Source organism: Nonomuraea glycinis, assembly GCF_014646515.1.
GTDB lineage: Bacteria > Actinomycetota > Actinomycetes > Streptosporangiales > Streptosporangiaceae > Nonomuraea > Nonomuraea glycinis.
This window is the reverse complement of sequence record NZ_BMNK01000025.1, coordinates 1-54,885: the sequence shown is the minus strand read 5'-3', so window position 1 is coordinate 54,885 and position 54,885 is coordinate 1. Positions and strand designations below refer to the sequence as shown.

Here is a 54,885-nt window from a genome sequence, read left to right as displayed (position 1 = left end):
CAAGGCCGTGTGGTTTCCGACATTCTCGGCCGGCCGGCACATCGACTGCCATCCGGAGGGCGTCGGCTTCCCCACGGCGAGCGTCGAGGTGCCGTCGTCCCGGGTCGACGTCCACCAGGAGAACGGTGAGCTCATCCCCGAGGTCTACGAGGTGCTCGACCTGGTGAAGGAGACCGGCGCGATGGTGACCGGCGGTCACATGGAGACCGAGTCGATCACCCAGCTGTTCGCCGCGGCCAAGGACAAGGGTGTCACCCGGATGCTGCTCAACCATCCGGACTACGTCATCGGCGCGGACGAGGCGAAGTGCCGTGAGCTCATCGGCTACGGAGCGTTCATCGAGCACGAGACCGGCTTCTACGACCCCGAGGGGACCAAGAAGTGGGACCCGAAGATCCTCCTGGACTGGATCGAGAAGATCGGCCCCGAGCACACCGTGATCGCCTCCGACCTCGGTCAGAAGGATCGGCCGCTGCCGGTGGACTCCTACATCCGCGTCGCGACCGCGCTGCTGGACCTCGGCCTGGACGAGAGGTCGCTGCGGCAGGTCTTCTGCGACAACCCGGCCTTCCTGCTCGGCCTGGACGACTGAACCGGCATCTTGCCGCTGACCAGAAAGGACAGACGATGACCACCCTGGCCACCCCGCCCGACGTGGAGTTCTCCGACCTCGGTACGGGCGATCCCGACGAGACGACCCCTGGCGGATCGTCGACGTGGTACTTCCGCGGACACAACTTCGTGCTCGCCCACACGACGCTGGTCGCCGGCGACGTGCTGGAGCGGAGTGATCAGCCGGACGAGTACGTCCTGATCCTCCCCTACGAGGAGTGCAGCGTCGAGGTCCGTGCGCCGGGGGAGGTCGAGCCGGTCTCGGGCAAGGCCGTGGTGATGGTCCCGCCGGGCGCCAGCACGATCTCCGGCGTCGCCGACTGCACCGTCGTACGGCTGTTCAGCTCCCGCTCCACCGACCTGCTGGACAAGGCGCGCAACCGGGATGCGTACGCGGACCCGCACCCGAACACCAAGCCGTTCGAGCCGTGGCCGGACCCGCCGGAGGGTTATCGCATCCGGCCCTACCGGCTGGCCGACCTGCAGGTTACGCAGGACGCCATCCGCCCGGGCCAGATCGTGCGGTGCAGCACCTTCATGATCAACTTCCTTGCGCCCAGGATCGGCCCGCGTGATCCGAACACCCTCTCGCCGCACGACCACGACGACTTCGAGCAGTGCTCGCTCGCCGTGGAGGGGGAGTACGTCCACCACCTGCGGACCCCGTGGTCCAAGCGTCGCACCGAGTGGCGCGAGGACCGGCACCTGCGGTGCGGCAGTCCTTCGGTGGCCGTGATCCCTCCGCCCATGCTGCACACCAGCGAGGCCGTGGGCTCGGGGACCAACCAGCTGATCGACATCTTCTGCCCGCCGCGTCTGGACTTCTCCCTGCAGCCGGGCCGCGTGCTCAACGAAGACACCTACCCACTCCCCAACCAGTAAGAGGCAGGTTCCATCGTGAAGACCGGACGAGCAGTGAAAGTCGTTAGTGGTGCGGTCGCCCTCCTGTGCGCGACCGTAACGCTGAGTGCGTGCGGTTCCGACAGCGGATCCGGCGACTCGGCCCAGGTCGGCGGCAAGCTGACGCCGGTGACGTTCGCGATGGCGTCCCCTAGCTGGAACGCCGGCTACGCGGTCATGGCCGTCGTGGAGGCCGAGGGCTTCTACGAGCAGGAGGGTCTGAAGGTCACGACCAACCTGTTCCCGTCGGCCACCCAGGCGGCGCAGCAGGTCGCCGGCGGCGGGGCCGACCTCGGCCTCATGACGGTCGAGCCCGTGGCCATCGGGCACGACAAGGACCTGAACCTGGCCTACTTCAGCTCCTACTGGGCGAAGTGGATCTACAGCCTGCAGGTGCCGGACGGTTCGGCCGTGAAGAGCATCGCCGACCTGAAGGGCAAGAAGATCGGCGTCTCCGCGGTCGCGAGCTCCGGCGCGACGTTCGCCCGGACCGCGATGAAGCTCAACGGGATGAGCGAGAACGCCGCCAGCCTGGTGCCGATCGGTGCCGGCGCCCAGCAGATCAACGCCATCAAGAGCGGCCAGGTCGACGTGCTGGCGCTCTGGGACATCCAGTACCAGAGCGTCAAGAACGCCGGCGTCACCCTGACGCCGCTTCCGGTCAAGGAGACGGCGGACGCGTGGGGCGGCGGCTTCGCGACGACCCGGAAGAACCTCGAGGCCAAGAAGGACGTCCTCGAACGGTTCGGTCGTGCGGTGGCGAAGGCGTTCGTCTTCTCCAAGGCCAACCCCGAGGCCGCGGTCCGCGACCTGTGGAAGCTCCACCCGGAGACCCGCGGGTCAGACCCGGAGGAGAAGGCGCTGGCCGACGGGGTCAAGGTCCTCCAGGTCCGCCTGGACGGACAGGGCTTCGACGACAAGACCCTGGGCCGGATCGACGACGCCGCGTTCACCCGTTCGCTCGACTTCATGGCCACGGCCGGACTGATCAAGAAGTTCCCCGCGAAGGACATCTACACCGACGCGATGTTCAAGGCGTTCAACAACTTCAATCACGAGGACGTCGTCAAGCAAGCAGAGAGCGCCAGCTGAATGCGGCTGGGAATCGCGCTCGACCTGAGCTCCCAGGAGCCGGTCCGCCCGCAGGTGGATCGCACGGTCACGATGCTCGCCCGCGCGGAGCAGCAAGGTTTCGACTCCGCGTGGGTGGGTGAGAGCTACCACGCGGCCTCTCAGCCGTTCCACCTCCCGTCCGTCCTGATGGTCCTGGGACATCTGGCCGGACGGACGTCCCTGGCGCTGGGATCAGCGGTGCTGCTCCTGCGCGCGTACAGTCCGGAGAAACTGGCCTACGAGGCCGCGCTGCTCGACCAGCTGTGCGGTGGGAAGCTCACCCTCGGCCTCGGGCTCGGCAGCCCGGAGATCGCCCGACGGGCCGGGCTGCCCGCGTCAGGTCCGGCCGGCGCGGCCTTCGACGCCACGCTGAAGCTGCTGCGCGACGCCTGGTCCGCCGACGCGGGCACCGACTCGCCGGTGGCGATCCCGCCCCCGGTGCGGCGCGGCGGGCCGCGGATCCTGGTGGGCGGCAAGGTGGCCGCCTCGGCCGGTCGTGCCGCGACGCTCGCCGACGGATTCTACGGCGCGACGAACTACTGCGACGACCTGTTGATCAAGCAGTCGGCCGCCTACTGGTCGTATCGCGGCGGCCGGCCGGGCGGGACGGGGGGAGTGGTCGCCACCACCAGGTTCTGCGTCGTCCACGAGGATGCCGCCACCGCCCGCGAGCTCGCCGCGCGCCACCTGAAGGCCGCGACCGACTACTACACCGAGCGGGGCTCATGGATGGGTGCGAACGGCCCCGCTGAGCTCGAGCTCCCCATGGTGGGCACGCCCGACGAGATCGACGCGACGATCGCCCGGTACGTCCGGGCGGGGGTAACGTCCGTCCAGTTGCGGGTCGCCCCGTTCGGCACGCCGCCGGAGGTCGCCCGCCACACGCTCGACCTCGTCGGGCGGCACGTCCTCCCGCACTGGCACAACACGACGACTACAGACGCGATCACGAGCTTCGATGGGGAATGACCGAGGATGACGAGACGACTCAAGAGCTTGACCGGCCTGTTGGCAGGCATCCTCGTGGTGGCCACGCTGGGCGCATGCGGTTCGGAGGGGGGCGACTCGGCGGGCGGCGACGGCCTCGACACCGTCACGTTCGCCCTGAGCGCGCCCAGCTGGAACTCCGGCTACACCACCTTGGCGGTCCCCGAGGCCGAGGGCTACTTCAAGGACGAGGGGCTCGACGTCAAGGTCCAGTTGTTCCCCTCCGGCACGCAGTCGGCGCAGCAGCTGGCCGCCGGCGGCGCCGACATCGGACTGATGACCGGTGAGCCGGTCGCGATCGGTCACGCCAAGAACCTGGGCCTGGTCTACTTCGCGTCGTACTACCCGCACTGGATCTACAGCCTGCAGCTGCCCCAGGGCTCGAATGTGCGCAGCATCGCGGACCTGAAGGGCAAGAAGATCGGGGTGACCGCGGTGGCCAGCTCGGGCGGGACGTTCGCCCGGACCGCGTTGGAGCTCAACGGGCTGAGCGACAACGCCGCCGGCCTGGTGCCGATCGGCGCCGGCGCCCAGCAGATCAACGCCATCAAGAGCGGCCAGGTCGACGCGCTGGCCCTCTGGGACACCCAGTACGCGATCGTCGAGGACGCGGGAATCCAGCTCACCCCGTTGCCGGTGCCCCAGACCGCCAGCATCTGGGGCGGCGGGTTCGCCGCGACGCGGAAGACGATCGACGAGAGGAAGGACGTCCTGGAGCGGTTCGGCCGCGCTATCGCGAAGGGCTTCGCCTTCGCCCAGGCCAACCCCGAGGCTGCGATCCGCGACCTGTGGAAGCTCCACCCGGAGGCCCGGGGCACCGGACCTGAGAAGGACGCGATGGCGTCCCAGGTCAAGATCCTCAAGGTGCGGCTGGCCGACCAGGGGGTCGAGGACGGCGACTGGGGCCGGATCGATCCGAAGGCGGCAACCGGGATGGTCGAGTTCATGGCCTCCGCCGGGCTCGTGGGCAAGTCGTTCCCGGCGACGGAGATCTATACGACCGACCTGCTCAAGGCCATCAACGACTTCTCCTACGACGACATCCGCAAGCAAGCGAAGAACGCCTCCTAAAGATGGGGCAGGAAGTGGAGACGACCCGAATGGGCAGCTCATTCGTGTACGCGTCGGCCCGGACCCCGTTCGGCCGGTTCAACGGAGCCTTGGCCGACACGAGGACCGACGATCTGGCCGCGACCGCGCTGAAGGGACTTCTGGACCGCTCGCCGGGCCTGGATCCCGGCCTGGTCGGCGACGTGTTCTGGGGCAACGCCAACGGCGCCGGCGAGGACAATCGCAACGTCGGCCGGATGGCCGTGCTGCTGGCGGGCATGCCCGTCTCGGTGCCCGCCACCACGGTGAACCGGCTCTGCGGCTCGTCGCTGGACGCCGCCATGATGGCCGCACGCATGATCGAGGTCGGCGACGCGGAGATCGCGATCGCCGGAGGCGTCGAGTCGATGACGCGGGCGCCGTGGGTCCTGCCGAAGCCGTCGCGCCGGTTCCCGGCAGGCGACGTCACCGCCGTCTCCACGACGCTGGGCTGGCGTCTGGTGAACGAGCGGATGCCCGCCGAGTGGACGGTCTCGCTGGGCGAGTGCAACGAGCAGCTGCAGGAGAAGTTCTCGATCTCGCGCGAGCGGCAGGACGAGTTCGGCGCTCGCTCGCACCGCCTCGCGGCGGAGGCGTGGAAGAAGGGCTTCTACGACGACCTCGTGGTGCCCGTCCCCGGCACCGACCTGGGCCAGGACGAGAGCATCCGTGCCGGCACCTCGCTCGAGGCGCTGGCAAAGCTGAAGCCGGCGTTCCGGCCCGACGGGACGATCACCGCCGGCAACTGCTCACCGTTGAACGACGGCGCCAGCGCGGTCCTGCTGGGCTCGGCGAGCGCGGCCGCGACCATCGGTCGTGACCCGGTCGCGCGGATCGCCGGTCGCGGCTGGGCGGCGCTGGAGCCGCAGCAGTTCGGCTACGCCCCGGTCGAGGCCGCCAACGGCGCGCTCGAGCGGGCGGGCATCACCTGGGACGACATCGGCGCCGTCGAGCTGAACGAGGCGTTCGCCGTCCAGTCGATCGCCTGTGTCGACGCCTGGCTCAAGCTCGGGCTGCGGGACGCCGAGGTCGTCAACGCCAAGGGCGGGGCGATCGCCATCGGGCACCCACTGGGTGCCTCGGGCGGACGCATTCTCGGGACCCTCGCGGCGCGGCTCGTGGAGTCCGGTGAACGATGGGGCGTGGCAGCCATCTGCATCGGTGTGGGTCAAGGCTTGGCGGTCGTGCTGGAGAACGTCGCATGACGTTGCTCTGCACCTCTGTCGACGAGGCGGTCAGCGGCATCGCCGACGGCTCGACGGTGCTGGTCGGCGGCTTCGGCACGACCGGCATGCCGTTCGACCTGATCTACGCGTTGATCCGGCAGGGAGCGCGAGACCTCACCGTCGTGTCGAACAACGCGGGCAACGGGGACACCGGGCTCGCGGCGCTGCTCGCGGCCGGGCGGGTGAGCAAGGTCGTGTGCTCGTTCCCCCGGCAGACGGACTCCTGGGTCTTCGACGAGCTGTACCGCAGCGGGAAGATCGAGCTCGAGGTCGTGCCGCAGGGGAACCTGGCCGAGCGCATGCGCGCCGCCGGAGCCGGGATCGGCGGGTTCTACACCCGCACCGGAGCCGGGACCCTCCTCGCGGAGGGAAAGGAGACCCGCGAGATCGACGGCCGGACGTACGTCCTCGAGCGGCCCATCGCCGCCGACGTCGCGCTCATCAGCGCCCACACCGCGGACACCCTCGGGAACCTCGTCTACCGCAAGACGGCACGCAACTTCAATCCCGTCATGGCGACGGCCGCGACGACCACCATTGTGCAGGTGCAGCACCTCGTCGAGCCGGGAGCGCTGGATCCTGAGGCCGTGGTCACCCCAGGCATCTACGTCGACCGGATCGTGCAGGTGTCGTCATGAGCATGGTGTCTCCGAGCATCGTCGAGCACACCGACCGTGGCCCGCTCGGACGGGACGAGATGGCCCGGGTGCTCGCGCGCGACATTCCCCGCGGGGCGTACGTCAACCTCGGCATAGGTCAGCCCACGACCGTCGGCGACCACCTTCCCCCGGAGTCGGGGGTCATCTTCCACACCGAGAACGGCATGCTCGGCATGGGGCCGGCGGCGACGGGCGACGCGATCGATCCCGACCTGATCAATGCCGGCAAGTTCCCGGTGACCGAGCTGCCCGGCGCCTCGTACTTCCACCACGCCGACTCGTTCGCCATGATGCGAGGCGGCCACCTCGACCTGTGCGTCCTCGGCGCCTACCAGGTCTCGGCATCGGGGGATCTCGCCAACTGGCACACCGGCGAGCCCGGCGCGATCCCGGCGGTCGGCGGGGCGATGGACCTCGCCGTGGGCGCCAAGCAGGTCTTCGTGCTGATGTCGCTGTTCACCAGGACCGGCGAGCCGAAGCTCGTCAAGGAATGCACGTATCCGCTCACCGCGCTGCGGTGCGTGGACCGGGTCTATACCGACTTCGCCACGTTCGAGATCACCGGGGGGGACCAGATCCTCGTCCGGGAGACGTGGGGGATCTCGTTCCACGAGCTCCGCTCGCGCGTCGACGTCCCGCTCACCGTGGCGACACCGTGACCACGCTTGTCAGGAGGTTGGAGAGCGACATGTCCACTAGGCGCCAGTTCTACATCGGGGGTGCGTGGGTCGATCCGGCCGCGCCGCGGACCTTGGGCGTCCTCGACCCCGCGACCGAGGAGACGTTCGCGACGATCAGCCTCGGGACGGCCGAGGACGTCGACCGCGCGGTGGCGGCGGCGCGCGCGGCCTTCGCCACGTACTCGCAGGTCAGCGTGGAGCAACGGCTGGAGTACCTCGAGCGGATCATCGCCGGCTTCCGGGCTCGGCTGCCCGAGATCGCCCGGACGATGACGCGTGAGATGGGGGCGCCGATCACGTTCTCGACGGAACGCCAGGCCACGGTGGCGCTGTTCCACTTCGAGGAGGCGGCCCGCGTGCTCGCGGACTACTCCTTCGAGGAGGAGATGGGAGCCGGGATCGTGCGGCGCGAGCCGATCGGCGTCTGCGGTCTCATCACGCCGTGGAACTGGCCGCTGAACCAGGTCGCGTCGAAGGTGGCCCCGGCCCTCGCCACGGGATGCACCGTGGTGCTCAAGCCCAGCGAGATCGCGCCGCTCAGCGCCATGGTGCTCGCCGAGGTCATCCACGACGCCGGGCTGCCGCCCGGCGTGTTCAACCTCGTCAACGGTGACGGTCCCACGGTCGGTGAGGCCATCGCGGCGCACCCCGACATCGACCTGGTCTCGCTCACCGGCTCGACCGGTGCCGGCATCAGGGTCTCCAAGCTCGCGGCCGACACGGTGAAGCGCGTCGCGCTCGAGCTCGGTGGCAAGTCGGCCAACATCATCCTGCCCGACGCGGACCTGGAGTCCGCGGTCGTCGCCGGGGTGCACTCGTGCTACACCAACGGCGGCCAGAACTGTCAGTCGCCCACGCGGATGCTCGTGCACCGCTCTCAGCGCGACGAGGCGTACGCCGCGGCGCGACGGGCGGTCGAGGAGGTCCGTCTCGGGGACCCGTTCGATCCGTCGACCACGATGGGGCCCGTGGTGAGCCAGGCTCAGCTGGAGAAGATCACCGCGCTCGTGCAGTCGGGGATCGACGAGGGCGCGACGCTCGTGGTCGGCGGCCCGGGGCGCCCCGACGGGCTCGACAAGGGGTTCTACGTCCGCCCGACCGTGTTCGGCGACGTCACGCCACAGATGCGGATCGCGCGCGAGGAGATCTTCGGCCCCGTGCTCTCGATCCTGCTCTACGAGACCGAGGACGAGGCCGTCGAGATCGCGAACGACACGCCGTTCGGGCTGGCGGGCTTCGTGCAGTCGAAGGACCCCGACCGCGCCCGCAGGGTCGCCAACCGCATCCGTGCGGGCCGCGTCTACCTCAACGGCGCTCCGTTCGACCGCAGCCTGCCGTTCGGCGGCTACAAGCAGTCCGGGAACGGACGAGAGTTCGGGCGGTTCGGCTTCGAGGAGTACCTCGAGGTGAAGGCCGTGCTCGGCTATCCGCAGTGAACGAGAGGACGACATGGTGAACCCTGACCACAGCGAACGGCTGGCAGTCCTCCTGGACCGCGAGGAGCTCTTCGACCTGGTGAGGCGGGAACGCTTCGCCCGCGACCAGCGACTCTTCGACGTGATGCGTGACTGCTTCCACGACGACGCCTACGTCCGGACCACGTGGTACGACGGACGCGGCGGCGAGGCCTACGTCGAGGCGACGAAGACGTGGATGGAGCGGACCGGGAACAGCAAGCACTGGGTCTTCCCCGCCTACGCGCGGGTCGAAGGCGACCGGGCGACCGTCGAGAGCCCGGCGAAGATCTTCAACCGGACCACGGTGGAGGGAGTGGAGGTCGACTTCCACGCCTACTGCCGGTTCTTCTCACGTGCCGTTCGGGACGAAGGACGGTGGAAGCTGATGAGCTTCGAGGTCCTGCTGGAGCGCGACGAGCTGCGCCCCGTCCACGCGGGTGCGGCGCTCCCGGTGGACGTGGCCCAGCTCGCTGGGCTTCGGCCGTCCTACCGGTTCCTCACCTGGATCCAGTCGACCCGCGGCGTGACGGTGAGTCAGGACCTGCTCGGCGACGACCGGCGGGCCGAGCTCGACGCGTTCCACCAGGGCGAGACCGCCTGGCTCGCCGGCACGGGATAGCGGTCAGCGCCGCAGGCCCTGACTTCCGAAGTGATCGCTGCGGAACGTGCTACGGTGGATTTCCGCATCGATCGATGCGGAAGTCGGGGTAGAGAGCGGTCGCACCCAACGGTCCGCTCGGCCACACTGCGGGAGGGAACCCATGACCGTCACACTGATCACCGGGGCCAACAAGGGCATCGGTTTCGAGACAGCCAAACAACTTCTGGAGCTGGGGCACACCGTCTACATCGGTGCGCGCGACATCGAGCGAGGCGAGAAGGCCGCAGCCGCCCTGGGCGCACGGTTCGTGCAGCTCGACGTGACCGACGACGCCTCGGTGAGCAACGCGCTGGCGACGATCGGTGCGGCCGAGGGACAGCTCGACGTCCTGGTTCACAACGCGGGCATCCTCGGGAACGAACTCCTCGACGGTCCCACGGCCCTGCGGGCGTTCGACACCAACGCGGTGGGAATCGTACGCGTCACAGAAGCGGCACTCCCCTTGCTGCGCAAGTCCTCGAACCCCACCGTGGTCACCGTATCGAGCAGCGCCGGATCGTTCTGGGCGGTGAACAACCCTGACCGGCCCGAGTTCCACCTGCCGCTGGCGCTCTACTCCGCGTCCAAGGCGGCGGCGACCATGCTGACGGTCCAGTACGCCAAGTCCCAGCCCGGCATCAAGTTCAACGCGCTGGAGCCCGGCACCACAGCCACCGACATGACCGCGGCCTTCGGGATCGGAAGATCGCCGGAGGAGAGCGCCAGAGCTGTCGTGCGCCTGGCCACCCTCGACGTGGACGGCCCGACAGGAACCTTCCAAGACGAGACCGGAGAACTGCCCTGGTAGTCGCCACGCGGGCGTAGTAACGCGCGGCTCAACGCGCTCGTATTCTGACCGGTGCCTGATGTCGTACAGCCGTAGCGGCATCCACCTCAGCGACATGGTCGCGACGATCAACGAAGAGGACCTGAGCTCGCCTGATCACAGAGCGACACCCGATGACCCCCGGCCGAGCTCCTGCCGGGCGCGCCGCAGGAAGGCTCGCTCGGCCTCGTTCGCGGTGCCGGCGATGGCCGCGTCGTAGGCGGCCGCCGCCTCCTCGGCGCGATCCAGCCGGCGCAGCAGGTCGGCGCGGATGGCGTGGAACAGGTGGTAACCGCCGAGATCCAGGTCGTCGACGAGAGTGAGCGCGGCCTGCGGGCCGTCGACCTCGGCCACCGCCACGGCCCGGTTGAGTGCCACGATCGGGCTCGGGGCGATCGCCATGAGCTGGTCGTACAGCAGGACGATCTGCCTCCAGTCCGTGGGCGGCTCGCTGTGCACGGCGTTGACGGCCGCCTGGATCTGGTAGCGCCCGGGCCGGCCGCGGCGCAGGCAGCGCCGTACCAACTGCCGGCCCTCCGCGATCAGCTCCCGGTCCCAGAGGCCGGGGTCCTGGTCGGCGAGCAGGACGAGGTCGCCGTCCGGCGAGACGCGGGCGGGGCGGCGCGACTCCAGGAGGAGCATGAGCGCGAGCAGCCCGGTGACCTCGGGCTCGTCCGGCATGAGCTCGGCCAGGAGCCGTCCGAGTCGGACGGCCTCGGCGCACAGCTCCTCGCGGACCGGCCGGTCCCCGGAGCCGGCCAGGTAACCCTCGTTGAAGATCAGGTAGATGACGGCCAGCACGGCCTGGAGGCGGTCGGGCAGGTCGGCCTCGTACGGGATCCGGTACGGGATGCGGGCGTCGCGGATCTTGCCCTTGGCGCGCACCAGGCGCTGGGCCATGGTCGGCTCCGGCACCAGGAAGGCGCGGGCGATCTCGGCGGTGGTGAGCCCGCCCAGCAGCCGCAGCGTCAGGGCGACCTGGGCGGCCCGGGCGAGCGCCGGATGACAGCAGGTGAAGATCAGGCGTAGCCGGTCGTCGCGCACGGGCCCCTCCTCCACGGGTTCGTCGCGGGCGTACACCAGGGCGGCCTGGGCGTGGCGGTCCTCGCGGGAGGACTCACGCCGCAGGCGGTCGACGGCCCGGTTGCGGGCGGTGGTGATGATCCAGCCCGCCGGGCTCGGCGGCAGCCCCTCGGCGGGCCAGCGGCGCACGGCGACGGTGAAGGCGTCCTGGACCGCCTCTTCGGCGATGTCGATGTCGCCGAAGACGCGGACCAGGACAGCGACCGCGCGCCCGTACTCCTCGGTGAAGACGCTCTCGATCGCCGAGAGAGGCGTCACTGGAACGGCCGCACCTCGATCGGCAGCGTCGTGACGCGGGCGAGCTTGCGGCCCCACACGAGAGCGGCGTCGAGATCGGGCGCCTGGATGATGGTGAAACCGCCCAGGTGCTCCTTACCCTCGGTGAACGGCCCGTCGGTCATGAGCACCTCGCCCGCCTGCGGGCGCAGCACGGTGGCGGTGCCCGGCGGGTGCAGCCCGGCGGCGAAGACCCAGGCGCCCGCGGCCCGGAGCTCGTCGTTGAGCGCTGCGAGATCGCGCATCACCGGCTCCAGGACCTCGGGCGGCGGCGGGTCGCCGTCGGGCTGATAGATGCTGAGCAGATACTGCTTCATCGCGGATGTCCTCCTTGCTCTCACCTTCTATACGAACGACCGCCCCGCGAATCGACAGCCGTCCTGGCTCAGGTGTAGTAGCCGTCGACCGCGGCGCGGGCCTCCTCGTAGAGCGCCGGGCCCTCGTGGGGGACCTGCGGGAAGCCGCCGCCCGGCTTGAGACCGTTGAGCTGCTCGCCGGAGAGCGCGAACACGACGCGACCGAGGCCGGAGCGCTCGATGGCGCCCGTGCACATGCCGCACGGCTGGCAGCTGGTGTACATGGTGGTGCCGGCCGCGGCGTCGGCGTCGAGCTCGCGTGCCGCCCATCGGGCGAGCTTCAGCTCGGGGTGCGCGGTGATGTCGGAGTCGGCGAGGCTGGTGTTGCGCTCCTCGGCGATCACCTTGCCGTCCTTGCTCACCAGCAGCGACCCGAAGGGCGGGTTGCCGGCCTGCCTGGCGGAGGTGGCCAGCTCGATGGCCCTGCGGAGGAAGTGCTCGTCGTCCTGGTTCATGAGGTCTCCATTCGGGGTCGGTGGGCGGCGACCGCCGCGAGAGCTTCCCAGGCCACCTCGGGGTGGCCGGTCTCGTGCGGGTCGCCGTTGAAGGGATCGAGGACCACGGTGCCGGCGCCGAGCCCGTGCAGCTGTTCGAGGTCGTCGAGGATCTGCTCGATGGTGCCCTCACCGGCCGACCGGTCGGGCCCGGTGACCGGCGTGGTGGTGAGCCGCAGGATGATGCGCGGGACCACCGGCGGCACCGGGCGCTCCAGCTCGTCGGCGATGACCTTGAGCCGATCCAGCGCGCCACGCAGCCAGGGCAACGTGAAGCGCAGCGGATGCCACGCGTCGCCCAGGCGTACCGCCCGGCGCAGCCCGGCGTCGCTGTTGCCGCCAACCCAGATCGGGATGCGACCGGGGCCGTAGTCGCCTTCGTCGGCCCAGGCGGCGCGCATGGCCCCGATGTGGTCGTCGGTCAGCTTGCCACGCTGCTTGAACGGGACGTCGAGCGCCTCGAACTCCTGCCGCGCCCAGCCGACCCCCACACCCAGCACCAGCCGCCTGCCGCTGAGCTGGTGCAGGTTGGCGGCCATCCGGGCGACGAGCAGCGGATGCCGGTACGGGACGATGAGCACAGTGGTGCCGAGCTTGACCCGCTGGGTGATCCCGGCGAGCCAGGCCAGCGTGGTGAAAGGCTCATAGAACGGCGCGGGATACTGCTCGGCCACATCTGGCGTCACCACCACGTGATCGGACAACATGAGCAGGTCGTAGCCGAGCCCTTCGACCGTCTGCGCCCAGCGCCGCAGCGTGTCAGGATCGGCGCCTGGCCCGAAATTCGGAACGTTCACCCCAATGTGCATCAGCAAAGGCTACGGGGTCGCGGCCTCCCCTGCGTGGACGGCCGCTCTGAGCTTCTCCTCGCCGGTGAGGGTGGTGTCATTTCTCGTACGTGAAGCCGCCGGGACGCTCGCCGGGGCGGGAGGGTAGACAGGGCGGGAAACGAGCGTGACAGCAGGGGCCCCGGGTATGACAACCCGGAAGAAAATGACCACGGCAGGGAGGCGTGCCGCATGCTGAGCGACGGCGAACGCATGCTCGGCGGTCTCCTGCGGGCCAGTCACACCGCGACCCTGGAGGACGTCGTCCCCCTGGTCGCCCAGCACGCCGGCTACGCCGGTTTCACCAATACCCAGATTTACGTGGCGGATCTGCAGTCGGAGTTTCTCGTACCCCTGCCCGGGCAGACCGATGCGGCGGGTGAGCCGCTCTCGCGGCTGCGCGTCGACGGCACCGTCGCCGGTCGGGCCTTCCGCGACATCACGCTCGTCAGAGCCCCGCTGAACAAGGCCGACGATCCGGACGCGGTGCGGCTGTGGACGCCGCTGCTCGACGGCACCGAACGGGTCGGGGTGGTCGGCGCGATCACCCACCGCTCGGACGAGACCACCGAGTGGCGGATGAAACGCCTCGGCACGCTCCTCTCCCTGATGGTCGTCAGCAAGCGCCACTCCAGCGACACCTACGCCCAGCTGGTCCGCACCGAGCCGATGACCCTGTCGGCCGAGGTGCTGTGGAACCTCCTGCCGAACGGCAGCTTCGCCAACGACAAGGTGGTGCTCGGCGGCGCGCTCGAACCCGCCTACCAGGTGGGCGGCGACGCCTTCGACTACGGCATCACCGGGGACCTCCTGCACCTGACGATCCTGGACGCGATGGGCCACGACCTGACGTCCGGGCTGACCGCGACCATCGCCATGGGGGCCTGCCGCAACAGCCGGCTCCAGGGGGTGGACCTGCTCACCACCAGCGAGGCGATCGACGAGGCGATCGCCGAGCAGTTCGGCCAGACCCGCTTCGCCACCGGCATCCTGGCCGATCTGGACATGACCACCGGTGAGCTCACCTGGGTCAACCGCGGGCATCACCCGCCGCTGGTCATCCGCGACGGCCGCCTGGCCGCCACGCTGGAGAGCAAGGTTCCCGCGCCCCCGATGGGGTTCAGGATAGGAACGCCGTCCGGGATCGAGCGCTATCAGCTCCATCGCGGCGACCGGCTGCTCTTCTACACCGACGGCATCATCGAGGCCCAGAGCCCGGAGGGGGAGATGTTCGGGCTGGACCGGTTCATCGAGTTCATCGTGCGGCACGAGGCGGACGGGATGTCCGCGCCGGAGACCCTGCGGCGGCTGATCCAGTCGATCCTGCGGCACCAGCACGGGCGGCTCCAGGACGACGCCACCGTGCTGACCGTGGAGTGGCAGGCCGGCCGGCACGTCGCCCTCATGATGTGACAGGCGCCCGGCCGCCCGCGGCCCAAGCGGTTCCCTGGGCGCGTCTCGACCACCGCCATCAGGCGGTCGAGACGCCTTGGGCACACCGGCTCTCCGCACCGCGATCAGGCCGGTGCCGCCGCGGGGGCTAGACGGTGACGGGAAGTGACGCCAGGCGCCAGGTGCCGGGATCGGGCAGGCGCGCCGAGGGAGAGGCGAGGCTGAGGCCGGGGAAGCGGCGCAGCAGCGCGCCGAGCGCGACCTCCGTCTCCAGCCTGGCCAGCGGGGCGCCGAGGCAGAAGTGCGGGCCGTGAGCGTACGCGAGATGTCCTGACGATTCGGGGTCGCGGCGGAGATCGAGCCGGTCGGGGTCGGGATAGACGCGCGGGTCGCGGTTGGCGCACCCGATGGCGGCCGTGACGGGCACGCCCTTGGGGATCGGCACGCCGCCGACCTCGACGTCCTCGCTCGGGAAGCGCGGGATGGCGAGCAGTTGGGGCCCGCACCAGCGGGTCAGCTCCTCCACCGCGCGGGGCAGGAGAGCGGGGTCGGCGCGCAGCGCGCCGAGCTGGTCCGGATGGGTGAGCAGGGTCGCGACGGCGTTGACGATGAGGTTGATCGGCGTCTGCCCGGCCAGCACGAGCTGCCACACCAAGGTGACGAGCTCGGCGTCCCCCAGCCGGTCGCCGTCGTCCTCCTGGACCCGGATCAGGTCGGAGATCAGGTCGGGGCCGGGCTCCTGCCGCCGCCGGGCGATGGCCTGCTTCGCGCCCTCCATGATGCCGGGGATGGCCTTGGCCAGCTTCTCGCCTGAGCCCGAGGCGACGGCCGCGCCGTACTCCCGCCACTGGGCGCGGTCGGCCTCGGGGATGCCGACCAGCTCGCAGATCACGTCGATGGGCAGCGGCCGTGCGAAGTCGGCCAGCAGATCCACCGGGCTTCCGTCCGCGGTCAGGTCGTCCATCAGGCCGTCGACGATCCGCTCGATCCGCGACCGGAACCAGGCGATGCGGCGCGGGGTGAACGCGGGCGCCACCAGCCTGCGCAGGCGCAGGTGCTCGGCGCCGTCCATCTCCTGCATGGTCCGCATGTAGACGAGGTACTCCTCGGGCACCTCCGGGCGCATGAAGCTGGCCGAGCTCAGCCGGAAGCGGGGGTCGGCCAGCATCGCCTTGGCGTCGGCATGGCGGGTCACGGCCCACATCGTGCCGAAACCGGGGGCGATGAGCCGGGCCACCGGCGACTGCTCCCGCGCGCGCCCGTAGGCGGCGAGCGGATCCTCCAGCACGCCGAGATCACTCAGGTCGATCTCCGGTACGCCGTCCATGGCATTCCTCCTCATTCCGATGTTCCCATCATTCAAATGATGACGGTATCTCGTCTGAAGGGGTGCGGCAAACGGGCAAGTTAAAGATTATTGACATCAGGTTCGGTGGGCTTTACATTTCGAGGGTGTCAACGATTCTTTACACGGGGGACGGCATGTCGTACGAGGAGAAGCGGGCGTGGGTCTACGCCGTGATCGCGGCCGTCGTGCCCGCGGTCTACGCCGTGATCGTGTTCGGGCAGCCGGCCGGCGCCTCGGCCGCGGAGGGCGCCTATGTACGGCCGCTGCTCATCGCCGTCGGTGCCGGAATCCTGGCGAACATCGTCGCCGGCACCCTGCTGCCCAGGGGCGCCGACCGCCGCGACGAGCGCGACGTCGGCATCTTCCGGTACGGCACCCAAGCCGGCTACTTCGTGCTCGCGGCGGGCGCCGCCGGCGCACTCCTGCTGACCCTGGCGGGATTCGCGCACTTCTGGATCGCCAACGCCCTCTACCTGGCGTTCGTCCTCGACGCGCTCGTCTCCTCGATCGTGAAGATCGTCGCCTATCGCCGGGGCTTCTAGGCATGGCCAAGCCCACCAAGATCACCAACACGATCCGCTACCTGCGCTTCACCCGGGAGGAGATGACGCAGGCCGAACTGGCGGCCCGCGTCGGGGTGACCCGGCAGACCATCATCGCCATCGAGCAGGGGCGTTACTCACCCTCGCTGGAAGTGGCGTTCCAGATCGCCAGAGTGTTCAACGTGCCGCTCGACGAGGTCTTCCAGTACCCCGGCGACGAGGCCGGCCCCTAACGAAAGGATGCTTCTCATGAGAGCCGCCATCTACGACACCTACGGCTTACCCGAGGTTCTCCGGGTGGAAGACGTCGAAACCCCGCAGCCCGGAGACAAGGACGTGCTGGTGAAGGTGGGCGCGGCACCGGTGTCGGCGGCGGACGCCACCTTCCGGGCGGGCACGCCGAGATACTCCCGGCTGTTCACCGGCCTCACGAAGCCGAAGGCGAAGACGCTGGGCGCCGACTTCGCCGGGGAGGTCGTGGCGGTCGGCAAGGACGTGAGCCGGTTCGCCGTAGGAGACCGGGTCCTGGGCGCCACCGGTGCCACGTTCGGCGCGCACGCCGAATATGTCCGCGTGCCCGCGGACGGGCCCCTGGTCATGGCGCCAGCCAACCTGTCCTACGACGAGGCCGCCTCCCTCAGCGGGGGAGTGCTGACCGCGCTGCCCTTCCTCAGGGACCACGCGCACCTCCGGCAGGGGCAGGAGATCCTCATCAACGGAGCGTCCGGGCAGGTGGGGCTGGCGGCGGTGCAACTGGCCAAGCACTTCGGAGCGCGGGTCGTCGGGGTGTGCAGCACCGCCAAACTGGATCTGGTGGCCTCCTACGGCGCCGACGAGGTCGTCGACTACGTCACGGAGGACTTCACCCGCGCGAGCCGGAGCTACGACGTCGTCTTCGACGCGGCCGGCAAGAGCTCGTTCGCGCGGTGCGAACGCGTCCTGAAGAGCGGCGGGGTCTATCTGACCACCGTGCCCTCACCGGCGATCTTCCGCCAATCGCTGTGGACGCGGTGGTTCGGCGACAAGCGGGCCGGCGTCGCGTTCACCGGCCTGCGGAAGGACGGCGACAAAACCGCGGACCTGCGCTTCCTCGTGGAGATCGCGGAGGCGGGACACATCAGGCCGGCCATCGACGAGCGCTACCCCCTGGCCCGGGCCGCCGAGGCGCATCGGCGGATCGAGTCCGGCCTCAGCCGGGGGACCGTCCTCATCACGATGGAGCGGCACGACAGCTGACCTCCGAACGATCGACGCGCTCGGGAACGCTCGGCGTCTGGGTATCACTTCAGGACGGCCCTACACAGAGGAGCGTGATCATGCCTGTTCTGGGTGGCTTCCACCATGTCAGGCTGCCCGTCTCGGATGTGGGCAAGAGCCTGGAGTGGTACACGCGCGTGCTTCGCCTCGAAGTGTCGATCGAGTTCATCGAGGACGGCGTGCTGGGTGCTGTCGCCCTGATCGACGCGAACCGGACCCTCACCCTCGCCCTGCGCGAGGACCCCCAGCGCGCCGCCGGCCTGGCCGGATTCAACGCGCTGTCCTTCGGCGTGCCGACCATGCAGGCCCTGCGCGTCTGGGCCGGCCACCTGGACGCGCTCGGCGTCGAGCACTCCGGCATCGCCGAAGGCAGCACGGGCTGGCTCATCGGCGGCATCATCGACCCGGACGACATGGAGATTCGGCTCTTCACCCATGAGAGGCGGCCATGAACGCCACCCATCAGGTCGCGCCGCCGGCCTGAGAACCGCGCGCTGCTTCCCCCCAACCCTGCATCAGGTCGGCGCGCCGGCCAGCCGGCGGGCGAGGGAGTCCAGGGTGGCGACGAGGTCGGCGACCTCCGCCACCTCCACGCCCAGCGCCTCGGCCAGGGCGCCGTCGACGGTCATGCTCTCGGCGTTGCGCCGCCCCTTCTCCGGTACGCCGGGCGCGGGACGCACCAGGGTCCGCCGCCGGTCCGCGGGGTCGGTCTCGGTGACCACCAGGCCGTCCTCGCGGAACCTGGCCACCGAGGAGGACACCAGGCTCTGCGGGAAACCGGTGCGCTCGGTGACCTCCCTGATCGAGCTGCCCGGATGCTCGAAGACGTCGACGAGGATCGTCCGCGCGCTGTTCGTCAGCGCGTGGAACCCCGATCGGGGGATGGCGTCCTGACCGATCCTGATCAGCTTGTGTCCCAGGAGAAACAGCTCCAGCCCGTTCATGCGTCCCATGATGCACCACATACGTGATACATCTTAAATATGATGCATCTAGAATCAGATGGAGTTGGCACGCTGGACGTGCCCGGGGCCCGCCTGCGCTACCTGCGACGGGGCAACGGCCCGCTGCTTCTGCTGATCGCCGGCGGCGACGGGGACGCGGCGGCCGGCGCCGACCTCGCCGCCCACCTCGCCGACTCCTACACCGTGCTCACCTACGATCGGCGCGGCCTGTCCGGAAGCACGGTCCACGACCCGGCACAGTCGCCGACCGTCACCACCCACGCCGACGACGTCCACCTGCTCCTCGCCGCCCTGACGGCAGAGCCCGCGTACGTCTTCGGCAGCAGCATCGGCGCGCTGATCTCCCTGGAGCTGGTGTCCCGCCACCCCGAGCAGGTCGGCCTCCTGGTCGCGCACGAGCCGCCCGCGACCCAACTGCTGCCCGAGCCCGAGCGTACGAGCGCCCGCGATGACCAGCGGAGGGCCGAGGACGCCTTCCAGGCGGCGGACGCCTCAGCGGCGATGCTCACCTTCGCGGCCTTCGCCGGCATCGACCCCGCCGACCGCGAGCCGGACGTGGTGCTCATGCCACTCGGCCCGGAGCGACTGCCGAACATGGAGTACTTCCTGACCCATGACGCCCCGGCGGTGCGCCGTCATCGGCTGGACCTGGCCGCCCTGAAGGAGGCGTCCACCCGGATCGTGCCCGCCGTCGGCCAGGCCTCCGCGCACATCTGGGCCCACCGCTGCGCCCGCCTGCTCGCCGAAGAGCTCGGCACCCCGTACGCCGAGTTCCCCGGCGGCCACAACGGCAGCGTCTTCCGCCCCCGGGCCTTCGCCGCCACCCTGCGCGACGTGCTCGGCGGCCGGCTGCCGTGACCCGGCGACCGAGCAGGCGGCGAGTCGCCGGCCGCCTGCTCGGCGGTGCTAGGGCATGATCTCGTTCAGGATCGGGATGAGGTGCTCCTCCTCATAGGTGAGGTGGGCGTCGAGCTCGGCGATCAGCCGTTCCACCTCGCCGAGCAGGGTCGCTGGATCCGTACCGTCGCCTGAGACGAGCTTCTGGAGCTCGTCGAGCAGCGACTTGATCTCCTGATGCTCGCGGCGCAGCCGCGTCAGGGCCGGGGCGAGTCCGGGGTGCTGCCCGTCGAGGTGCGGGAACATGTGCCCGTCCTCCATCAGGTGGTGGTGTTCCAGCCCTTGGCACAAGGCGAGGCAGTTGATGCGCAGTTGCGAGCCGAGGCCGGGCCCGGACTCCGCCACCTCCTTGCGGACCAGGGCGAGCTCCCGGCGGAACGCGTCATGGATCGCCTTGAGCCCGTCCCCTCCCCGGGTGACGTTCGCGGTGGGGGTACCGACGGGGGTCAGCGCGACGACGGGGATGACGCGCCCGGAGGTGGCCTGGTATTCGGCCCAGCCGGGATCGGCTTCGACGGCGCGAGCGAAGATCTCGTCGCGTTCGCCGCCCTGAAGGATCCGCGCGTCGGCTTCGCGGGTGAACATCCCGTCCTCGATGGTGACCCGGGGGTTGGCGCGCAGGTTGTGGTACCAGGCCGGGTTGGTGGGGGCGCCGCCGGCCGAGGCGATGACGAACACGCTGCCGGAAGCGTCCGGCAGGTAGCCGAGCGGGGTGGTGTGACGGGCGCCGGTCCTGGCTCCCGTGGTGGTCAGAAGGAGCAGCCTGGCCCCTTCGAGGGGCGGGCCTACCTGGCCCTGGTTGGCGCGGAACTGGTCGATGATCTGCTGGTTGAAGTCGGGCATGCTCTGCTTTCTTCGGGCGTGCGGACAAGACCGCAGGGATATGCGGCGAAATTTCGGTACATCGCACGCCGACGCCCAGGCCGTGGGCAGGCAAGCCTCGAAGAACACGGGACACGTGAACGAGGCGGCGGTCAACACCACCGAGCGCGGGGACGGCGCGCGGGCGCGATCAGATCAGTCGCTGCCGGTGAGCTGTGAAGTCACGGTATCGTCCCTTGCTGCGCGGCCTCCATGCCGCCACCGTCCTCCAGATGGCGTCACGCGACCTGCCGACGATTACACGACGTCCGACCGTGCCTGTCAATCTCGGCGGACCCTGACCGGTCCGGCCCCCTCGACGGCGCCCGCGTGTTCTCCCTGGCCGAGGAGCCCGCCCGCCGAGGTTTGCGCGCCGCCGATCGGCTCGGATAGTGTGCGCGTCGCCGGCAGTTGACCGACACGACCGAGGAGGTGAGACCCATTACCGCTGGACCAGGTCGGGTGCTCTCACCTCACGGCCGCGCGGATCACCTGGCATAGGTGACCGGGAGAGCGCCCACAGCATCCCCGAAAGGCGCTCATGTCCCTCCCTCATTCCGCCATCGTCACCAGACTCCGCGCCGCCGGCTGCGTCTTCGCCGAGGACGAAGCCCGTCTGCTCATCGCTACGGCACAGACCCCGGCGGAGCTCATCGACATGGTGGACCGGCGAGCCGGTGGCCTGCCGCTCGAACACGTCCTCGGCTGGGCGGAGTTCTGCGGGCTGCGCGTCGCCGTCGACCCCGGCGTCTTCGTGCCCCGCCCCCGCACCGAATTCCTCCTCCGCCAGGCCACCGCCCTGGCCCCCACGCCGTACGTCCCCGATCCCACCGCCCTGGCTGCCAAGCCCTCCCCGCTCACCCCCACGCCGTACGCTCCTCATCCCACCGCCCCGACGCCGTCCGGGGAGCGGCCGGTGGTGGCCGTCGATCTGTGCTGCGGCACCGGGGCGCTGGGGGCCGCCCTGGTCGCGGTGCTGGAGCGGGTCGAGCTGCACGCCTCCGACATCGACCCGGCCGCGGTCGCGTGCGCCCGCCGCAACCTCACCGCCGCCGGCGGTCGGGTGTACGAGGGCGACCTGTACGAGCCGCTGCCCTCTGACCTGCTGGGCCGGATCGACCTGCTGCTCGCCAACGTGCCGTACGTGCCCACCGGTGAGATCGACCTGCTCCCCTCGGAAGCTCGCCTGCACGAGGCCCGGGTAGCGCTCGACGGTGGCGCGGACGGCCTCGACGTCCTGCGCCGGGTGACGGCCGAGGCGGGGAAGTGGCTCGCGCCGGGCGGCCACCTGCTGTTCGAGACCAGCGAACGCCAGGTGCCGCAGGCCGTCGAGGCCGTGACCCGCCACGGCCTCGACGCCCGCGTGACCATCTCCGACGAATGGGACGCGACCGTCATCATCGGCACCCGCCCCTGACCCAGCGCATATAGCAGGTTTGACTTATATAAGTGCACCCTGAAATAATGAGGTCGTGCACGCATTCGACGTTCTCGGTGACCCTGTCCGGCGCCGGATCCTGGAGTTGCTCGCCGACGGCGAGCTGAGCTCCGGCGAGGTCACCGCCGTCATCCAGCGCGAGTACGGCATCTCCCAGCCCGCGGTCTCCCAGCACCTGAAAGTGCTGCGGGACAACGGCTTCGCCAGCGTCCGCGCCCAGGGCACCCGGCGGCTCTACGCCGTGGACCCGGGTCCGCTGCGCGAGGTCGACGAGTGGCTGGAGCGTTTCCGCGGTTTCTGGAACCAGCGCCTGGACGCCCTGGCGACGGAGCTGGCCCGCGGCAAGCGCGACCGCCGACCCTCTGAACCACGACCGAAAGACGAGCCCGACTGATGGACATCATCGACGAGATCACGCGAACCCATCGCGAACTCAAGGAGAGCGGCGAGACCAAGAGCCTTCTGGTGACCCGGCACTTCGACGCCGAGACCAAGGATGTCTGGGACGCCTGCACGACCGCTGAGCGGATCAGCCGCTGGCTGACGCCGATCACCGGAGACCTCCGCCTCGGCGGCTCCTTCCAGCTTGAGAGCAACGCCAGCGGTGAGATCCTGCAGTGCGAGCCGCCCAGCCTGCTCAAGGTGAGCTGGGTGTACGGCGGCCCGCCCGCCTCGGAGGTGGAGGTGCGCCTGTCCGCCGAGGACGGCGGCACCCGCTTCGAGCTGCGGCACACCGCGGAGCCACCGCCCGACATGTGGACGCGGTTCGGTCCCGGCGCGGTCGGCGTCGGCTGGGACCTGTCGCTGCTCGGCCTGAGCCTGCACCTGAGCGGCGGCGTGCTGCCGGATCACGAGACCTTCCACGAGACCGAGGAGGGCAGGCAGTTCATCACCCGCATCAGTCAGGCCTGGGGCGAGACGTTCCTGGCCACCGGCGCCGACGCCGAGCAGGTCGCCGCGGCCACCGCGGCCACCACCGCCTTCTACGCACCCTCTGGAGAGTGACCACCATGCCGCAGAAGATCACCACCTTCCTGATGTTCGAAGGAGGCATCGCCGAAGAGGCGATGACCTTCTACATCTCTCTCTTCGACGACGCCGAAGTGCTCGCCATCACCCGCTACGGCCCGGGTGAGCCGGGCGCCGAGGGCAGCGTGATGCACGCCACGTTCAAGCTGGCGGGCCATGAGTACATGGCCATCGACAGCGCCGTGCATCACGCGTTCACGTTCACCCCGTCGATCTCGCTCTACGTCCAGTGCGAGACGGAGGCCGAGCTCGAGCGGCTGTTCACGGCGCTGTCGGAGAAGGGCGAGACGCTGATGCCCCTCGGCAACTACGGGTTCAGCACCAAGTTCGGCTGGGTGTCCGACCGGTTCGGCGTGTCCTGGCAGCTCAACCTCGCCTGATCCGGGCGTCAGTGGAGCAGGGCCGACGGGTCCCGCTCCGGCGGGCCGGCCGGCCACCACGCGTCGCCGCGCCGGGCGAACGGATACCAGCGCCCGTCGCGCCCGTACCGCACCTGGCGCTCGCCGAGCGTCCACCGGTTGCGCCACCTGTCCACCTCGGGGGGAGGCTCGTTCTCCCAGCCGGACTCCAGCAGCGCCTGGGCCCTGGCCAGGTCCTTCCTGGGCGGGGTCCAGGCGGATTCGAGCACGTCCAGGCCGTCGACGCCGCCGTGCCGCCATGCCTCGACGGCGGCATCGAGGCCGAGGTCCAGGCCGAACGTGGCGGACATCCGTACCCTGTCCTGATGTTCTGTCAGGGTGCGCAGGTCGCCGGAGGTCAGCAGTTCGCGCGCCCGGGAGGCGGCGGAGGCGGCGAGCACCCGCAGGGCGGCGACGTCGACGCCGGGGGCGGGCGCCAGCATCAGCGGCGCGAAGGCGGCGTCCAGCGGGGGCGGGTTTGGCAGCGGAGGGACGCCCATGGCGAACGCGTCGGCGGCGGGGGTGCCCGGCGGGGCGGTGGCGGGCAGGTCGCGCCGCTGCAGCGCCTCGATCAGGTCGTGCTCGTCCCGGCCGCGCAGCAGCAGGAGCACGAACGGGTCGGCGTCGAGCAGCCAGGACGCCTGGTAGCACAGGGCGGCCGCGTGCTGGCAGGGGTGGCCCCAGTCCGGGCAGGTGCAGCGGGGCTCCAGGTCGCCGACCGTGGGCAGCAGGGGCACAGCGGCGTCCTCCGCCGCCTCGACGAGGTCGTGCGGCATGTCCCGGTCGAGCAGGGCGGCGATGTGCCCGGCCTTGGCGGCCACCTGGTCCAGAAAGCGTTCCCAGGCGGCGTCGGTGAGCTGCTCGACGTGCACGACGGTGTCGTACTCGTCCTCGGTGACGGCCGCCAGCCGGCCGGGGCTGACGGTGATGGGGCCGACCTGGCCGGTCTTGGCGTAGGCGCGGCCCCGCTGCAGCAGGATCTGGTCGAGGGAGGTGTCCTCCAGCGCCTTGATCCAGGCCCGGCCCCACCAGGCGGTGGCGAAGCGGGCGCCGGCGCGCTGGCGGGGGAAGGCGGGAAATCCGCGGGCGGCGTTCATCGGAGCTCCACGAGGGCGGCGAGTTCGGCGTCGGTCAGCTCGGTGAAGGCCCCCTCGCCGGCGGCGAGCACGGCGTCGGCCAGGGAGCGCTTGGCGTCGAGCATCTGGGCGATGCGGTCTTCGATGGTGCCTTCGGCGATCAGCCGGTGGACCTGCACCGGCCTGGTCTGGCCGATGCGGTGGGCGCGGTCGGTGGCCTGGTCCTCGACGGCGGGGTTCCACCAGCGGTCGTAATGGATGACGTGGTCGGCGCGGGTGAGGTTGAGCCCGGTGCCGGCCGCCTTCAGCGACAGCAGAAAGACCGGGACGTCGCCGTCCTGGAAGCGCTGGACCATCTCCTCGCGCCTGGCCACCGGGGTGCCGCCGTGCAGCAGCTGGGTGCCGACGCCGCGGCCGGCCAGGTGCTTGTCCAGGAGCCTGGCCATGGTGACGTACTGGGTGAAGACGAGCACGGCGCCGTCCTCCGCGACGATCGTGTCGACCAGCTCGTCCAGCAGCTCCAGCTTGCCGGAGCGGCCGGGCAGCCGGGGCGTGGCCTCATGCAGGTATTGGGCGGGGTGGTTGCAGATCTGTTTGAGCCCGGTCAGCAGCTTGACGATCAGGCCGCGCCTGGCCATGCCCTGGGCGGACTCGATCTGGCCGAGGATCTCCCGCACGACCGCCTCATACAGGCCCGCCTGCTCGGTGGTGAGGGCCACCGGCCGGTCGGTCTCCGTCTTGGGCGGCAGCTCGGGCGCGATGCCGGGGTCGGACTTGCGGCGGCGCAGCAGGAACGGCCCGACGAGCCGGGCCAGCCGCTCGGCCGTCGCCTGGTCGCCGGACTCGACGGGCTTGGCCCAGCGCGAGCGGAACCTGGCCAGCGGGCCGAGCAGTCCGGGGGTGGTCCAATCGAGGATGGCCCACAGCTCCGACAGGTTGTTCTCCACCGGGGTGCCGGTCAGCGCGACGCGGGCGGCCGCCGGGATCTCGCGCAGCGCCTTGGCGGTGCCGGAGATCGGGTTCTTGACGTGCTGGGCCTCGTCGGCGACGAGCAGGCCCCAGGGGTGCTCGGCGACGCGTTCGGCGTCCAGCCGCATGGTGCCGTAGGTGGTGAGGACGAACCCCTCATCGGCCAGGGCGCGGCCGGCGCCGTGGAAGCGGCGCACCGGGACACCGGGGGCGAACCTGCCGATCTCACGCTCCCAGTTGCCCAGCAACGACGCCGGGCAGACGACCAGCGTCGGCCCCGGGCCGTGCCGCTCCTGACCCTCCTGCCCCTGACCCTCCTGCCCCTGGCTGTGCTGCTCCTTACCGTGCTGCTCCTTACCGTGCTGGTCCGGGCCGTGCTGCTCCTGACCCTGCTGGGACAGGTGCAGGTGCAGGGCGATCAGCGTGATGGTCTTGCCCAGACCCATGTCGTCGGCCAGGCAGCCGCCGAGCCCGAGCGAGGTCATCCTGGCGAGCCAGCGCAGCCCCTGGAGCTGGTAGTCGCGCAGGGTGGCCGCCAGGCCCGGCGGCGGGCCGATGTCCTCCGGCTCGGCCAGCCGGTCGCGCAGCTCGCGCAGCCAGTCGCTCGGCTCCACCGCCACCTGCTCGCCGTCGACCTCCACCGTCCCGGTCAGCGCGGCGCCGAGGGCGTCCAGGCCGGTCAGCGGCTTGAGCTCGCGCTGGCGGGCCTTGCGGGCGACGTCGGGGGTGACGAGCACCCACTGGTCGCGCAGCCGCACGACCGGGCGGTGCGCCTCGGCCAGCTGGTCCATCTCGGCGGCCGTGAGCCGCTCGCCGCCGAGCGCCACCTGCCAGTCGAAGCGGGTCAGGTGGGCGCCGCCGAGGAACGACGGCATGTCGGACGGCGCCGGGTCACGCTCGCCGAGGACCGCCCGGGCGCTCAGGCCCTGGACCAGTGATCGGGGCCAGTGCACCTCGACCCCGGCCGCGGCCAGCCGGTCGGCGGCCCCCGCGAGCAGGTCCTCGACGTCGGCGTCGGACAGCACGAGCTCGTCCGGCACGGCGCTGTCCAGCAGCCGGTCCAGCCTGGGCCAGGCGCGGGCGGCGCCGCGGATGGCGATGGTCGCGTCGATCCTGGCCCGCCCGCCGAAGCCGGGGTCGCGCCCCTCCCACAGGTCGGCCGCGTCCACCACCAGCGACGGGTCGGCCAGGCTGTGCAGTTGCGCGACCGCGCGGAACTCGGCGCGCGCCGGATCGCCGGTCTCCAGCCGCAGGGACAGCCGCACGCCGGAGTCGAGCCCCGCCGACACCTCCGCCGCCCAGGTGCGCAGCCGGGGCACCTTGACGGGCTTGGCGGCGGCGAACGCGCTGGTCCCGGTGGCCCGCACCGCGCCGGGGGAGCGCGGCATCGCATCGGCCACCGCGTCCAGGAACGCCCGCACGTGACCCTCCGCCTCGGCCAGGCGCAGGTCCGCATCGACCGGTAGGGCACGAGCCGCGGCGGGCATGGCGTCGGCCAGCTCGCGGATCCGCCGGGCGTCGGCCTCGTCGAAGGGTCCGGCCCGCCAGGAGTCGTGCTCACCCGCCGTGACGCCGGGCAGGATGCGGCCTCGGGCGACGAGCTGGAGCGCCACCAGCGACGCGGCGCCCCAGAACCGCGCGGCGGGATGGGCCGTCTCGTCCCGGCGCGCTCTGGCCAGGGCGGCGACCGCCTCGGCGACCGGGACGCGGACGGCCGGAGCCTCGCGGACGCGCACCTCCCCGTCGTGGTGCTCCACGACGGTGGCAATGGTGTCCCCCTGAGGGTCGAGGAAGGCCATCCAGCCGGATCTGGGCGGATCGCTGGGCTGGAAAACGACCGGGTGTCGTACCGAATCTGGTGTGAGACTCACAACCGTACAGTGTACGGTAAGTGGGGGTGAGGTTTACCGCAGGGGAGGTCGGGCGTCTTCCGCATTCCCCGGCACTGCGAATGATCCGTAGCCTTAGGCGCATGGTTGATTGGGTCGTGTCATTAATGGCCGCTCTCGGTGCGCCCGGGGCGGGAATCGCTATCGCGCTGGAGAACTTGTTCCCGCCGCTGCCGAGCGAGGTGATCCTGCCGCTGGCGGGGTTCACCGCGAGCAGAGGAGAGATGAATCTCATCAGCGCGCTGCTGTGGACCACGGGAGGTTCCGTGGTCGGCGCACTGGCCCTCTACTGGATAGGGGCGCTCCTCGGTCGCGAGCGGACGCTGGCGATCGCCGCCAAGCTGCCGCTCGTCAAGGTCTCCGACATCGAGAAGACCGAGGCCTGGTTCCTCAAGCACGGAAAGGCGACGGTGTTCTTCGGGCGGATGATTCCCATCTTCCGCAGCCTGATCTCGGTGCCGGCCGGCGTCGAGCGCATGAACATGGTCACATTTCTGCTACTGACCACTGCGGGCAGCGCGATCTGGAACACCATCTTCGTGATGGCCGGATACCTCCTGGGGGAGCAGTGGGAGCTGGTCGAGACGTACGCGGGCATCGGGTCGAAGGTCGTGCTCGGCCTGGTCGTGCTGGCGGTGGTGGTCTTCATCGTGGTACGGCTGCGCGAGCGCAGCAAAGGACGGCATGCGGTCCGCAGTTGAGGGAGCACGACGGCTCGGCGCGGTGGCCCTGGGGATGGTCACCGCGGCGGTTGAGCTGGGTTTCCTGCTGGTGACGCTGCCGTTCCTGGGCAGTGCCAGGGTGGCGGCGGCGGCCGGGCGGCTGGCGGGGTTCGAGGCGTGGCGGCTGCGCCTGGACCCCGCCGCGCTGGACGCGATGGGCGATGGCCGGCGGGTGCTGCGATATCTGGCGCTGCGCGTGCCCGTCGGGATGCTGGGCGGGCTGGTGGTGCTGCTGCTGGTGCCCGGGATCGGGGCAGCCGTGCTCTTGGCGATGTCGTGGGGCAGGGGCGAGCCCTTCGACGGAATGACACCGACGCTTCCGCTGGTGGCGTACGCCTTCGTCGGGGGACTCGTACTGCTATTTCTGGATTTGTCGGGTGTGATGGGCGTGCACGCGCTGGAACGGCGGCTGGCCCGCCGGATGCTCGCCGGCGACCCGACCGTGGCGCTGGAGCGCCGGATCGCCGAGCTGGCCGAGAGCCGGGCGGGGATCGTGGCGGCGGTCGACTCCGAGCGGCGCAGGATCGAGCGTGACCTGCACGACGGGCTGCAGCAGCGGCTCGTCGCGCTGTCCATGCTGATCGGCCGCTCCCGGCGCGGCCGGCCCGAACTGCTGGACCAGGCGCACAGCGAGGCGCAGCAGGCGCTGGCCGAGTTGCGGGAGGTGGCCTGGCGGGTCTACCCGAGCGGGCTGGACTCGCTGGGGCTGGGCGAGGCGCTGGCGGGGGTGGCCGAGAGGTCGGGCGTACCGGTCAGCGTGACGTGCGAGCTGCCGGATCGGCCGCCGATGGCGGTGGAGACGGCGGCGTACTTCGTGGTGAGCGAGGCGGTCACCAACGCCGCCAAGCACGCCGGCGCCTCCGGCATCACCGTGGACGTGCGCAGGGAGGGGATCACGCTCGTCGTCCGGGTGCGGGACGACGGGACAGGCGGCGCGCGCCTGGCGGGCGGCGGGCTGTCGGGGCTGCAGCGCCGGGTGTCCGCGCTGGACGGCACCTTCGAGGTGGTCAGCCCGCCGGGCGGGCCGACGGTGATCACGGCGGAGTTGCCATGCGCGTGATCCTCGCCGAGGACTCCACCCTGCTGCGCGAGGGCCTGGTACGGCTGCTGCTGGAGGAGGGGCACCAGGTGCCCGCCGCGGTGGGCGACGGTGACGCGCTGGTCGAGGCGGTGGCCGAGCACCGGCCGGACATCGTGGTGGCGGACGTGCGGATGCCGCCCACGCACACGGACGAGGGACTGCGCGCCGCGCTGGAGATCAGGCGGCGCTGGCCCGAGGTCAAGGTGCTGGTGCTGTCGCAGTATGTGGAGAAGAGGTACGCCACCGAGCTGATGAGCGCGAACGTGTCCGGGGTCGGATACCTGCTGAAGGACCGGGTGGCGCAGGTCGCGGACTTCCTCGACGCGCTGGACCGGGTGGGCGCCGGGGGAGCGGCGTTCGATCCCGAGGTGGTGCGCCAGTTGCTGGCGCGTACGACGCAGGTGGATCCGCTGGCGCGGCTGACTCCCCGCGAGCGGGAGGTCCTGGAGCGCATGGCGCAGGGACTCACCAACGCCTCCATCGCTCAGGCCCTGCACGTTTCGCAGAGCGCGGTGGAGAAGCATGTGAACTCCCTTTTCGACAAGCTGAGCCTGTCCCACGCCACCGGCTACAGCCGCCGCGTGCTGGCGATTCTGCGCTTCCTGGAGTCCTGAGCTTTCTTGACGGCATACGCCTGGCGGACAACTATGCCCGTCTTGACAATTTTATTTGTCGGTGAGACGGTGGTGGCACACCCCGAGAAGCGGAGAAGACCCATGAGGAAGATCATCGCCGGCCTGTTCATCTCGCTCGACGGCGTCGTGGAGGCGCCGCAGAAGTGGCATTTCCCCTACGTCGACGAGGAGATGATGCAGTCCGTCAGATGGCTGATGGAGCGCGGCGACGCCCTGCTGCTGGGCCGGGGGACCTATGACGAGTTCGCCGCGCACTGGCCGCACCAGGACCCCGCCGACCCGATGGCCAGGACTCTGAACGAGATCCCGAAATATGTCGTCTCCACCACGCTGGAGACCGCCACCTGGCAGAACAGCACGATCGTCGGCGGCGACGTCGCGGCCCGGCTGACCGAGCTCAAACAGCGGCCCGGCAAGGACATCGCGATGAGCGGCAGCCCCACGCTGGTCTCCTGGCTGCTGACCGAGGGCCTGCTGGACGAGCTGCACCTGCTGGTGCACCCGATCATCCTGGGCACCGGTCAGCGGTTGTTCACCGAGGGGATCGGGCAGATCCCGCTCACCCTCACCGCGTCCGAGTCCTACAGCACCGGCGTGCTGGACCTGACCTACGAAAGGGCCTGATCATGGCTGCCAAGACCGTCGCCGACAAGCTGCTCATCAAGCCGGGCGGCACCGTGTGGATCTCCGACGACGAGCACCTGCCCCGCGTCGGGCCGCTGCCCGAGAAGGCCGAGCGGGTCGGCGACCCGCGCGAGGCCGCCGTCGCGGTGCTCTTCGCCGCCGACGCCGCCACCGCCCGCCGCCTGCTCGACGAGCATCGCGGCGGCCTGACCGGGACGACCTGGATCGCCTACCCCAAGGGCAACAAGGCGGACATCAACCGCGACACGCTCTGGCCGATCGTGACGGAGTACGGGCTGCGGCCGAACGGGCAGGTGGCCCTGGACGAGGTGTGGTCGGCGCTGCGCTTCCGGCCGTACAAGGAGGGCGAGGCTCCGTTCACGGGAGGCCGCTGAGGCCGTCCGCCGGCCTGGCGCGGCGCCCTGGACAGGTCGGCGCGGAGCCCGGACGGACCGCTGCGGAGCCCGGACGGGCCGGCGCGGAGCAGGCGAACGCGCGGTCGACCAGGGCCGTTAAGTCGGCAAAGGTTTGACATGTCGGGATTGGCGGCAACCGGGGGGTGGAATGAGACGCTCTGCCTTGTCGGCCCGCGTGATGGGGGAGCGGAAATGATCGACCGTAAACTGGGCGTCCACTCCGAGGTCGGCACGCTGCGCAAGGTGATCGTGCATCGGCCGGAGCTCAGCCTGCGACGGCTCACCCCCGCCAACAACGACGAGCTGCTGTTCGACGACATCCTCTGGGTCGAGCAGTCGCAGAAGGAGCACGACGCGTTCGTGGCGGTGATGCGCGAGCGCGGCGTCGAGGTCTTCTACCACCAGAAACTGCTGGCCGAGGCGCTGGACGCCGACTTCGAGGCCAAGCAGCACGCCCTGGAGCAGGCCGTCACCCATCTGACCGTCGGCCCGTCACTGGTCGACGCCGTCCGGGAGACGCTGTCCGGGTGGAGCGGCGAGAAGCTCGCCACCCATCTGATCGGCGGCCTGACCAAGGAGGAGTTCGGCGTCGCGGACATGGACACCCGCTCGCTGGTCACGGCGTCCGGCGATCCCCAGGCGTTCCTGCTGCCGCCGCTGCCGAACTCGCTCTATCAGCGCGACCCGTCGGCCTGGCTGTACGGCGGGGTGTCGCTCAACCCGATGTTCTGGCACGTCCGCCTGCTGGAGACCATGAACCAGTCCACGATCTACCACTACCACCCGATGTTCGCCTATGAGGACTTCTCCTTCTGGTACCCGTTCGCCGGCGACGACGAGCGGTTCAACGAGGAGTCCTACGGCAACGCGGCCATGGAGGGCGGCGACATGATGCCCATCGGCCACGGCACGGTGGCCATCGGCATCAGCGAGCGCACCAACCCCCGCACGATCGAGCACATCGCGCTGTCGCTGTTCGCCTCCGGCGCGGCCGAGCGGCTGATCGCGGTCCACGTCCCGAAGAGCCGCTCCTACATGCACCTCGACACCGTCTTCACCTTCCTGGACGTGGACAAGGCCACCGCCTATCCGCCGTTCCTGGAGGCCGCCGACACCTACTCGGTGCGGCCGGGCGACAAGGAGGGCACGCTGGAGGTGCATCGCGACCGCAGTTTCGTCGGCGCCCTGGAGGAGGCGCTCGGCCTGACCACGCTGGACATCGTCCCGACCGGCGGCGACGACTTCCAGCGGGCCCGGGAGCAGTGGGACTCGGGCAACAACTTCTTCGCGCTCTCGCCCGGCGTGGTGATCGGCTACCACAAGAACCAGTTCACCAACCGCAAACTGCGTGAGCACGGCGTGGAGGTCCTCGAGATCGAAGGCTTCGAGCTGGGCAAGGGCCGGGGCGGCGCGCACTGCATGACCTGCCCCATCGAGCGCGACGCCATTTGACCGAGCAGGCCAACCGGGCCATCAGCCTGTCCCTGCGTGTCGGCGAGCTGCTGCTGGCCAGCGGCGAGGCCACCGAGAACGTCACGGGCGCGATGCGCGCGATCCTGCGGACGTACGGCCTGCGCCACGTCGAGACGGACGTGAACCTGTCGGCGATCACGCTGTCGCACGTCCCCGACGACGGCCGCCCGGCGGTCACGGCCGAGCGGCGGGTGCGCAGGCGGCAGCCGGACTACGACCGCTTGGTGGCCCTGCAGGCCCTGGTCAGTGAGATCACCCGGCGCAAGCTCCCGGTCGGCATGGCGCAGGAGCGCCTGCGCGGGGTGAACCGGCGGCCCGCGGTCTACCCCGGGTGGCTGGTGGTCGCCGGGCTGGCGTCGGTCTCCTCCTCGGCGGCGGTGCTGAACGGTGGCGGCCTGGCGGTGGCGGGCGCGGCGTTCGTCGCGACCGTGCTCGGCGACCGGACGGGCGTCTGGCTCGCCCGGCGCGGGGTGGCGGAGTTCTTCCAGCTCGCCGTGGCCGCCCTGATCGGCACGCTGATCGCGGTGTTGATGATCTGGCGGGAGATGCCCGTGCCGGCCTCCGCCGTGGTGGTCGGCGCGGTGGTCGCGCTGCTGCCCGGCCGGCCCCTCGTCGCCTGCGTGCAGGACGGCATCGCCGGCGAGTACGTCACCGCCACGGCCCGGCTCACCGAGGTCGTCTTCATCGTGGCCGCCGTGGTGTCGGGCATCGGCGCCATGCTCGCCCTCGCGGTCAAGATGGGCGTGCCGATCACCGTGGACGACACGCCGACCGCACCGCTGTCTCTCGCCGTCCCCCAGGTGGCGGGCGCGCTCGGGCTGGGCCTGACGTTCGCCGTGGCCCTGCGGGTGCCGCCGCGCCACCTGCTGGCGGGCGGGCTCGGCGGCGGGCTGGTCTGGATCTGCTACGTCCTGGCGATCCGCTGGGACCTGCCGAAGGTCATGGCGGCGATGCTGGCGGCGGCGGTGATCGGGCTCCTGGGCAACGCCTGGGCACGCCGGGTACGGGTGCCGCCGATGGTGTTCGTGATCCCGGCGATCGGGCCGCTGCTGCCCGGCTCGGCGCTGTATCGGGGCATGCTCAAGCTCAGCCTGGGCGACCTTTCGGCCGGGATGCGCAGCCTGGTGGAGGCGCTGTCGATCGCTCTGGGCATCGGCACGGGCGTCATCCTGGGCGCGGAGGCGCTGCGCGCGGTCCGGAGGCGCGAGGGGGTCCGCCGGATCCGGCCCGCCTCTCGCTCCACCCGCGGATACTAACTTGCCCGAACAGCCCGTTTTCCTGGAGAAAGGCCCGGGTAACCGATCCGCGACATCAGCTGCGGATCGGGGGAACACGCGTGATCACTGACTGCCGGACGGGTGTCCGATGACCAGTCACCCGGCTCTCGTCCTGTTCCTGGCGCTGTTCGGCCTCTACAGCCCGGTCGCCGCGCTCGCCTCCTACGTTCCCATCGTGCGGACCTTCGACGGATCTCAGATCATCCGGCTAGCCCTGGGACTGGCCTTCAACGTCGCGGTGTTCGTCCTGGTCGCGCTCTGGGTCGGCGAGCCGGTGCTGAAGCTGCTGGGCATCAGCACCGCCGCGCTCACCGCCACCGGAGGCATCGCCCTCGCCTTCGCCGCCATCCCGCTGATGCTCGGCAAGGCCGGAGCCGTCGAAGAGCTGAACAAACCGGCCGAACAGGCCCCCGAGCCGCCGGCGAACGTCCAGTCGGTGCTGTTCACGCCGGTGACCTTCCCGCTCACGGTGGGCGGCACCACCTTCGCCTTCTGTGTCGCGGCCGCCGCCGAGGCCGGCAGCCTCCGGGACAAGCTCTTCCTGTCGATCGCCACGCTGGCCTTCGCCGTCGTCACCGGCCTCACCATGTACGCGGCCGGGCACGTCCAGCGCCGCATCACCTTCAAGGGCGCCATGCTCCTCGACCGGGTGGCCGGCATCCTGCTCACCGCCATCGCCGTCATCCTGCTCGCCAACGGCTTCACCGACCTGGTCACCGCCCGCCTGGACCGCTGACCGGCCGACGGTTGTCCGGCCAGGAGCGCCGTGCCCGGCCAGCAGCGCCGTACCGGTCCTGGAGCCGTTCCCGCCCACCCGCCCGGTCAGTCCGGGGCCTTCGCTTCCAGGTAGTGGTGCAGGTGGCCGGCGCCTTCGAGCATGGCTCTGGCCCGCCGGGTCAGCTCCGCCTGGCGTTGCGCGATGGCGGCGCGGAGCGCGTCGCTGCTGCCCGTGCGGCGCAGGCCGTCGAGGACGAGCTGGATCTGGGCGAACGGGTAGCGGCCCTGCCGGAGCATGTTGATCATGCGGGCGTCCCGGACGTCGGCGGGGCCGAAGCTGCGGTAGCGGGTACTGGGCTCGCGTCTAGGGGCCAGGAGGCCGACCGACTCCCACAGACGCAGCGTCGAGGTGCGCACCCCGAGGTAGGCGGCCACCTCGCCGATGCGCATGCCGGAGCGCGGCAGCGGCGCCGCCTCCGGGTTCTGCTCCGCGACCGCTTCGAGCGCCGCGCCCGCCGCCTGCAGGGACAGCCGCTCCTCGTGCAGTGCGACATGGCCGGCGTCCAGCAGCGTGAGGGCGAGCGGAAGGTCGGCGTCGTGCACGGCCTGCATGACCGTTCTGGCGGTGTCCCTGCCGTAGCCTCGCGTCAGAGCCTGGTAGGTGAGCAGGGCCGAGCGGTGCTCGGCGCCGAACCGGCGATAGCCCGACTCCGTCCGCGGCACCGGCGGCAGGATGCGCTCGGCGGCGTAGTTGCGGATCTGCTGGGTGGAGATGTCCGCCAGCCGCGCCAGATCGATGGGGCGAATGCCTGCTCTCTCACGGCTCATACGGCCCATCATCCTGTCGGACCGGTTCCATGGCAATTTGAGGGTTGAGCGTACAAGACCTCGATTTATGCCGAAAAATCTGGAAAAAGTTTAGACGTTTAGGTCAATGAGACACTTGAACGCATGAATGTCGGCAGTCGAGGATGGAAGGGTTCCTTGGTTCCCAGTCAGCAGGACAGCAGCGTTCACCCCCGCCGGTCGGATCACACCGCCGCGGACAGCCACGACCTGATCCAGGTCCGCGACGCCAGGGAGAACAATCTCACCGGCGTCTCCCTGGACATCCCCAAACGACGGCTCACCGTCTTCACCGGAGTCTCCGGCTCCGGCAAGTCCTCCCTGGTCTTCGACACGATCGCGGCGGAGTCCCGGCGCCTGATCAACGAGACCTACACGGCGTTCCTCCAGGGGTTCATGCCGAGCCTCAGCCGCCCGGACGTCGACGCGCTGCGCAACCTGAGCGCGGCGATCATCGTCGACCAGGAGCGGATGGGCGCCAACGCCCGCTCGACCGTGGGCACCGCCACCGACACCTACACGATGCTGCGCATCGTCTTCAGCCGGGTCGCCACCCCGTACGTCGGTCCCGCCTTCGCCTTCAGCTTCAACACCCCCCAGGGCATGTGCCCGGTGTGCGAGGGGCTCGGCAAGGTGTCCGACATCGACGTCGACGAGCTGGTCGACCGGGACCTGTCGCTGAACGAGGGCGCGCTCAAGCTCCCCGGCTACGGCGTGGACACCTGGCCGTGGCAGATCATCGTCGCCTCCGGCTTCTTCGACCCGGACGTCAAGATGCGCGACTACACGCCGGAGCAGTGGGCGGACTTCCTGGACAAGCCGCCGGTCAAGGTGAAGCTCGGGGCCAACAACTTCACCTACGAGGGCCTGGTGCCCAGGGTGCGGCGGCAGTATCTCGGCAAGGACCGGGAGTCGATGAAGGGGCAGGCGCGCGCGTTCGCCGACCGGGCCGTCAAGCTCGCGCCCTGCCCCGACTGCGCGGGCTCCCGGCTGAACGAGGCGGCCCGGTCGGCCACCATCGACGGCGTCGACATCGCCCGGTGCTCCGCCATGCAGATCAGCGACCTGGCCGAGTTCATCGGCGGGATCCGCAACGCCTCCGTCGGGCCGATCCTGGACAACCTGCGCGAGACGCTCGACTCCCTCGTGGAGATCGGCCTCGGCTACCTCAGCCTGGACCGGGAGTCCTCGACGCTGTCGGGCGGCGAGGCGCAGCGGGTGAAGATGGTCCGGCATCTCAACTCGAGCCTGACCGACGTCACGTACGTCTTCGACGAGCCCACCGCGGGGCTGCACCCGCACGACATCCAGCGGATGAACGACCTGCTGCTCCAGCTGCGCGACAAGGGCAACACGGTGCTCGTGGTGGAGCACAAGCCGGAGACGATCCAGATCGCCGACCATGTCGTCGACCTCGGTCCCGGCGCCGGCTCGGCGGGCGGGCGGCTCTGCTTCGCCGGCGACCTCGACGGGCTGCGCGCCTCCGGCACCCTGACCGGCCGCTACCTCGACCACCGGGTGACCCTGCGCGAGAAGGTCCGCACGCCCACCGGTCAGCTGCCGATCCGCGGCGCCACCCTGCACAACCTGCGCGACGTGAGCGTGGACATCCCCCAGGGGGTGCTCAGCGTCATCACCGGCGTCGCCGGGTCCGGCAAGAGCTCGCTGATCCACGGCTACGTCGCCGGGCTGGAGGGCGTGATCGTCGCCGACCAGTCGCCGATCCGCGGCTCCCGGCGGAGCAATCCGGCCACCTACACCGGGGTGCTCGACCCGATCCGGACGGCGTTCGCCAAGGCCAACGGCGTCAAGCCCGGCCTGTTCAGCGCCAACTCCGAGGGCGCCTGCCCGGCCTGCAAGGGCATCGGCCTGATCTACACCGATCTGGCGATGATGGCCGACGTGGCGACGGTGTGCGAGGAGTGCGAGGGCAAGCGGTTCACCCCCGAGGTGCTGTCGTACGAGCTGCACGGCAAGAACATCAGCGAGGTCCTGGCGATGCCCGTGGCCGAGGCCCGCGAGGTCTTCACCACCGGCCAGGCCGGGGCCATCCTCGGCCGCCTCGACGCGGTAGGGCTCGGCTACATCGGGCTCGGCCAGCCGCTCACCACGCTGTCCGGCGGCGAGCGCCAGCGCCTCAAGCTGGCCATCCACATGGCCAGGAACGGCACCACCTACGTGCTGGACGAGCCGACCACCGGCCTGCACCTGGCCGACGTCGACCACCTGCTGGCGCTGCTGGACCGCCTGGTGGACGACGGCAACACCGTCATCGTCATCGAGCACCACCAGGCCGTGATGGCGCACGCCGACTGGATCATCGACCTCGGTCCTGGCGCGGGCCACGACGGCGGCCAGGTCGTCTTCACCGGCACCCCCGCCGATCTCGTCGGCTCCAGCAAATCACTCACGGCGCAACACCTGCGCATGTACGTTGACCACCCGTAGGAAGCTGATCCGCCCGGCCTTCGCGCGCATCGAGGGCGGACGGCGCCGAACAGTTCGGCGGGGACCTGGTCCCCACAACGGGAGGAAACGTCATGAAGAAGTCGCTCATCGTGCTGCTGACCGGCGGGGCGCTGCTGGTCACCGGCACGCCCGCGCTCGCCCAGACCGCGAAGCCCACGTTGGGGCCGTACGGCTACGGCACGGTCAAGCTCGGCATGAGCGCCACCAAGGCGAAGGCGACCCGGCAGGTCGTGTTCAAGAAGAGCGCCGGGGAAGGCTCGTGCTCCGGCTGGGACCTGAAGGCGCTCCCGACCGACAAGGACAGCGTGGGCCTGTACATCTCCAAGACGGTCGGCGTGGCCGTGATCTTCGCGCAAAAGGGGGTCAAGACACCCCAGGGGATCGGCCTGGGCTCCACGCTCAAGCAGGTCAAGAAGGCGTACCCGAAGGTGAAGAACTCGGCCAGCGGGTTCCCGTACGTCGCGGTGCCCGGCAACCCCAAGGCCTCCTACGTCTTCATCCACGCCAAGGGGAAGGTCAGGGAGATGGCCATGTCGCTCAACACGCAGGACTGCGTCAACTGACGTGAGGGCACCGGCGGCGCCAGGCTTTCGGCGCCGCCGGTGCGGGGACTTCTACGCGGGCACCAGCGCCGCCAGGGGGACATGGTGCTGGCCCGCGTGGATGTCCCGGTCGCGCAGGCTGCCCTGGGCCACCGGCCGGGGGAAGGAGATCTTCACGACGTTGAGTGAGGGGATGCGGAAGATCTGGATGGTCGCCGGGTCCAGGTCGTACAGCCGCGCGACGACCTCCTCGTTGATGAAGTCCTCGTCGGCGACGATCGCGTAGTCCTCCGGGGTGCGCATGAAGAGCTCCATGGTGACCCAGAAGGGGCCGGCGTTCTTCGAACGGACCTCCAGCGCCATCTCGCCCAGCGTGGGCCTGCGGTCGTCAGTCACGGGAGTCACCCATCTCGATGCGGAACATGTCAGTAGGCTCGTCGACGTCCACCACGTGGTTGAGCACGAACTGGTAGACGGGCCCGCGCTCGGTCTCGGCCGGCGAGGTGGCGAAGGCCAGGCTGGGCAGGTAGTCCATGTCGGGGGTCGGGAGATGCAGCATCAGCGGATTCGCGATCTTGGCGATCGCGGTGGCGGTGGCCTGGTCCGGGGCGTTGACCAGCATCATCACGCCGACCTCCCGGGGCGGCCCGGTGGCCGGGTCGATGTCCCCCAGCACGGCGTTGTAGCCGTACAGGCGGATGTCCACGGCGTACTCGGCGGGGTCGAGGTTCAGGGTCTGCCGCACGCGCCCGGTGTGGACCTCGTGCATCAGCGCGACCCACTCCTCGATGTGGGCGAGGATGTGCGGATCGCGGATGGCGGAGAAGGACATGGTCTCGTAGCCGGTGACGCGGGCGCCTTCGAGTTTGACCGTGTACTGCTCGGCGAGGTCGAAGCGGGACCCTTCGACGCGCACCCGGCGGTCGTCCAGCGCGGTGTAGATCGCGTCGGAGACCACCAGCGTGCCCGCCGGCTCGCGCATCTCGAACGGGTTGACCGTCTCGTAGAGCATGTGCGCCGCCACCGACGTCGTCGTGCAGGCGGCGGCCGGGTCCAGCGGTTCGATGGTGAAGCCGTCCTGGTCGATGGTGGCGAGGACGCCGCCGGTGCGCGGATTGGTGGTGCACTGCCCGCCACACTCGATGATCTTGGATGCGTGCCAGGTGGGGCCGGCCGGCATGCCCATCATCAACGGGTAAGCGGCGGCGACGGCCGTGTCGGTCGCCCGGCCGGCGAGCACCACGTCGGCCCCGGCCCGCAGGGCCGCCTCGAAGGGTTCGTGCCCCATCATGCCGACGATGTGGCTGCAGCCGTCCAGTGTGGCGGCGTCCAGGTCGCCCATCGGCGCCAGCGGATGGACCCATCCCTCGTTGAGCCTCTCCTTCAGTGCGGCGGCCGTCTGCTCGCTGTAGATCCGCGCGACCCGCAGGTCCAGGCCCTCCTCCCGCAGGATGCCGTCGACGATGCCGGCGACCCAGTCGACGCCGGAGTCGGTGCCGCTCGTGCCGCACGACCCGACGATCAGCGGAATGCCGGCGCCGGCCGCGGCCCGCAGCAGGATCCGCAGGTCACGGGCGACAGCCGCGGCGGTCGTCTTCGCCGTCCCCGAGCCCAGATAGTAAGGTCCGGAGTCGGTGGAACCACCGTCAAGGGCGATCACGTCGGCCCCGAGGGCGATCCCTCGATCGATCGTCTCCGCTGGAAACCCTGCCCCGAGCATTCCGCTGGGAGCCAGGACTCTGACCGTCGTGCGGGGATCGCGCTCCCCGGTCACAGGCGTACTCATCATGTCGTTCTCATCTCTTCAGTCGCCGCCCCGGCGGTGCGGGGCGGAAGCGGGGTGCTCACTCGGCGCTCTCCCTGGTGCCGCTCGCGCGCCGGAGCCGGTAGACCCAGACGACCAGCGCGATGGCGACGGCGGCCAGGAGGGCGATGTGCAGGAGCAGCAGGTGCCAGCCCGTGACGTCGACCGCCAGGCCGACGACCGCCGGTCCGACGAATCCCCCGCCCGCCCAGCCGACCGTGTACAGGCCGGTGTACGTGCCGAGGACGCGGCTCGACGGGGCCAGGTTCCACAGCACGACGACCGCGTTGATCATGAACCCGGCGGCGCCGACCGCGGCGAGGCACAACGCCACGATGGTGACCGTCGGGGTCTGGACGACGGCCCCGATGATCGCGCCCGTGGCGAAGACCGCTATCCCGGCGGCCATGGTCCGCAGCCGGCCGAAGCGCTCGGCGAGCAGCGCGGCGGGGAAGGCGGCGAGGATGTAGGCGATCCCGCTCGGCAGCGTCAGTCCGCCGGCCTCGCCGTCGGACAGGCCGAGGACCTGCACGCCGTACGGGGTCATCAGGGAACGGAAGGCGAACCAGGCGCCGCCGAAGACGAACACGGCGATGATCACCAGAAGCCGGCTCCGGTCGCGGTCGAACACCAGGTCGCGAAGGATCGTCCTGATCGTCACCTTGACCTTGACGTCGGGCGACTCGGTGGCCGCCGAGGCCCGGTCCTCCGCTAGGGCGGCCTGGTAGGCCCGCGAACGGCTGTCCCGTACCCGCCAGACGAGCACCGCCACTGCCACCAGCATGATCGCGGACGGCACGGCGAAGGCGAGCTTCGGGTAGTCGTCGACCAGCAGCAGGCTGACCAGCGCGGCCACGATGGTGGTCAGCGCTGAGGCGATCTTCACCACGGCGTTCGCCCGGCTCCGGCCCGCGGGCTCGATGAAGTCGGGCATGAGCGATTCGCTGATGGGCTTGAAGCTGTTCATCACCAGCGCGTAGAGGAGGATGACCACGATCAGCCAGCCCAGCGACGACATGTGCGGGATGAGCAGGAACAGCGCGGCGCCCATGGGCATCATGACCGCGAGGTACGGGATCCGGCGCCCCCAGGAGGTCCGGGTGTTGTCCGACCGGTTGCCCATGTAGGGCTGGATGAAGATGCCCAGCAGGTTGTCCATGCCCATGATCAGGCCGATCACGGCCGCGCTGGCGACGTGGTCCCGCAGGAGCTCGGGCACCCGGTTGTCGTAGAAGTTCCAGGTCGACTCCTGGGCGAACACCGCCAAGGCCACGTAGAACGTGATCCTCCTGGTGTCGGCCGTACGGCTTTCGGCTCGCAACGCGCTGGGCATGACGTCCTCCTCGAATGTGGCAGCAGTCACACTAGTTGCCATAGCAAAAATGTCAACGGATAGCATCGAGCTAATGCCATGGCTACTGTTATCGTGGGCGTATGACGGTCGACTCGACGGACCAAACCCCCGCACGCGGCGAGACCCGAGCCGATCGCGCCTACCAGAGCCTCCGGCAGGCGATCGGGGCCGGCACGCTGCGCCCCGGCCAGAAGGTGACCGAGCGCGGCCTGGCCGAGCAGCTCATGGTCAGCCCGACCCCGGTGCGCGAGGCGCTGCTCCGGCTCGAACACGACGGGCTCATCGAGCGCACCGGCCCCCGGACGGTCGTCGTGGCCGACATCGCCGAGCGCGCCATCGACGATCTCGCCGAGGTCGAGATAGGGCTGCGGGGCCTGGTGGCCCGGTTCGCGGCCCGGAACGCCACCCCGGAGCAGGTGGACGCTCTCGACGCGATCCTCGACGCCGCCGACGATCTGCTGATCGTCATCGTCTCCCGGCACCGGAAGGGCGAGAACGTCGACCGGCACGTCGCCGCGCTGCTCGACCGGATGCAGGAGTTCAACGAGGCGGTGAACGCGTGCGCGGCCAACCCGATGCTGATCCGGCTCCTCGAACAGTCCCAGGTCTTCTCCCAGCCCGAGCGCCGGGCGCTGCGCCTGGAGAAGATCGCCGAGGACGACCACTTCGGGCTGGACCGCTACGCCAGTCACCGCGCCCTGGTGCGCGCCCTCCGGCAGGGCGATTCGGCGACCGCGGAGCGGCTGGTCATCGAGGACGCCCAGGGCGGACTGGCGGCGCTGAGGGCACGACCTCGCCGAAGTGACCGATGACAGCGCGATGCCGCTCGACCACCTCGGGCTCCCCGACACCGACGCGCACCTGCTGGGCGCGTCATGATCGCCTTATCGTCAACACGCGCTTGAGCAAGGGAGTACCGCCATGGACGCGGACGTCATCATCGTAGGTGCGGGCCTGGCCGGGCTGGTCGCGGCGCAGCAGCTGACCGCCCAGGGCCGGAAGGTGGCGCTGGTCGAACAGGAGAACGCCGCCAACCTGGGCGGGCAGGCGTTCTGGTCGTTCGGCGGGCTGTTCCTCGTGAACACGCCCGAGCAGCGCCGCCTGCGCGTGAAGGACTCCTTCGACCTGGCCTGGAGCGACTGGCAGGCGAGCGCGCGGTTCGACCGGCTGGAAGACGAGGACGGCTGGGCGGTGCGCTGGGCCCGCGCGTACGTCGAGTTCGCCGCGGGTGAGAAGCGGTCCTGGATGGACGCCCAGGGCATCAAGCTGACGCCGGTGGTCGGCTGGGCGGAGCGCGGTCGCCTGCGCGCCGGCGAGCACGGCAACTCCGTGCCCCGGTTCCATGTGGCCTGGGGCACCGGAACGGGCGTGGTGCGCCCGTTCGTCCGCAGCGCACTGCAGGCGGCCGACGCGGGACTGCTGACGTTCTACCACCGCCACCAGGTCGATGAGCTCGTCGTCCAGGACGGCGCCGTCACCGGGGTGCGGGGGAGTGTCCTGGCGGACGACTCCTCGCCGCGGGGGGTGTCCTCCAGCCGGGAGGTGACGGGCTCCTTCGAGCTGACGGCGCAGGCGGTCATCGTCACCAGCGGCGGGATCGGCGGCAACCACGACCTGGTGCGCCACTACTGGCCCCAGCGGCTGGGCGCCGCCCCCCACAACATGATCACGGGGGTGCCGGCCCACGTGGACGGGCGGATGCTGGCCATCAGCGCCACCGCGGGGGCCCGGCTGGTCAACCAGGACCGGATGTGGCACTACACCGAAGGCGTGCAGAACTGGGACCCCGTCTGGCCCCAGCATGCGATCCGGATCCTGCCGGGACCGTCGTCGATGTGGTTCGACGCGCTGGGCCGCCGCCTGCCGGAGCCGTTCCTGCCCGGCTACGACACCCTCGGCACCCTCGAGTACCTGCGCACCACCCCCGACATCGCCGCGTACGACCACTCATGGTTCATCCTGACCGAGAAGATCATCGAGAAGGAGTTCGCGCTGTCCGGCTCGGAGCAGAACCCGGACATCACCAGCGGGGACCGCAAGGCGGTGCTCCGGAACCGGGTCTTCGGCAAGGGGGCGCCCGCGCCGGTGGAGGCTTTCAAGCAGCGCGGCGCGGACTTCGTCGTCGCCGCCACGCTGGAGGAGCTGGTGGTGAAGATGAACGGCCTGACCGACAAGCCGCTGCTCGACGCCGACGAGCTGCGCCGCCAGATCGTGGCCCGGGACCTGCAGGTCGACAACCCGTACAGCAAGGACGCCCAGGTGCAGGGCATCCACAACTCACGGCGCTTCCTCGGGGACCGGCTCAGCCGCACCGCCACCCCGCACCGCATCCTGGACCCGCAGGCCGGTCCGCTGATCGGGGTCAAGCTGCACGTCCTGACGCGCAAGAGCCTCGGCGGCATCCAGACCGACCTCGACTCCCGCGTGCTCGGCCTCGACGGCGAGCCCATCAGCGGCCTGTACGCGGCGGGCGAGGCGGCCGGATTCGGCGGCGGCGGCGTCCACGGCTACAACGCCCTGGAAGGCTCCTTCCTCGGCGGCTGCCTGTTCTCCGGCCGTCAAGCCGGCCGCGCCGCCGCCCAGGCGGCCGGGTAGGCCGATCGTCCCCGGGACATGCCGGGGCGTCACCGTCCCGTCTTCCGCACTATGCGCCTTTTGTTCCTTTTTTGGGGCTATCCGGGCCGTCCGGAGGGCACGAGCCTCCAAGCACGAGCCTTCAAGCCGGGCCCGCACGCCGGGAACAGGAGGAGCCATGGTGTTTCCACGCCGAGGGAAGACGGTCGCCTGCATGGCGGTGCTCACCGTGGCCCTCACTCAGGTGACGGTCGACGCCCGGGCGGCCTCCGCCCTCGGCGACCCGCTGCCGTGCCGGTCGCCCGGTCAGGCCAAGCCCACGGTCGTCCTGGTCCACGGAGCCTGGGCCGACACCTCCAGCTGGAACGGCGAGGTGGACGCCCTGCGACAGGCGGGCTATGCCGTACGCGCCCTGGCGAATCCGCTCCGCGGCCTGACCGGCGACGCGCAGACCGTCGCCGACTTCCTCAGAACGGTCTCCGGCCCGATCGTGCTCGTCGGACACTCCTACGGCGGCGCGGTGATCACGAACGCCGCCGCGAACCTCCCCAACGTCAAGGCCCTGGTGTACGTCGACGCGGCCGCCCCCGATGTGGGCGAGCCCAACGGCCGGCTCAGCGGGGCCGGGTCCGCGCTCAACAAGGATCCGGACACCCTCTACGACCAGGTGTCCTATGCGGGAGCGGCCGAAGGCGCGAAGGACCTCTACCTCAAACGGGACGTCTTCGTCGGCTCGTTCGCCTCGGACCTGCCGCGCGACACCGCCCTGCGCCTGTGGGCCACCCAGCGAGCCGCCTCGACCAGCGCGTTCATGACCCCGTCGAAGGCCGCGGCCTGGAAGACGATCCCGTCCTGGTTCTTCATCAGCACCGGCGATCGCATCATCACCCCGGACTCGCAGCAGGCCATGGCCGACCGCGCACGCGCGAAGGTCACCACGTTCCAGGGCGGATCGCACCTGACCCTGATCTCGCACCCGGACGCCGTGACAGCGGTCATCGGCTCCGCGATCTGCTCCGTGCGCTGACCGGACCCGGTCACCGGTCCGGGCCGGGCTGACAGGTGAGGCGGTCGACGCGCCGGGCGATCGTCGGGTGGGTGGACCACCAGGCGCGGGCGGCGGGCCTGGCGGCCGCGAGACTCATCATGGGAACGCGTACGGCCCGCACATCGGTGCGGGGGATCGGGTCGCCGGTGCCGATCTTGAGCAGAGTGGCGGCCAGCAGCGCGGGCTGCCCGGTCTGTACGGCGGCGTCGTGATCGGCGGCCAGTTCCCGACAGCGGCCCAGTGCCCGCAGCGGCAGCTGGGCCAGCAGGCCGATCAGTCCGAGCACCATGATCAACGGGGCCGACGCGCCCAGCACGAAGGCGGTCGGCAGGTCCCGGACCTGCTGGAGGAAGGGCGTCGGGCCCGAGTTTCTCCTGATGAAACGACCGGCGGTGCTCGTTCCCCAGGCCAGGGCGATGGCCAGCGAACTGGCCAGCGTCATGACCGTCACATCGCGGTGGCGAATGTGCGCGACCTCATGCGCCAAGGCCACGCCGAGCTCGTCAGGATTCAGCGCCTCCAGCAGCCCTCGGGTCACCACCACGGTGGTGTGCCGCCTCGATCGGCCGAGGGTGAAGGCGTTGGGGACCGGGCTCGGGCTGATGGCCAGCCTTGGCTTGGGCAGGTCGCCCAGCGCGCACAGCCGATCCAGCACGGCGTGCGGTTCGGGCGCCTCGGCAGGCGTCACGAGCTGCGCCCGGGTCGCCGAGCGGGCCAGCCTTTCGGTCGCCCACCACTGCGCCAGAACCGCCAGCCCCACCCCGGCCACCACCACGGTCAGGCCGACTCCGACCAGCAGCGCCGCCCCTCCCTGATGTTGCCTGCATCCATGCATCACCGCCCGAATAACCGGTCAGATTAGGGCAATTCTTCATTTATGGGTCGAAACTGGTGGATATCGCGTGCCACTTCCGGTGAGAATCGGTCCGCTCCCGGGCGCGCGGCAGGCGGCCGGCCGCTGATATCAGCACTGCGCCCGCGCTCCATCCGCGTGCGCTACACCCTCGTGGTGGGAGCTCTTTTCCTGGTGATCCTCACGGCGGTCGGTTCTCTCGTCGTCCTCGGGATCCGCAACAACGTCGCGGCGGACGTCTCCGAGGACATGCGGCTGACCATCGTCGACTGGGCCAGCGAGATCCGGCCCGGCCACATCCCGCCGCCCAAGCCGACCGCCCGCGCCAAGTACCTGCAGCTCGTCAACTCCCGGGGGGAGGTGGTCGAGTCCAACCTGGCCGCGTCGGGCATACCCCCGCTGACCACGGTCCGTCCTCCCCACGACGACCGTCTGCAGGACGTCACGGTGTGCCCACCGTGGAGCGGAGGCAGGTGCCTTCTGGTCACCGCGCTGCGGTTCGACGCCGACTCGACCCACACGCTCTTCAGCAGCGAGCCGCACTACATCTACGCCGGTACGATGCAGCCTCCCGCCCTGGCCATGCGCTATCTGGAGGTCGGAATCGGGGCCGCGGTCCTGTTCGCCTCCGCGACGGCCGCCTGGACCACCTGGATGGTGGTGGGCCGGACCCTGCACCCGGTGCGGGCGATCAGCGAAATGATGCGCGAGGCCACGGAGAGCGACCTGAGCCTGCGGGTCCCGACACCGCCGGGCAACGACGAGATCGCCCAATTCGCCCGTACCGCCAACATGTACCTCGATCGGCTGGAGAGAGCGGTGAAAGGGCAGCGCCGGTTCGTCTCGCTGGCCTCTCACGAGCTGAGGTCGCCGGTCGGCGCCCAGCGCATCCAACTGGAGGAGGCGCTGCACTATCCGGACGAGGTGGACGCGCGCACGGCCCTGCAGCGCACGCTGCACAGCACGGAACGCCTCGAGGCGATCATCGACGATCTGCTGGCCTACACCCGGGTCAAAAGCGCCTACCCCGCCGTCCACCAGCCGCTCGACCTCGCCGACCTGGTGGAGGAGGAAGTGGCCGGCCTGCCCCGCGGCGGCATCCCGATCCGGCTGCGGGCGGCATGCCGTCCGACCGTGCTGGGTTCGCGGGTGCAGCTGAGCCGGGTGTTGAACAATCTTCTGGCGAACGCGCGCCGGCACGCCCGGTCCCGCGTCGATGTCACCGTCGAACAGGTGGGCGGGCAGGCCGTGGTGAGCGTGCAGGACGACGGCGCGGGCATCTCCCCCGAGGATCGTGAGCGTGTCTTCGAAGCTTTCGTCCGGCTCCGGGAGGGGCAGCTCCTCGATCCGGGGGGCAGCGGGCTCGGGCTGCCCATCAGCAGGGAGACGTGCCAGGCCCACGGCGGATCCCTGGTCGTGGCGGACAGCCCGGCCGGGGCCCGGTTCGTGGTCCGCCTCCCGGCGGCCGGCCCGACCGCCGGGCACGAGACCGCGGCCGGGTCCGGCGACTGACGGGTCGGTTCACCAGAATCGCACCTCGGGATAGGTCGCCGACGGCTTGTCCAGCAGCGGTTGGCGCTTGCCCTTGAGGTGCAGGTCGAGGAAGGCGGCGACATACGTACGGGTGATCTTGATGGCGCGCTCGCCGTCGATCGGCGTCCTGGGCAGGCCGAGCTGGGGTAGGAGCACCGCGTAGTCGACGAAGCTCAGGTGCTCCGCGCCGGTCACCGTCAACCAGCGCTTCCCGTCGCCCGTCACGTGCGGCCAGAACCGGTCCCACGAGCCGTCCCTGCCGCCGGAATCCGGCTGGTGCCGCGGGTTGCCGATCATCATGAAGGGCTTGTCCAGCGGCTTGGCCGGCGTCGCGGGGTTGTAGGTGCCGTCGAGGTTGACGGCGGCCTTGATCCGCGTGGTGGCGGGCAGGAGGTGCGCGGCGCTCTGGCCGCCGACGGAGTGTCCCACCATCGCGATCCTCCGCTCGTCGATCAGGCGGTTCCAGTGCTTGCTCCGGTCCAGCCGGTCCAGGACGAACTCGGTGTCGGCGGCGCGCACCCGGGCCACCTTCGCTCCCGTCTCGGGGGTCTGACCGGCCTTTCCGGCCTCGAAGGTGACGGTCCTGCCGTCGGGGAAGGTGGTGCCCAGCGACTCGTAGGTGTGCTCGATCCCCGCGACCACGTAGCCGCGGCTGGCGAACTCCTCGGCCAGCGAGGTCATGGTGGCGCGGGGCAGCGTCATGCCGGGCGACAGCACCACCAGTGGCGAGCCGCCCTTGCGCCGCAACGCGGGCGCGCCGGCGCGGGTGTGCGTCGGGACCTTGGCCAGCGTGTCCGCCGGTACGTCGTCGAGCCTCGGCTCGCTTCTGATGAGCAGCTCCGACTCCTGCGGCGTGAGGTACCGCACGGGCTTGCCGGTCGCCTTGCGCGCCGGGTACCAGATCGAGACCATCAGCTCCCGCGGCCGCCCGGCCACCCAGGGATCGGCGCGGCCGTGGTCGACCAGGTGAAGGTCGGTCTTGCCGACGGGATGAACGCCCGTCGGCGCGGGCAGGGCGGTAATGGGCAGGCCCGTGACGGGGCGGGCGGTGATAGGCAGGGCGGTGATCGGTAGGCCGGTAATGGGCAGGGCGGTGACGGGCGGGGCGGCGGGCGCGGTGAGCGCGGTGGTGGTGGGGGCCGGGGACAGGGGGGTCAGCGGCGCTGTGAGGGCGAGGATGCCCGCCATGACGGTCGTCTTCATGTCTCCGACCCTGCCGGGCCGGTGGCGCCGGAGCGGCCCGGCGAAAGTCACCTGGCACCCGCGACTTTCGTAGGGGGCACCCCCCTGCGTACCGCCCATAGCCTTGGACGGTGAAGCTCGGGGGACTAGGAATGATCGACCGGATCGCGCCGTGGGTGCTCGGCGCGGCGGTGTTCCTGCTGTCCATGGCCTCGACGGCCGGGTCGGTCGGCGTGCGGTCCTCGCTGCCCATGCCCGTGCTCGCGACCGTGGCGGCCTGCTGCGGGGTGGCCGCGGGTCTCGCCCGGCGCCGATGGTGGCCGCTCGTCGTGACAGGCGCCGTGGCGTACGCCTGGCTGGTGATGTGGCCCGCCGCCGTGGCGGCCTCGTACTATGCGGGCACGCGGCTGCACCGTGGCCGTGACCTGTGGCTCTACGTCGGCGGCGCGGTCGCGCTGCACGCGCTCGGCGGCATCGTCTCCGCGCACGCGCAGGGGTATCGGGCTCTGGTCGCCGGCACCCTCGGCAACGTGCTGCTCATGGGCTCGGCCATGCTCGGGCTGCCCCTGGTCGCCGGGCTGTGGGTGCGCGCCAGGCGGCAGGTCCTCGACGGGATGCGCGAGCAGGCCGGGCACCTGCTGCGGGAGCAGGTGCTCCGCGCCGACCAGGCCCGCGACCAGGAGCGGGCGCGGATCGCGCGGGAGATGCACGACGTGGTCGCGCACCGGGTGTCGCTGATGGTCCTGCACGCGGGCGCGCTGGAGGTCAACGCCCCCGATGTCCGTACGGCCGAGGCCGCCGCGTTGATCGGCGGCGTGGGCAGGGAGGCCCTGACGAACCTGCGCGAGGTGCTGGGCGTGCTGCGCGCACCCGATCCGGTACGCGGCCCGCAGCCGACGCTCGCCGACCTCGACCGGCTGCTCGACCAGTCCCGAGCCCTGGGCATCGTGGTCAATCGTCACGACGAGGGCGAGGCCCGGCCGCTACCGCCCACCGCCGAACGCACCGCCTACCGGGTGGTCCAGGAGGCGCTGACGAACGTGCACAAGCACGCCGGCAACGCCGAGACCGACGTCCACCTGCGCTACCGGCCCGCCGAGCTGGAAGTCCTGATCCGCAACCGGCCCCACGCCGGCGCGGACGGCGACCTGCCCGGCTCCGGCTGGGGCCTGGTCGGGCTGCGCGAACGCGTCGAGCTGCTCGGCGGCAGGCTGGAGGCCGGGCCGTGGCACGGGGGCGGATTCCAGGTGCTGGCCGGGATACCCGCCGCATGATCCGCGTTTTGGTCGTCGATGACGAGGCGCTGGTCAGGTCCGGGCTGCGGATGATCCTGGAAGCGGCGGGCGACATGGCGGTCGTCGGGGAGGCGAGCGACGGCGCCGCGGCCGTGGGCGCCGTGGCCCGGCTCAGGCCGCAGGTCGTCCTGATGGATGTGCGGATGCCCGGCGTCGACGGCCTGACCGCCGCCGCTCGCATCCTGGCCGCTCCCGACCCGCCCAAGCTGATCATGCTGACCACCTTCGACCTGGACGCGTACGTGCACCAGGCGCTCCGGCTCGGCGCGGTCGGCTTCCTGCTCAAGGACACCCCGCCGCGCGACCTGGCCGCGGCGGTGCGCACGGTGACGGCGGGTCAGGCCATGCTGTCGCCGACCGTCACCAAGCGGCTGATCAGCTCGTTCGTCGACAAGGCGCCCTCGCGGGCCGAGTCCGCCCGCAGGCGGCTCGCGGCGCTGACCGCCCGCGAGGAGGACGTGATCAGGGCGGTGGCACGCGGCCTGTCCAACGCCGAGATCGGGCGGGAGCTCAACCTGACGGAGGCGACGGTGAAAGCGCACGTCAGCCGGGTGCTGGCCAAGCTGGGCCTGGCCAACCGGGTGCAGGCGGCCATCCTCGTCCACGACGCCGCCCTCGGATGACCGGCAAGGTCACTGTTCCTGGGCGGGATCGTGGCGGCGTCGGCGGTCAGGCTCGGTGCCGGAGTCGGTGAGGGTCCAGCTCGCGAGGAGGTCCAGGGCCCGTTTCGACGGGGATCCGGCCTCCGCGGTGTAGACGAACAGGGTCGTGTCGGGGTCCCCGGGGAGCGTGAGCGTTTCGTACTCGACCGTGAGTTCGCCGACCAGAGGGTGGCGGAGGCGTTTGGAGCCGTGGGTGCGCTGGTGCACGCGGTGCTGCTCCCACCACTGGTCGAAGGCGGGGCTGTGCGTGCGCAGGTCCGCGACGAGGGTGTTCGTGGCCTGGTCGCCGGGGTCGCGGCCGACCTCGAAGCGCAGGCTCTCGACCGCGGCCCGCGCCTGGTCCTCCCAGTCGACGAACAGTGAGCGGGCGTCGTCGCCGAGGAACATCCAGCGCGCGTAGTTGCGGTCCCGGGGGAGCAGCTGCTCGAAGTCCGTGAACAGCGCTTTGGCCATCCGGTTGGCGGCGAGGATGTCGGTGCGGCGTCCCAGGATGAGGACGGGTTCGCCGTCGAGGGCGTCGAGGAGCTGGTAGAGGCCGGGGCGGACCCGCTGGACGGGGCGGGGACGCTGCCGGGCGGGCGACGCGGTCGCCCCGATGAGGTCCTTCAGGTGCGCGCGTCCCGCGTCGTCGAGCCCGAGGGCGCGGCCGAGGGCCTCCACCACGGCGGGCGACGGGGTGATGGGACGGCCCTGTTCGAGGCGGGCGTAGTAGTCGGTCGAGACTCCGGCCAGGAGCGCGACCTCCTCGCGGCGCAGGCCGGGCACCCGGCGGACGCGGCCGTCCGGGGGGAGGCCGGCGCGCGAGGGGTCGCTCTGGCTGCGGGCTCGTTTCAGGAAATCAGCCAGTTCACGGTTGGTTCTAGCCACAGGGACAGTCTCGCCGATCCCGGGCGTTCCTAACGGGCCCTGTGCGTCCTAGGTTGCCCCGTCCGAGGCTGTCCAGGGCCCGATATGAGCCTCCATGAGGGGGTACGGCGAACCAAGCTGGGTGACGTACCGACCTCGAGAAACGCTCGGGGGGACCCACAGATAGGAACGATCATGGCTTCTGCGACAGAGCGACCCGCGATCTGGTTCGTGACGGGCACCTCCCGCGGCCTGGGGCTCGAACTGGTCAGGCAACTGCTGGAGCGCGGTGACAGCGTCGCCGCGACGACGCGCTCGGCCGAGCGGCTGCTCGCCGCGCTCGGCGACCGGGCCGACACCTCGCGGCTGCTCCCGCTCACCGTCGACCTGCGTGACGAGGCGCAGGTCAAGCAGGCCGTACGGGAGACCGTCGAGCGGTTCGGCGGCCTGGACCGCGTCGTCAACAACGCGGGCTACGGGTTCCTGGCCGCGGTGGAGGAGACCGGCGACCGCGACGTCCGCGACATGCTCGACGTCCAGATCATCGGCGTGTGGAACGTGCTGCGCGCCGCGCTGCCCATCCTGCGCGAGCAGCGCGGCGGCCACGTCGTCAACGTGTCGTCGATCCTGGGCCTGACCGCGGTGCCCGGCTGGGCGCTGTACAGCGCCGGGAAGTTCGCGCTGGAGGGGCTGAGCGAGGCCCTCGCCGCCGAGGTGGCGGACTTCGGGATCAAGGTCACCATCGTCGAGCCCGGCTATTTCCGTACCGACTTCCTGTCCCAGGACTCGCTCGCCCTGCCCGCCGACACGAGCGCGCACTACCCGGCCATCCGCGAGATGGTCGCCGACCACCTCAAGCTCCAGGGCAGCCAGCTCGGCGACCCGGTCAAGGGCGCCGAAGCGATCATCGGCCAGGTCGAGTCCGGTGACGGCCCGCTGCGTCAGCTGCTCGGCTCGGACGCCCACGCCTACGCCACCGCCAAGGTCGGGGCCCTCCAGTCGAACCTCGACGCCACCGCGAGCAGCGCGCCCGCCACCGACTTCCCCGCCGCTGGATGACCGTGGGACCGTGGTCAGGCGGCGGGGAAGGAGGACGTCGCGCTCTCGCTCGCGGACGAGCAGATCACGGCGATGCTGGAGAGGTTCGCCGCGCAGCCGGCCGACGTGCCGGTGCTGACCGCGATGCGGCGGGCCGCGGTCGAGGTCGTGCGGGCCTACGAAGGGGAGACCGACGCGGATCAGGCCCGCTACCGGCGCATGCAGGACCTGGTCTCGGCCAGCGCGGCGTTGATGGCCGCGTGCGTCGAGCGCGGCGCGGCCCGGCTGGACGAGGTCGCGCGACTGATCGGCGTCCGGATGGGCGCCGACCCGGCCGCTGATCCGCGGCCCTGTCTGGTGGCCTCGGTCGCGCTGTGCGCGATGCCGGCAGCGGTCAACGCGTGGCGCGCGGCCGGCCGGGACGCGCCGGACTCCGAGCTGATCGGACAGGCATTCGACCTGCTCTCCGCCGGCCTCGACCACCCGGCCGCCTGAAGCGTGGCCACCATGACCATCCTGCCGCCTGAGGTGCGGCTACCGTGACCGTCTGGGATCACCCGCACCGGCGGGCAAGAATCTCGCCACGCGCTATGACCGAGGCGGACGTACGGGAAGGCGAGGATCTTCAGCGGCTCGGAACAGTGCGACGGCTCGGGTGCCGATCTTGAAGGATGCTCGGGGGCGTGGTCCGTGGTCGGCGGGGACCTTGCGGCCCCGCACCGTCACCGCGATCACGCTGTCGTACGGGAGCACGGCCGTCAGGGCGTCGACCATGCCGGCGACTCCCGCCGCCGCGCCGGGTCCGCCCCAATGGGTCTGTTCGCCGTAGGGGACGTCGGTGATCACGATGTCGGGTGTGAGCCCGCCGAGCGCCCGCTGAAGCTGGCCGGGGTCGAACACGTCGGCCTGGCGCACCGCGTGCGGCAGATCCCCGCCGGCGGCGTCGAGTTCGGCGGCGAGCCGGTGGGCGGCGTCCGCGGCCGAGTCGTACGCCGGTTTGCCGAAGCGGGTGGCGCGCGCCCGCAGGTCGGCGGCGCGGGCGGCCAGGCCGGCCTGGCTCAGCAGGGCGAGATTGCGCTCGGCCAGGCTCCGCGCTTCAGGGTCGAGGTCGGAGGCCAGCACCGAGGCGAGCCGGCGCCGGTGCAGCAAGGCCACGACGGTCAGCAGATAACCGCTGCCACAGCACGGGTCCCAGAGCACGGCGGGCCGGTCGCCGCCGCGCAGGGCCAGCGCGCGCTGGAAGATCTCGCTGGCCAGCCGCACGGGGAACGCGGGAAACCCTGGGGCGGAGTGCAGCACCGCGCCACTGGCCAGGTCCTGATGGCCGGTCCGGACGGTCGCGTGCCGGTAGGTCATGCGGTGTGGCCGCGCCGCTGGCGGGCGGCCTCGTACAGCACCACGGTCGCCGCGCTGGCGGCGTTGAGGGAGCTGGCCGAGCCGGCCATCGGGATGCGCGCCATCGTGTCGCACGCCTGCCGCCATCCCGCGCTCAGTCCGGTGGTCTCGTTGCCGATGACCAGGAGAGTGGGGCCGGTCAGGTCCAGGCCGGCGATGTCGGAGGTGCCGCTCTCGTCGGTGCCCACCACCGTCAGCGCCATCCCCTGGGCGCGCAGCCGCTCCACCCAGGCCAGCACTTCCCGGTGGGACGGGGTCCGCACCACCGGCAACGCCAGCAGCGACCCGGTGGAGGCCCGCACCGATCGGGGATCGTAGGGGTCGGCGGCGTGCCCGGTGACGATCAGGCCCGCGCCGCCGAAGGCGTCCAGTGAGCGCGCCATCGTCCCGATGTTCCCGGGGGTGTTCGGCCGGTCGAACACGGCGCCCAGGAAGGACGGCCCCACCTGGACGCGGGACAGCTCGTCGGCCGGCAGCCCGACCACCGCCACCAACTCGGGGACGTCCTCGTCCTTGCCGCCCAGCTCGCGCAGCAGGTCGGGGGCCATGGCCACCCGCTCGCCGCCGGCCGCCTTCAGCATCTGCTCCGCCCAGTTCGACAGCGGCCGCTCGGCGTCGTAGATGAGCGCGTGCACCGGCCAGCCGAACTCGACCGCCAGGCTGATCGGGCGCACTCCCTGGATCAGGAACTCCCCGGCCCGCTGCCGCTTGGCCCGATTGCCCAGCAGCGCCTGCCACTGCTGGAACCGCGCGTTGGCACGCGTGATACGCACGTCCCCCGATGCCGAATGCCCTCGATTCACCACGCTCTACAGAGTAGTGACTTCTCCGATTCCTGAAGGGAGCGGAGTCGCCGCTGGTCCCTTGCCGACACAGTCGCCTTGGCCGCGGCGTCGTCGCCGGCGATGAGCACGTCCAGCGGGTTGCCCTGCGCCAGCATGTGACCGAAGACGGTGTTGAACGCCTTCACGACGTGCGCGCCGGCGGGCGCGACCTTGGCGATCTCCTGCACGCCGGAGCTGCCGTCGAGGGTGAGAAGGCTCTGGAAATCGGGGGGTTAACGTGTGAACCAGAAGGTACGCCGCACTTGGTTACCATGTCAACCGGACGGTAAAGTGACGTGCGTGACCGAGCCGCGGTGGTTGGACGGGCGAGAACAGCAGGCCTGGCGCAGCTTGATGAAGATGCAGGACGGGCTGTCGGAGTTCCTCGA

General features: G+C 70.7%; 58 protein-coding genes (1 of these 58 only partly in view). 39 read left to right on the top strand and 19 right to left on the bottom strand.

Annotated elements, in window-relative coordinates:
• The 11 genes from IEY87_RS42830 to IEY87_RS42780 all read left to right on the top strand — a co-directional run.
• On the top strand, positions 1 to 592 hold the 3' portion of the coding sequence (locus IEY87_RS42830; RefSeq protein ID WP_189144624.1) for a DUF6282 family protein. Its footprint begins 299 nt before the window's first position; 592 of the gene's 891 nt are visible here — the last part of the coding sequence; its start codon lies off the left edge, out of view; its stop codon occupies positions 590 to 592.
• A 35-nt stretch (positions 593 to 627) separates the two neighbouring features.
• Positions 628 to 1,494, top strand: coding sequence for a cupin domain-containing protein (locus IEY87_RS42825; RefSeq protein ID WP_189144623.1), 867 nt, complete (start codon positions 628 to 630; stop codon positions 1,492 to 1,494).
• 33 nt (positions 1,495 to 1,527) lie between these two features.
• Complete coding sequence (locus IEY87_RS42820; RefSeq protein WP_189144622.1) at positions 1,528 to 2,604, top strand: ABC transporter substrate-binding protein; 1,077 nt, start codon at positions 1,528 to 1,530, stop codon at positions 2,602 to 2,604.
• Positions 2,605 to 3,594 (top strand): LLM class flavin-dependent oxidoreductase, encoded by a 990-nt coding sequence (locus IEY87_RS42815; RefSeq protein WP_189144621.1) that lies wholly within the window; start codon positions 2,605 to 2,607, stop codon positions 3,592 to 3,594.
• 6 nt (positions 3,595 to 3,600) lie between these two features.
• Positions 3,601 to 4,683, top strand: a complete 1,083-nt coding sequence (locus IEY87_RS42810) for an ABC transporter substrate-binding protein (RefSeq protein ID WP_225277270.1) — start codon at positions 3,601 to 3,603, stop codon at positions 4,681 to 4,683.
• 29 nt (positions 4,684 to 4,712) lie between these two features.
• On the top strand, positions 4,713 to 5,906 hold the full coding sequence (locus IEY87_RS42805) for a thiolase family protein (protein WP_189144620.1): 1,194 nt from the start codon (positions 4,713 to 4,715) through the stop codon (positions 5,904 to 5,906).
• Positions 5,903 to 6,565 (top strand): 3-oxoacid CoA-transferase subunit A, encoded by a 663-nt coding sequence (locus tag IEY87_RS42800; RefSeq protein WP_189144619.1) that lies wholly within the window; start codon positions 5,903 to 5,905, stop codon positions 6,563 to 6,565. Before IEY87_RS42805 ends, IEY87_RS42800 begins: the two co-directional genes overlap by 4 nt.
• Positions 6,562 to 7,245, top strand: a complete 684-nt coding sequence (locus IEY87_RS42795; protein WP_308112954.1) for a 3-oxoacid CoA-transferase subunit B — start codon at positions 6,562 to 6,564, stop codon at positions 7,243 to 7,245. Before IEY87_RS42800 ends, IEY87_RS42795 begins: the two co-directional genes overlap by 4 nt.
• A gap of 29 nt (positions 7,246 to 7,274) precedes the next feature.
• Positions 7,275 to 8,702 carry an aldehyde dehydrogenase family protein gene (locus IEY87_RS42790; protein ID WP_189144618.1) on the top strand — a complete coding sequence of 476 codons (1,428 nt, stop codon included), beginning with the start codon at positions 7,275 to 7,277 and terminating at the stop codon, positions 8,700 to 8,702.
• Between the two features lie 13 nt (positions 8,703 to 8,715).
• Positions 8,716 to 9,342, top strand: a complete 627-nt coding sequence (locus IEY87_RS42785; RefSeq protein ID WP_225277269.1) for a nuclear transport factor 2 family protein — start codon at positions 8,716 to 8,718, stop codon at positions 9,340 to 9,342.
• Positions 9,343 to 9,484: 142 nt separating this feature from the next.
• Positions 9,485 to 10,171: an SDR family NAD(P)-dependent oxidoreductase gene (locus tag IEY87_RS42780; protein ID WP_189144617.1), complete on the top strand. Its 687-nt coding sequence runs from the start codon at positions 9,485 to 9,487 to the stop codon at positions 10,169 to 10,171.
• Between the two features lie 135 nt (positions 10,172 to 10,306).
• Here IEY87_RS42780 and IEY87_RS42775 read toward each other — a convergent pair whose 3' ends face one another.
• The 4 genes from IEY87_RS42775 to IEY87_RS42760 all read right to left on the bottom strand — a co-directional run bounded on the left by IEY87_RS42775 (position 10,307) and on the right by IEY87_RS42760 (position 13,207).
• A complete protein-coding gene (locus tag IEY87_RS42775; protein WP_189144616.1) occupies positions 10,307 to 11,530 on the bottom strand; it encodes an RNA polymerase sigma factor in 1,224 nt (407 codons plus the stop codon).
• The gene (locus IEY87_RS42770) at positions 11,527 to 11,865 is read right to left on the bottom strand and encodes a YciI family protein (protein WP_189144615.1); all 339 of its coding nucleotides are present in this window, start codon (positions 11,863 to 11,865) and stop codon (positions 11,527 to 11,529) included. Before IEY87_RS42770 ends, IEY87_RS42775 begins: the two co-directional genes overlap by 4 nt.
• A 68-nt stretch (positions 11,866 to 11,933) precedes the next feature.
• A complete protein-coding gene (locus IEY87_RS42765; protein ID WP_189144614.1) occupies positions 11,934 to 12,359 on the bottom strand; it encodes a nucleoside deaminase in 426 nt (141 codons plus the stop codon).
• The gene (locus IEY87_RS42760; protein WP_189144613.1) at positions 12,356 to 13,207 is read right to left on the bottom strand and encodes an LLM class flavin-dependent oxidoreductase; all 852 of its coding nucleotides are present in this window, start codon (positions 13,205 to 13,207) and stop codon (positions 12,356 to 12,358) included. The genes IEY87_RS42765 and IEY87_RS42760 overlap by 4 nt, the downstream gene beginning before the upstream one ends.
• A 210-nt stretch (positions 13,208 to 13,417) precedes the next feature.
• Here IEY87_RS42760 and IEY87_RS42755 point away from each other — a divergent pair, with 210 nt between their 5' ends.
• Positions 13,418 to 14,638, top strand: coding sequence for a PP2C family protein-serine/threonine phosphatase (locus IEY87_RS42755; RefSeq protein WP_189144612.1), 1,221 nt, complete (start codon positions 13,418 to 13,420; stop codon positions 14,636 to 14,638).
• Positions 14,639 to 14,765: 127 nt separating this feature from the next.
• Here the strand turns inward: IEY87_RS42755 and IEY87_RS42750 are convergent, their stop codons facing one another.
• Positions 14,766 to 15,944: a cytochrome P450 family protein gene (locus IEY87_RS42750; protein ID WP_189144611.1), complete on the bottom strand. Its 1,179-nt coding sequence runs from the start codon at positions 15,942 to 15,944 to the stop codon at positions 14,766 to 14,768.
• Positions 15,945 to 16,069: 125 nt separating this feature from the next.
• Here IEY87_RS42750 and IEY87_RS42745 point away from each other — a divergent pair, with 125 nt between their 5' ends.
• From IEY87_RS42745 to IEY87_RS42730, 4 genes are all read left to right on the top strand, one after another.
• The gene (locus IEY87_RS42745; RefSeq protein ID WP_189144610.1) at positions 16,070 to 16,507 is read left to right on the top strand and encodes a hypothetical protein; all 438 of its coding nucleotides are present in this window, start codon (positions 16,070 to 16,072) and stop codon (positions 16,505 to 16,507) included.
• Between the two features lie 2 nt (positions 16,508 to 16,509).
• Complete coding sequence (locus IEY87_RS42740) at positions 16,510 to 16,740, top strand: helix-turn-helix transcriptional regulator (RefSeq protein WP_189144609.1); 231 nt, start codon at positions 16,510 to 16,512, stop codon at positions 16,738 to 16,740.
• Between the two features lie 16 nt (positions 16,741 to 16,756).
• Positions 16,757 to 17,743, top strand: coding sequence for an NAD(P)-dependent alcohol dehydrogenase (locus tag IEY87_RS42735; protein WP_189144608.1), 987 nt, complete (start codon positions 16,757 to 16,759; stop codon positions 17,741 to 17,743).
• Between the two features lie 80 nt (positions 17,744 to 17,823).
• On the top strand, positions 17,824 to 18,216 hold the full coding sequence (locus IEY87_RS42730) for a VOC family protein (RefSeq protein WP_189144607.1): 393 nt from the start codon (positions 17,824 to 17,826) through the stop codon (positions 18,214 to 18,216).
• Between the two features lie 63 nt (positions 18,217 to 18,279).
• On the opposite strand, the gene IEY87_RS42725 is transcribed toward IEY87_RS42730, so the two are convergent.
• Positions 18,280 to 18,708, bottom strand: a complete 429-nt coding sequence (locus IEY87_RS42725) for a MarR family winged helix-turn-helix transcriptional regulator (protein ID WP_189144606.1) — start codon at positions 18,706 to 18,708, stop codon at positions 18,280 to 18,282.
• A gap of 78 nt (positions 18,709 to 18,786) precedes the next feature.
• Between IEY87_RS42725 and IEY87_RS42720 the strand changes: the two genes are divergently transcribed.
• Entirely contained in the window at positions 18,787 to 19,587 is an 801-nt protein-coding gene (locus IEY87_RS42720; RefSeq protein WP_229699459.1) for an alpha/beta fold hydrolase, read from the top strand.
• A 48-nt stretch (positions 19,588 to 19,635) separates the two neighbouring features.
• On the opposite strand, the gene IEY87_RS42715 is transcribed toward IEY87_RS42720, so the two are convergent.
• The gene (locus IEY87_RS42715) at positions 19,636 to 20,469 is read right to left on the bottom strand and encodes a nitroreductase/quinone reductase family protein (protein ID WP_189144605.1); all 834 of its coding nucleotides are present in this window, start codon (positions 20,467 to 20,469) and stop codon (positions 19,636 to 19,638) included.
• Between the two features lie 559 nt (positions 20,470 to 21,028).
• Between IEY87_RS42715 and IEY87_RS42710 the strand changes: the two genes are divergently transcribed.
• From IEY87_RS42710 to IEY87_RS42695, 4 genes are read left to right on the top strand one after another with little or no spacing between them, the layout of a single operon-like run.
• Positions 21,029 to 21,904, top strand: a complete 876-nt coding sequence (locus tag IEY87_RS42710) for a putative protein N(5)-glutamine methyltransferase (RefSeq protein ID WP_189144604.1) — start codon at positions 21,029 to 21,031, stop codon at positions 21,902 to 21,904.
• Positions 21,905 to 21,959: 55 nt separating this feature from the next.
• On the top strand, positions 21,960 to 22,319 hold the full coding sequence (locus IEY87_RS42705) for an ArsR/SmtB family transcription factor (protein WP_189144603.1): 360 nt from the start codon (positions 21,960 to 21,962) through the stop codon (positions 22,317 to 22,319).
• Positions 22,319 to 22,930: an SRPBCC family protein gene (locus tag IEY87_RS42700; protein ID WP_225277267.1), complete on the top strand. Its 612-nt coding sequence runs from the start codon at positions 22,319 to 22,321 to the stop codon at positions 22,928 to 22,930. The genes IEY87_RS42705 and IEY87_RS42700 overlap by 1 nt, the downstream gene beginning before the upstream one ends.
• Before the next feature lie 5 nt (positions 22,931 to 22,935).
• Complete coding sequence (locus tag IEY87_RS42695; RefSeq protein WP_189144668.1) at positions 22,936 to 23,334, top strand: VOC family protein; 399 nt, start codon at positions 22,936 to 22,938, stop codon at positions 23,332 to 23,334.
• Positions 23,335 to 23,342: 8 nt separating this feature from the next.
• Here IEY87_RS42695 and IEY87_RS42690 read toward each other — a convergent pair whose 3' ends face one another.
• Both IEY87_RS42690 and IEY87_RS42685 read right to left on the bottom strand, forming a co-directional pair.
• Positions 23,343 to 24,449 carry an SWIM zinc finger family protein gene (locus IEY87_RS42690; RefSeq protein WP_189144602.1) on the bottom strand — a complete coding sequence of 369 codons (1,107 nt, stop codon included), beginning with the start codon at positions 24,447 to 24,449 and terminating at the stop codon, positions 23,343 to 23,345.
• On the bottom strand, positions 24,446 to 27,268 hold the full coding sequence (locus tag IEY87_RS42685; protein WP_225277266.1) for a DEAD/DEAH box helicase: 2,823 nt from the start codon (positions 27,266 to 27,268) through the stop codon (positions 24,446 to 24,448). Before IEY87_RS42685 ends, IEY87_RS42690 begins: the two co-directional genes overlap by 4 nt.
• 101 nt (positions 27,269 to 27,369) lie before the next feature.
• Between IEY87_RS42685 and IEY87_RS42680 the strand changes: the two genes are divergently transcribed.
• The 8 genes from IEY87_RS42680 to IEY87_RS42645 all read left to right on the top strand — a co-directional run bounded on the left by IEY87_RS42680 (position 27,370) and on the right by IEY87_RS42645 (position 34,250).
• Positions 27,370 to 27,987, top strand: coding sequence for a DedA family protein (locus IEY87_RS42680; protein WP_189144601.1), 618 nt, complete (start codon positions 27,370 to 27,372; stop codon positions 27,985 to 27,987).
• The gene (locus IEY87_RS42675; protein WP_189144600.1) at positions 27,971 to 29,068 is read left to right on the top strand and encodes a sensor histidine kinase; all 1,098 of its coding nucleotides are present in this window, start codon (positions 27,971 to 27,973) and stop codon (positions 29,066 to 29,068) included. Before IEY87_RS42680 ends, IEY87_RS42675 begins: the two co-directional genes overlap by 17 nt.
• On the top strand, positions 29,059 to 29,703 hold the full coding sequence (locus tag IEY87_RS42670; protein ID WP_189144599.1) for a response regulator: 645 nt from the start codon (positions 29,059 to 29,061) through the stop codon (positions 29,701 to 29,703). The genes IEY87_RS42675 and IEY87_RS42670 overlap by 10 nt, the downstream gene beginning before the upstream one ends.
• A gap of 102 nt (positions 29,704 to 29,805) precedes the next feature.
• Entirely contained in the window at positions 29,806 to 30,348 is a 543-nt protein-coding gene (locus IEY87_RS42665) for a dihydrofolate reductase family protein (protein ID WP_189144598.1), read from the top strand.
• 2 nt (positions 30,349 to 30,350) lie between these two features.
• Positions 30,351 to 30,743, top strand: a complete 393-nt coding sequence (locus IEY87_RS42660; RefSeq protein ID WP_189144597.1) for a hypothetical protein — start codon at positions 30,351 to 30,353, stop codon at positions 30,741 to 30,743.
• Positions 30,744 to 30,956: 213 nt separating this feature from the next.
• Positions 30,957 to 32,216: an arginine deiminase gene (locus tag IEY87_RS42655; protein WP_189144596.1), complete on the top strand. Its 1,260-nt coding sequence runs from the start codon at positions 30,957 to 30,959 to the stop codon at positions 32,214 to 32,216.
• A complete protein-coding gene (locus tag IEY87_RS42650) occupies positions 32,213 to 33,493 on the top strand; it encodes a threonine/serine exporter family protein (protein ID WP_225277265.1) in 1,281 nt (426 codons plus the stop codon). The genes IEY87_RS42655 and IEY87_RS42650 overlap by 4 nt, the downstream gene beginning before the upstream one ends.
• Positions 33,494 to 33,602: 109 nt before the next feature.
• Entirely contained in the window at positions 33,603 to 34,250 is a 648-nt protein-coding gene (locus IEY87_RS42645) for a MarC family protein (RefSeq protein WP_189144595.1), read from the top strand.
• A gap of 86 nt (positions 34,251 to 34,336) precedes the next feature.
• Here IEY87_RS42645 and IEY87_RS42640 read toward each other — a convergent pair whose 3' ends face one another.
• Positions 34,337 to 35,059, bottom strand: coding sequence for a MerR family transcriptional regulator (locus IEY87_RS42640; RefSeq protein ID WP_189144594.1), 723 nt, complete (start codon positions 35,057 to 35,059; stop codon positions 34,337 to 34,339).
• Between the two features lie 156 nt (positions 35,060 to 35,215).
• On the opposite strand from IEY87_RS42640, the gene IEY87_RS42635 reads away from it, so the two are divergent.
• The gene (locus IEY87_RS42635; protein ID WP_225277264.1) at positions 35,216 to 37,525 is read left to right on the top strand and encodes an ATP-binding cassette domain-containing protein; all 2,310 of its coding nucleotides are present in this window, start codon (positions 35,216 to 35,218) and stop codon (positions 37,523 to 37,525) included.
• Between the two features lie 92 nt (positions 37,526 to 37,617).
• Entirely contained in the window at positions 37,618 to 38,109 is a 492-nt protein-coding gene (locus IEY87_RS42630) for a hypothetical protein (protein ID WP_189144592.1), read from the top strand.
• A gap of 51 nt (positions 38,110 to 38,160) precedes the next feature.
• Here the strand turns inward: IEY87_RS42630 and IEY87_RS42625 are convergent, their stop codons facing one another.
• The 3 genes from IEY87_RS42625 to IEY87_RS42615 are packed head-to-tail and all read right to left on the bottom strand — an operon-like array spanning position 38,161 to position 41,255.
• Positions 38,161 to 38,484 carry a DUF4387 domain-containing protein gene (locus tag IEY87_RS42625; protein WP_225277263.1) on the bottom strand — a complete coding sequence of 108 codons (324 nt, stop codon included), beginning with the start codon at positions 38,482 to 38,484 and terminating at the stop codon, positions 38,161 to 38,163.
• Positions 38,477 to 39,877: an acyclic terpene utilization AtuA family protein gene (locus IEY87_RS42620; protein WP_225277262.1), complete on the bottom strand. Its 1,401-nt coding sequence runs from the start codon at positions 39,875 to 39,877 to the stop codon at positions 38,477 to 38,479. Before IEY87_RS42620 ends, IEY87_RS42625 begins: the two co-directional genes overlap by 8 nt.
• Positions 39,878 to 39,932: 55 nt before the next feature.
• Positions 39,933 to 41,255, bottom strand: a complete 1,323-nt coding sequence (locus IEY87_RS42615) for an MFS transporter (RefSeq protein ID WP_225277261.1) — start codon at positions 41,253 to 41,255, stop codon at positions 39,933 to 39,935.
• Between the two features lie 71 nt (positions 41,256 to 41,326).
• Between IEY87_RS42615 and IEY87_RS42610 the strand changes: the two genes are divergently transcribed.
• The 3 genes from IEY87_RS42610 to IEY87_RS42600 all read left to right on the top strand — a co-directional run bounded on the left by IEY87_RS42610 (position 41,327) and on the right by IEY87_RS42600 (position 44,847).
• Positions 41,327 to 42,058, top strand: coding sequence for a GntR family transcriptional regulator (locus IEY87_RS42610; RefSeq protein ID WP_189144591.1), 732 nt, complete (start codon positions 41,327 to 41,329; stop codon positions 42,056 to 42,058).
• Positions 42,059 to 42,167: 109 nt separating this feature from the next.
• Entirely contained in the window at positions 42,168 to 43,841 is a 1,674-nt protein-coding gene (locus IEY87_RS42605) for an FAD-binding dehydrogenase (RefSeq protein ID WP_189144590.1), read from the top strand.
• 157 nt (positions 43,842 to 43,998) lie between these two features.
• Positions 43,999 to 44,847 carry an alpha/beta hydrolase gene (locus IEY87_RS42600; protein WP_225277260.1) on the top strand — a complete coding sequence of 283 codons (849 nt, stop codon included), beginning with the start codon at positions 43,999 to 44,001 and terminating at the stop codon, positions 44,845 to 44,847.
• Between the two features lie 10 nt (positions 44,848 to 44,857).
• Here IEY87_RS42600 and IEY87_RS42595 read toward each other — a convergent pair whose 3' ends face one another.
• Entirely contained in the window at positions 44,858 to 45,703 is an 846-nt protein-coding gene (locus IEY87_RS42595; protein ID WP_189144589.1) for a M48 family metalloprotease, read from the bottom strand.
• Positions 45,704 to 45,877: 174 nt separating this feature from the next.
• Between IEY87_RS42595 and IEY87_RS42590 the strand changes: the two genes are divergently transcribed.
• Entirely contained in the window at positions 45,878 to 47,233 is a 1,356-nt protein-coding gene (locus IEY87_RS42590; protein WP_189144588.1) for a sensor histidine kinase, read from the top strand.
• A 9-nt stretch (positions 47,234 to 47,242) separates the two neighbouring features.
• On the opposite strand, the gene IEY87_RS42585 is transcribed toward IEY87_RS42590, so the two are convergent.
• Positions 47,243 to 48,457: an alpha/beta hydrolase family protein gene (locus IEY87_RS42585; protein WP_225277259.1), complete on the bottom strand. Its 1,215-nt coding sequence runs from the start codon at positions 48,455 to 48,457 to the stop codon at positions 47,243 to 47,245.
• A 110-nt stretch (positions 48,458 to 48,567) separates the two neighbouring features.
• Between IEY87_RS42585 and IEY87_RS42580 the strand changes: the two genes are divergently transcribed.
• Positions 48,568 to 49,710, top strand: a complete 1,143-nt coding sequence (locus IEY87_RS42580; protein WP_225277258.1) for a sensor histidine kinase — start codon at positions 48,568 to 48,570, stop codon at positions 49,708 to 49,710.
• Positions 49,707 to 50,354 (top strand): response regulator, encoded by a 648-nt coding sequence (locus IEY87_RS42575; RefSeq protein WP_189144587.1) that lies wholly within the window; start codon positions 49,707 to 49,709, stop codon positions 50,352 to 50,354. Before IEY87_RS42580 ends, IEY87_RS42575 begins: the two co-directional genes overlap by 4 nt.
• A 9-nt stretch (positions 50,355 to 50,363) precedes the next feature.
• Here the strand turns inward: IEY87_RS42575 and IEY87_RS42570 are convergent, their stop codons facing one another.
• A complete protein-coding gene (locus tag IEY87_RS42570) occupies positions 50,364 to 51,260 on the bottom strand; it encodes a helix-turn-helix transcriptional regulator (protein ID WP_189144586.1) in 897 nt (298 codons plus the stop codon).
• A gap of 174 nt (positions 51,261 to 51,434) precedes the next feature.
• Between IEY87_RS42570 and IEY87_RS42565 the strand changes: the two genes are divergently transcribed.
• Both IEY87_RS42565 and IEY87_RS42560 read left to right on the top strand, forming a co-directional pair.
• Positions 51,435 to 52,298 carry an SDR family oxidoreductase gene (locus IEY87_RS42565; protein WP_189144585.1) on the top strand — a complete coding sequence of 288 codons (864 nt, stop codon included), beginning with the start codon at positions 51,435 to 51,437 and terminating at the stop codon, positions 52,296 to 52,298.
• Positions 52,299 to 52,370: 72 nt separating this feature from the next.
• Complete coding sequence (locus IEY87_RS42560; protein WP_189144584.1) at positions 52,371 to 52,772, top strand: acyl-CoA-like ligand-binding transcription factor; 402 nt, start codon at positions 52,371 to 52,373, stop codon at positions 52,770 to 52,772.
• 93 nt (positions 52,773 to 52,865) lie between these two features.
• On the opposite strand, the gene IEY87_RS42555 is transcribed toward IEY87_RS42560, so the two are convergent.
• The 3 genes from IEY87_RS42555 to IEY87_RS42545 are packed head-to-tail and all read right to left on the bottom strand — an operon-like array spanning position 52,866 to position 54,684.
• Positions 52,866 to 53,633 carry an rRNA methyltransferase gene (locus IEY87_RS42555; protein WP_189144583.1) on the bottom strand — a complete coding sequence of 256 codons (768 nt, stop codon included), beginning with the start codon at positions 53,631 to 53,633 and terminating at the stop codon, positions 52,866 to 52,868.
• Positions 53,630 to 54,445: a TrmH family RNA methyltransferase gene (locus IEY87_RS42550; RefSeq protein WP_189144582.1), complete on the bottom strand. Its 816-nt coding sequence runs from the start codon at positions 54,443 to 54,445 to the stop codon at positions 53,630 to 53,632. Before IEY87_RS42550 ends, IEY87_RS42555 begins: the two co-directional genes overlap by 4 nt.
• 26 nt (positions 54,446 to 54,471) lie before the next feature.
• Complete coding sequence (locus tag IEY87_RS42545; protein ID WP_225277257.1) at positions 54,472 to 54,684, bottom strand: NAD(P)-binding domain-containing protein; 213 nt, start codon at positions 54,682 to 54,684, stop codon at positions 54,472 to 54,474.
• Positions 54,685 to 54,885: the final 201 nt, after the last annotated feature.

Bases quoted from the DNA above. Each gene is read 5' to 3' on its own strand.
- IEY87_RS42825 (WP_189144623.1), top strand. From the start codon at position 628: ATGACCACCCTGGCCACCCCGCCCGACGTGGAGTTCTCCGACCTCGGT.
- IEY87_RS42815 (WP_189144621.1), top strand. From the start codon at position 2,605: ATGCGGCTGGGAATCGCGCTCGACCTGAGCTCCCAGGAGCCGGTCCGC.
- IEY87_RS42810 (WP_225277270.1), top strand. From the start codon at position 3,601: ATGACGAGACGACTCAAGAGCTTGACCGGCCTGTTGGCAGGCATCCTC.
- IEY87_RS42805 (WP_189144620.1), top strand. From the start codon at position 4,713: ATGGGCAGCTCATTCGTGTACGCGTCGGCCCGGACCCCGTTCGGCCGG.
- IEY87_RS42800 (WP_189144619.1), top strand. From the start codon at position 5,903: ATGACGTTGCTCTGCACCTCTGTCGACGAGGCGGTCAGCGGCATCGCC.
- IEY87_RS42795 (WP_308112954.1), top strand. From the start codon at position 6,562: ATGAGCATGGTGTCTCCGAGCATCGTCGAGCACACCGACCGTGGCCCG.
- IEY87_RS42790 (WP_189144618.1), top strand. From the start codon at position 7,275: ATGTCCACTAGGCGCCAGTTCTACATCGGGGGTGCGTGGGTCGATCCG.
- IEY87_RS42785 (WP_225277269.1), top strand. From the start codon at position 8,716: ATGGTGAACCCTGACCACAGCGAACGGCTGGCAGTCCTCCTGGACCGC.
- IEY87_RS42780 (WP_189144617.1), top strand. From the start codon at position 9,485: ATGACCGTCACACTGATCACCGGGGCCAACAAGGGCATCGGTTTCGAG.
- IEY87_RS42770 (WP_189144615.1), bottom strand. From the start codon at position 11,865: ATGAAGCAGTATCTGCTCAGCATCTATCAGCCCGACGGCGACCCGCCG.
- IEY87_RS42765 (WP_189144614.1), bottom strand. From the start codon at position 12,359: ATGAACCAGGACGACGAGCACTTCCTCCGCAGGGCCATCGAGCTGGCC.
- IEY87_RS42760 (WP_189144613.1), bottom strand. From the start codon at position 13,207: ATGCACATTGGGGTGAACGTTCCGAATTTCGGGCCAGGCGCCGATCCT.
- IEY87_RS42755 (WP_189144612.1), top strand. From the start codon at position 13,418: ATGCTGAGCGACGGCGAACGCATGCTCGGCGGTCTCCTGCGGGCCAGT.
- IEY87_RS42750 (WP_189144611.1), bottom strand. From the start codon at position 15,944: ATGGACGGCGTACCGGAGATCGACCTGAGTGATCTCGGCGTGCTGGAG.
- IEY87_RS42740 (WP_189144609.1), top strand. From the start codon at position 16,510: ATGGCCAAGCCCACCAAGATCACCAACACGATCCGCTACCTGCGCTTC.
- IEY87_RS42735 (WP_189144608.1), top strand. From the start codon at position 16,757: ATGAGAGCCGCCATCTACGACACCTACGGCTTACCCGAGGTTCTCCGG.
- IEY87_RS42730 (WP_189144607.1), top strand. From the start codon at position 17,824: ATGCCTGTTCTGGGTGGCTTCCACCATGTCAGGCTGCCCGTCTCGGAT.
- IEY87_RS42725 (WP_189144606.1), bottom strand. From the start codon at position 18,708: ATGAACGGGCTGGAGCTGTTTCTCCTGGGACACAAGCTGATCAGGATC.
- IEY87_RS42715 (WP_189144605.1), bottom strand. From the start codon at position 20,469: ATGCCCGACTTCAACCAGCAGATCATCGACCAGTTCCGCGCCAACCAG.
- IEY87_RS42710 (WP_189144604.1), top strand. From the start codon at position 21,029: ATGTCCCTCCCTCATTCCGCCATCGTCACCAGACTCCGCGCCGCCGGC.
- IEY87_RS42700 (WP_225277267.1), top strand. From the start codon at position 22,319: ATGGACATCATCGACGAGATCACGCGAACCCATCGCGAACTCAAGGAG.
- IEY87_RS42695 (WP_189144668.1), top strand. From the start codon at position 22,936: ATGCCGCAGAAGATCACCACCTTCCTGATGTTCGAAGGAGGCATCGCC.
- IEY87_RS42690 (WP_189144602.1), bottom strand. From the start codon at position 24,449: ATGAACGCCGCCCGCGGATTTCCCGCCTTCCCCCGCCAGCGCGCCGGC.
- IEY87_RS42680 (WP_189144601.1), top strand. From the start codon at position 27,370: ATGGTTGATTGGGTCGTGTCATTAATGGCCGCTCTCGGTGCGCCCGGG.
- IEY87_RS42675 (WP_189144600.1), top strand. From the start codon at position 27,971: ATGCGGTCCGCAGTTGAGGGAGCACGACGGCTCGGCGCGGTGGCCCTG.
- IEY87_RS42670 (WP_189144599.1), top strand. From the start codon at position 29,059: ATGCGCGTGATCCTCGCCGAGGACTCCACCCTGCTGCGCGAGGGCCTG.
- IEY87_RS42665 (WP_189144598.1), top strand. From the start codon at position 29,806: ATGAGGAAGATCATCGCCGGCCTGTTCATCTCGCTCGACGGCGTCGTG.
- IEY87_RS42660 (WP_189144597.1), top strand. From the start codon at position 30,351: ATGGCTGCCAAGACCGTCGCCGACAAGCTGCTCATCAAGCCGGGCGGC.
- IEY87_RS42655 (WP_189144596.1), top strand. From the start codon at position 30,957: ATGATCGACCGTAAACTGGGCGTCCACTCCGAGGTCGGCACGCTGCGC.
- IEY87_RS42645 (WP_189144595.1), top strand. From the start codon at position 33,603: ATGACCAGTCACCCGGCTCTCGTCCTGTTCCTGGCGCTGTTCGGCCTC.
- IEY87_RS42640 (WP_189144594.1), bottom strand. From the start codon at position 35,059: ATGAGCCGTGAGAGAGCAGGCATTCGCCCCATCGATCTGGCGCGGCTG.
- IEY87_RS42630 (WP_189144592.1), top strand. From the start codon at position 37,618: ATGAAGAAGTCGCTCATCGTGCTGCTGACCGGCGGGGCGCTGCTGGTC.
- IEY87_RS42620 (WP_225277262.1), bottom strand. From the start codon at position 39,877: ATGATGAGTACGCCTGTGACCGGGGAGCGCGATCCCCGCACGACGGTC.
- IEY87_RS42610 (WP_189144591.1), top strand. From the start codon at position 41,327: ATGACGGTCGACTCGACGGACCAAACCCCCGCACGCGGCGAGACCCGA.
- IEY87_RS42605 (WP_189144590.1), top strand. From the start codon at position 42,168: ATGGACGCGGACGTCATCATCGTAGGTGCGGGCCTGGCCGGGCTGGTC.
- IEY87_RS42600 (WP_225277260.1), top strand. From the start codon at position 43,999: ATGGTGTTTCCACGCCGAGGGAAGACGGTCGCCTGCATGGCGGTGCTC.
- IEY87_RS42595 (WP_189144589.1), bottom strand. From the start codon at position 45,703: ATGCATGGATGCAGGCAACATCAGGGAGGGGCGGCGCTGCTGGTCGGA.
- IEY87_RS42585 (WP_225277259.1), bottom strand. From the start codon at position 48,457: ATGAAGACGACCGTCATGGCGGGCATCCTCGCCCTCACAGCGCCGCTG.
- IEY87_RS42575 (WP_189144587.1), top strand. From the start codon at position 49,707: ATGATCCGCGTTTTGGTCGTCGATGACGAGGCGCTGGTCAGGTCCGGG.
- IEY87_RS42565 (WP_189144585.1), top strand. From the start codon at position 51,435: ATGGCTTCTGCGACAGAGCGACCCGCGATCTGGTTCGTGACGGGCACC.
- IEY87_RS42560 (WP_189144584.1), top strand. From the start codon at position 52,371: ATGCTGGAGAGGTTCGCCGCGCAGCCGGCCGACGTGCCGGTGCTGACC.
- IEY87_RS42555 (WP_189144583.1), bottom strand. From the start codon at position 53,633: ATGACCTACCGGCACGCGACCGTCCGGACCGGCCATCAGGACCTGGCC.